This window comes from Streptomyces sp. CC228A, from assembly GCF_021390935.1.
Classification (GTDB): Bacteria; Actinomycetota; Actinomycetes; order Streptomycetales; family Streptomycetaceae; genus Streptomyces.
In genome coordinates, this window is record NZ_JAJPUI010000001.1 from 855881 (window position 1) to 911300 (window position 55420).

At 73.7% G+C, this 55420-nt stretch carries 52 protein-coding genes and 4 pseudogenes (2 of these 56 cut by a window edge); 21 read left to right on the plus strand and 35 right to left on the minus strand.

Features of this window, described 5'->3' with window-relative positions:
- Together L6E17_RS03800 and L6E17_RS03805 are read right to left on the minus strand one after the other, a co-directional pair.
- Positions 1-120, minus strand: partial view of an NfeD family protein gene (locus L6E17_RS03800; protein ID WP_236239309.1) — the 5' portion only. Its footprint begins 309 nt before the window's first position; 120 of the gene's 429 nt are visible here — the first part of the coding sequence; its start codon is at positions 118-120; its stop codon lies off the left edge, out of view.
- 122 nt (positions 121-242) lie between these two features.
- The gene (locus tag L6E17_RS03805; RefSeq protein WP_236239310.1) at positions 243-1034 is read right to left on the minus strand and encodes an ABC transporter ATP-binding protein; all 792 of its coding nucleotides are present in this window, start codon (positions 1032-1034) and stop codon (positions 243-245) included.
- A 164-nt stretch (positions 1035-1198) separates the two neighbouring features.
- Between L6E17_RS03805 and L6E17_RS03810 the strand changes: the two genes are divergently transcribed.
- The gene (locus tag L6E17_RS03810) at positions 1199-1987 is read left to right on the plus strand and encodes a hypothetical protein (RefSeq protein ID WP_236239311.1); all 789 of its coding nucleotides are present in this window, start codon (positions 1199-1201) and stop codon (positions 1985-1987) included.
- A gap of 264 nt (positions 1988-2251) precedes the next feature.
- On the opposite strand, the gene L6E17_RS03815 is transcribed toward L6E17_RS03810, so the two are convergent.
- The 3 genes from L6E17_RS03815 to L6E17_RS03825 form a co-directional block, all read right to left on the minus strand.
- Complete coding sequence (locus L6E17_RS03815; RefSeq protein ID WP_236239312.1) at positions 2252-2497, minus strand: chaplin; 246 nt, start codon at positions 2495-2497, stop codon at positions 2252-2254.
- 183 nt (positions 2498-2680) lie between these two features.
- A complete protein-coding gene (locus tag L6E17_RS03820) occupies positions 2681-3328 on the minus strand; it encodes a response regulator transcription factor (protein ID WP_236239313.1) in 648 nt (215 codons plus the stop codon).
- Complete coding sequence (locus L6E17_RS03825) at positions 3321-4466, minus strand: GAF domain-containing sensor histidine kinase (RefSeq protein ID WP_236239314.1); 1146 nt, start codon at positions 4464-4466, stop codon at positions 3321-3323. The genes L6E17_RS03820 and L6E17_RS03825 overlap by 8 nt, the downstream gene beginning before the upstream one ends.
- A 441-nt stretch (positions 4467-4907) precedes the next feature.
- Between L6E17_RS03825 and L6E17_RS03830 the strand changes: the two genes are divergently transcribed.
- A complete protein-coding gene (locus L6E17_RS03830; protein ID WP_236239315.1) occupies positions 4908-5687 on the plus strand; it encodes a transglycosylase SLT domain-containing protein in 780 nt (259 codons plus the stop codon).
- Between the two features lie 99 nt (positions 5688-5786).
- Here L6E17_RS03830 and L6E17_RS03835 read toward each other — a convergent pair whose 3' ends face one another.
- The gene (locus tag L6E17_RS03835; RefSeq protein ID WP_236239316.1) at positions 5787-8330 is read right to left on the minus strand and encodes an FHA domain-containing protein; all 2544 of its coding nucleotides are present in this window, start codon (positions 8328-8330) and stop codon (positions 5787-5789) included.
- 627 nt (positions 8331-8957) lie between these two features.
- Between L6E17_RS03835 and serB the strand changes: the two genes are divergently transcribed.
- Entirely contained in the window at positions 8958-10163 is a 1206-nt protein-coding gene (serB, locus tag L6E17_RS03840) for a phosphoserine phosphatase SerB (RefSeq protein WP_236239317.1), read from the plus strand.
- A gap of 100 nt (positions 10164-10263) precedes the next feature.
- Here serB and L6E17_RS03845 read toward each other — a convergent pair whose 3' ends face one another.
- Entirely contained in the window at positions 10264-10782 is a 519-nt protein-coding gene (locus L6E17_RS03845; RefSeq protein ID WP_236239318.1) for a histidine phosphatase family protein, read from the minus strand.
- Complete coding sequence (locus tag L6E17_RS03850; protein ID WP_374108982.1) at positions 10779-11048, minus strand: hypothetical protein; 270 nt, start codon at positions 11046-11048, stop codon at positions 10779-10781. The genes L6E17_RS03845 and L6E17_RS03850 overlap by 4 nt, the downstream gene beginning before the upstream one ends.
- A 181-nt stretch (positions 11049-11229) precedes the next feature.
- Here L6E17_RS03850 and L6E17_RS03855 point away from each other — a divergent pair, with 181 nt between their 5' ends.
- A complete protein-coding gene (locus tag L6E17_RS03855; RefSeq protein WP_236239647.1) occupies positions 11230-12810 on the plus strand; it encodes an IS1182 family transposase in 1581 nt (526 codons plus the stop codon).
- Positions 12811-13118: 308 nt separating this feature from the next.
- Here L6E17_RS03855 and L6E17_RS30390 read toward each other — a convergent pair whose 3' ends face one another.
- Entirely contained in the window at positions 13119-13241 is a 123-nt protein-coding gene (locus L6E17_RS30390) for an SGM_5486 family transporter-associated protein (RefSeq protein ID WP_268984698.1), read from the minus strand.
- A gap of 17 nt (positions 13242-13258) precedes the next feature.
- Positions 13259-14549: pseudogene (locus tag L6E17_RS03860) on the minus strand (CynX/NimT family MFS transporter).
- 87 nt (positions 14550-14636) lie between these two features.
- Between L6E17_RS03860 and L6E17_RS03865 the strand changes: the two are divergent.
- On the plus strand, positions 14637-15323 hold the full coding sequence (locus L6E17_RS03865; protein WP_236239319.1) for a FadR/GntR family transcriptional regulator: 687 nt from the start codon (positions 14637-14639) through the stop codon (positions 15321-15323).
- Here the strand turns inward: L6E17_RS03865 and L6E17_RS03870 are convergent.
- The 3 genes from L6E17_RS03870 to fabG all read right to left on the minus strand — a co-directional run bounded on the left by L6E17_RS03870 (position 15286) and on the right by fabG (position 17307).
- The gene (locus tag L6E17_RS03870) at positions 15286-15690 is read right to left on the minus strand and encodes a hypothetical protein (RefSeq protein ID WP_236239320.1); all 405 of its coding nucleotides are present in this window, start codon (positions 15688-15690) and stop codon (positions 15286-15288) included. The genes L6E17_RS03865 and L6E17_RS03870 overlap by 38 nt on opposite strands.
- A gap of 124 nt (positions 15691-15814) precedes the next feature.
- Complete coding sequence (gene fabI, locus L6E17_RS03875; protein WP_236239321.1) at positions 15815-16582, minus strand: enoyl-ACP reductase FabI; 768 nt, start codon at positions 16580-16582, stop codon at positions 15815-15817.
- A 5-nt stretch (positions 16583-16587) separates the two neighbouring features.
- A complete protein-coding gene (gene fabG, locus L6E17_RS03880) occupies positions 16588-17307 on the minus strand; it encodes a 3-oxoacyl-[acyl-carrier-protein] reductase (RefSeq protein WP_236239322.1) in 720 nt (239 codons plus the stop codon).
- A 198-nt stretch (positions 17308-17505) separates the two neighbouring features.
- On the opposite strand from fabG, the gene L6E17_RS03885 reads away from it, so the two are divergent.
- The 3 genes from L6E17_RS03885 (at position 17506) to tyrS (ending at position 21899) form a co-directional block, all read left to right on the plus strand.
- Positions 17506-19029, plus strand: coding sequence for a TldD/PmbA family protein (locus L6E17_RS03885; protein ID WP_236239323.1), 1524 nt, complete (start codon positions 17506-17508; stop codon positions 19027-19029).
- A 91-nt stretch (positions 19030-19120) separates the two neighbouring features.
- The gene (locus tag L6E17_RS03890; RefSeq protein ID WP_236239324.1) at positions 19121-20515 is read left to right on the plus strand and encodes a metallopeptidase TldD-related protein; all 1395 of its coding nucleotides are present in this window, start codon (positions 19121-19123) and stop codon (positions 20513-20515) included.
- Between the two features lie 115 nt (positions 20516-20630).
- Positions 20631-21899 carry a tyrosine--tRNA ligase gene (tyrS, locus tag L6E17_RS03895; RefSeq protein WP_236239325.1) on the plus strand — a complete coding sequence of 423 codons (1269 nt, stop codon included), beginning with the start codon at positions 20631-20633 and terminating at the stop codon, positions 21897-21899.
- Between the two features lie 70 nt (positions 21900-21969).
- Here tyrS and L6E17_RS03900 read toward each other — a convergent pair whose 3' ends face one another.
- Positions 21970-22248: a GlsB/YeaQ/YmgE family stress response membrane protein gene (locus L6E17_RS03900; RefSeq protein ID WP_236239326.1), complete on the minus strand. Its 279-nt coding sequence runs from the start codon at positions 22246-22248 to the stop codon at positions 21970-21972.
- Positions 22249-22427: 179 nt separating this feature from the next.
- Here L6E17_RS03900 and L6E17_RS03905 point away from each other — a divergent pair, with 179 nt between their 5' ends.
- Entirely contained in the window at positions 22428-22853 is a 426-nt protein-coding gene (locus tag L6E17_RS03905; protein WP_236239327.1) for a DUF3099 domain-containing protein, read from the plus strand.
- Positions 22854-23071: 218 nt separating this feature from the next.
- Positions 23072-23299: a hypothetical protein gene (locus tag L6E17_RS03910; RefSeq protein ID WP_236239328.1), complete on the plus strand. Its 228-nt coding sequence runs from the start codon at positions 23072-23074 to the stop codon at positions 23297-23299.
- On the opposite strand, the gene moaA is transcribed toward L6E17_RS03910, so the two are convergent.
- Both moaA and L6E17_RS03920 read right to left on the minus strand, forming a co-directional pair.
- Positions 23282-24277 carry a GTP 3',8-cyclase MoaA gene (gene moaA, locus L6E17_RS03915; RefSeq protein ID WP_236239648.1) on the minus strand — a complete coding sequence of 332 codons (996 nt, stop codon included), beginning with the start codon at positions 24275-24277 and terminating at the stop codon, positions 23282-23284. The two genes, L6E17_RS03910 and moaA, sit on opposite strands and share 18 nt — an antisense overlap.
- Before the next feature lie 207 nt (positions 24278-24484).
- Positions 24485-25804, minus strand: a pseudogene (locus L6E17_RS03920) (cation acetate symporter); the annotation flags it as partial.
- Between the two features lie 90 nt (positions 25805-25894).
- Here L6E17_RS03920 and L6E17_RS03925 point away from each other — a divergent pair.
- On the plus strand, positions 25895-26458 hold the full coding sequence (locus L6E17_RS03925) for a DUF1697 domain-containing protein (protein WP_236239329.1): 564 nt from the start codon (positions 25895-25897) through the stop codon (positions 26456-26458).
- 217 nt (positions 26459-26675) lie between these two features.
- Here L6E17_RS03925 and L6E17_RS03930 read toward each other — a convergent pair whose 3' ends face one another.
- Entirely contained in the window at positions 26676-27698 is a 1023-nt protein-coding gene (locus L6E17_RS03930) for a DUF6745 domain-containing protein (protein WP_236239330.1), read from the minus strand.
- A gap of 81 nt (positions 27699-27779) precedes the next feature.
- On the minus strand, positions 27780-28106 hold the full coding sequence (locus L6E17_RS03935; protein ID WP_236239331.1) for a hypothetical protein: 327 nt from the start codon (positions 28104-28106) through the stop codon (positions 27780-27782).
- 166 nt (positions 28107-28272) lie between these two features.
- Here L6E17_RS03935 and L6E17_RS03940 point away from each other — a divergent pair, with 166 nt between their 5' ends.
- From L6E17_RS03940 to L6E17_RS03965, 6 genes are read left to right on the plus strand one after another with little or no spacing between them, the layout of a single operon-like run.
- Positions 28273-29232 carry an STM4015 family protein gene (locus L6E17_RS03940; protein ID WP_236239332.1) on the plus strand — a complete coding sequence of 320 codons (960 nt, stop codon included), beginning with the start codon at positions 28273-28275 and terminating at the stop codon, positions 29230-29232.
- Positions 29213-30346, plus strand: coding sequence for an STM4014 family protein (locus tag L6E17_RS03945; protein WP_236239333.1), 1134 nt, complete (start codon positions 29213-29215; stop codon positions 30344-30346). Before L6E17_RS03940 ends, L6E17_RS03945 begins: the two co-directional genes overlap by 20 nt.
- Before the next feature lie 19 nt (positions 30347-30365).
- The gene (locus tag L6E17_RS03950) at positions 30366-31172 is read left to right on the plus strand and encodes an STM4013/SEN3800 family hydrolase (RefSeq protein WP_236239649.1); all 807 of its coding nucleotides are present in this window, start codon (positions 30366-30368) and stop codon (positions 31170-31172) included.
- Positions 31169-32506 (plus strand): STM4012 family radical SAM protein, encoded by a 1338-nt coding sequence (locus L6E17_RS03955; RefSeq protein WP_236239334.1) that lies wholly within the window; start codon positions 31169-31171, stop codon positions 32504-32506. Before L6E17_RS03950 ends, L6E17_RS03955 begins: the two co-directional genes overlap by 4 nt.
- Positions 32507-32515: 9 nt before the next feature.
- Entirely contained in the window at positions 32516-33388 is an 873-nt protein-coding gene (locus tag L6E17_RS03960) for an STM4011 family radical SAM protein (protein WP_236239335.1), read from the plus strand.
- Positions 33385-34248: a hypothetical protein gene (locus L6E17_RS03965; RefSeq protein WP_236239336.1), complete on the plus strand. Its 864-nt coding sequence runs from the start codon at positions 33385-33387 to the stop codon at positions 34246-34248. The genes L6E17_RS03960 and L6E17_RS03965 overlap by 4 nt, the downstream gene beginning before the upstream one ends.
- Before the next feature lie 432 nt (positions 34249-34680).
- Here the strand turns inward: L6E17_RS03965 and L6E17_RS03970 are convergent, their stop codons facing one another.
- The 14 genes from L6E17_RS03970 to L6E17_RS04030 form a co-directional block, all read right to left on the minus strand.
- On the minus strand, positions 34681-35421 hold the full coding sequence (locus L6E17_RS03970; protein ID WP_236239337.1) for a sirohydrochlorin chelatase: 741 nt from the start codon (positions 35419-35421) through the stop codon (positions 34681-34683).
- A gap of 4 nt (positions 35422-35425) precedes the next feature.
- On the minus strand, positions 35426-36322 hold the full coding sequence (locus L6E17_RS03975) for an ABC transporter permease (protein ID WP_236239338.1): 897 nt from the start codon (positions 36320-36322) through the stop codon (positions 35426-35428).
- Positions 36309-37100 carry an ABC transporter ATP-binding protein gene (locus tag L6E17_RS03980; protein WP_236239339.1) on the minus strand — a complete coding sequence of 264 codons (792 nt, stop codon included), beginning with the start codon at positions 37098-37100 and terminating at the stop codon, positions 36309-36311. The genes L6E17_RS03975 and L6E17_RS03980 overlap by 14 nt, the downstream gene beginning before the upstream one ends.
- A 35-nt stretch (positions 37101-37135) precedes the next feature.
- Positions 37136-38251 carry an aliphatic sulfonate ABC transporter substrate-binding protein gene (locus tag L6E17_RS03985; protein ID WP_236239340.1) on the minus strand — a complete coding sequence of 372 codons (1116 nt, stop codon included), beginning with the start codon at positions 38249-38251 and terminating at the stop codon, positions 37136-37138.
- Positions 38252-38481: 230 nt separating this feature from the next.
- Positions 38482-39825, minus strand: a complete 1344-nt coding sequence (locus L6E17_RS03990; RefSeq protein ID WP_236239341.1) for a sulfate adenylyltransferase subunit 1 — start codon at positions 39823-39825, stop codon at positions 38482-38484.
- 2 nt (positions 39826-39827) lie between these two features.
- The gene (gene cysD, locus L6E17_RS03995; RefSeq protein WP_236239342.1) at positions 39828-40769 is read right to left on the minus strand and encodes a sulfate adenylyltransferase subunit CysD; all 942 of its coding nucleotides are present in this window, start codon (positions 40767-40769) and stop codon (positions 39828-39830) included.
- Entirely contained in the window at positions 40766-41356 is a 591-nt protein-coding gene (gene cysC / locus L6E17_RS04000) for an adenylyl-sulfate kinase (RefSeq protein ID WP_236239343.1), read from the minus strand. The genes cysD and cysC overlap by 4 nt, the downstream gene beginning before the upstream one ends.
- The gene (locus tag L6E17_RS04005) at positions 41353-42054 is read right to left on the minus strand and encodes a phosphoadenylyl-sulfate reductase (protein ID WP_236239344.1); all 702 of its coding nucleotides are present in this window, start codon (positions 42052-42054) and stop codon (positions 41353-41355) included. Before L6E17_RS04005 ends, cysC begins: the two co-directional genes overlap by 4 nt.
- Positions 42051-42236, minus strand: a complete 186-nt coding sequence (locus tag L6E17_RS04010) for a hypothetical protein (RefSeq protein ID WP_236239345.1) — start codon at positions 42234-42236, stop codon at positions 42051-42053. The genes L6E17_RS04005 and L6E17_RS04010 overlap by 4 nt, the downstream gene beginning before the upstream one ends.
- Positions 42237-42321: 85 nt before the next feature.
- Positions 42322-44019 carry a nitrite/sulfite reductase gene (locus L6E17_RS04015; protein ID WP_236239346.1) on the minus strand — a complete coding sequence of 566 codons (1698 nt, stop codon included), beginning with the start codon at positions 44017-44019 and terminating at the stop codon, positions 42322-42324.
- Positions 44020-44155: 136 nt separating this feature from the next.
- The gene (locus tag L6E17_RS31355) at positions 44156-44239 is read right to left on the minus strand and encodes a putative leader peptide (RefSeq protein WP_319020140.1); all 84 of its coding nucleotides are present in this window, start codon (positions 44237-44239) and stop codon (positions 44156-44158) included.
- A gap of 92 nt (positions 44240-44331) precedes the next feature.
- Positions 44332-44961, minus strand: a complete 630-nt coding sequence (locus L6E17_RS04020) for a GNAT family N-acetyltransferase (protein ID WP_236239347.1) — start codon at positions 44959-44961, stop codon at positions 44332-44334.
- Positions 44962-45048: 87 nt separating this feature from the next.
- On the minus strand, positions 45049-46353 hold the full coding sequence (locus L6E17_RS04025; RefSeq protein ID WP_236239348.1) for a GAF domain-containing protein: 1305 nt from the start codon (positions 46351-46353) through the stop codon (positions 45049-45051).
- Positions 46354-46986: 633 nt separating this feature from the next.
- Entirely contained in the window at positions 46987-48642 is a 1656-nt protein-coding gene (locus L6E17_RS04030; RefSeq protein WP_236239349.1) for an acyl-CoA dehydrogenase family protein, read from the minus strand.
- Positions 48643-48833: 191 nt separating this feature from the next.
- On the opposite strand from L6E17_RS04030, the pseudogene L6E17_RS04035 reads away from it, so the two are divergent.
- Positions 48834-49845 (plus strand): annotated as a pseudogene (locus tag L6E17_RS04035) (YihY/virulence factor BrkB family protein); the annotation flags it as partial.
- Between the two features lie 476 nt (positions 49846-50321).
- On the opposite strand, the gene L6E17_RS04040 reads toward L6E17_RS04035, so the two are convergent.
- Complete coding sequence (locus L6E17_RS04040; RefSeq protein WP_236239350.1) at positions 50322-50768, minus strand: VOC family protein; 447 nt, start codon at positions 50766-50768, stop codon at positions 50322-50324.
- 149 nt (positions 50769-50917) lie between these two features.
- Here L6E17_RS04040 and L6E17_RS04045 point away from each other — a divergent pair, with 149 nt between their 5' ends.
- From L6E17_RS04045 to L6E17_RS04055, 3 genes and pseudogenes are all read left to right on the plus strand, one after another.
- Positions 50918-51517, plus strand: coding sequence for a DM13 domain-containing protein (locus L6E17_RS04045; RefSeq protein WP_236239650.1), 600 nt, complete (start codon positions 50918-50920; stop codon positions 51515-51517).
- Between the two features lie 126 nt (positions 51518-51643).
- A complete protein-coding gene (locus L6E17_RS04050) occupies positions 51644-52114 on the plus strand; it encodes a cation:proton antiporter regulatory subunit (protein ID WP_236239351.1) in 471 nt (156 codons plus the stop codon).
- A gap of 2 nt (positions 52115-52116) precedes the next feature.
- A pseudogene (locus L6E17_RS04055) lies at positions 52117-53242 on the plus strand (cation:proton antiporter); the annotation flags it as partial.
- Between the two features lie 223 nt (positions 53243-53465).
- Here the strand turns inward: L6E17_RS04055 and L6E17_RS04060 are convergent.
- Positions 53466-54146 (minus strand): class I SAM-dependent methyltransferase, encoded by a 681-nt coding sequence (locus L6E17_RS04060; protein ID WP_308315819.1) that lies wholly within the window; start codon positions 54144-54146, stop codon positions 53466-53468.
- Positions 54147-54188: 42 nt separating this feature from the next.
- Positions 54189-55420: the 3' portion of an aminotransferase class V-fold PLP-dependent enzyme gene (locus L6E17_RS04065; protein WP_236239352.1), read on the minus strand. It continues 4 nt past the right edge of the window; 1232 of the gene's 1236 nt are visible here — the last part of the coding sequence; its start codon lies beyond the right edge, outside the window — the gene reads right to left on this strand; the stop codon is at positions 54189-54191.

A 55420-nucleotide genomic window follows, 5' to 3' on the forward strand; every position in this document is an offset into this window, starting at 1 on the left:
GACGGCTCCTGCGACGGCTCCGATGGAGAACATGGCGAATTCCGGCATCGCGGTGAGGACGAGGGGAATGCCCAGTCCGACCGCGGCGATCAGCCACCACACCCATGCGTCGATGTCCACGTCGTCATGGTAAGTGCGGTGGCGCGGCGGGGACCAGGGTGCGAAGGGCCCGGTGGTTCCGGGCCCTTCGGTGCGCGGGGGCGGCGTCTGCCTGCGGCGGCGAAGCGGCGGCGGAAGCGGCGTCAGCCGAGGGGCAGGCCCTGGGCGGTGTAGCGGTCGCCCATGCGCTCGACGACCAGGGGCAGGCCGAAGCAGCGGGACAGGTTGCGGGAGGTGAGATCGGTCTCCAGCGGGCCCGCGGCCAGCACCTTGCCCTGACGGATCATCAGAACGTGGGTGAATCCGGGCGGGATCTCCTCCACGTGGTGGGTGACCATGATCATGGAGGGTGCGTACGCGTCGCGGGCGAGGCGTCCGAGCCGGCGGACGAGGTCCTCGCGGCCGCCGAGGTCGAGGCCGGCGGCGGGCTCGTCGAGGAGGAGCAGTTCGGGGTCGGTCATCAGGGCGCGCGCGATGAGGGTGCGCTTGCGCTCGCCTTCGGAGAGGGTGCCGAAGTTCCGGTCGAGGAAGCCGGACATGCCGAGGCGGTCGAGGAAGGCGCGGGCGCGTTCCTCGTCGACGGTGTCGTACTCCTCCTGCCAGCCGGCCGTCATGCCGTACGCGGCGGTCAGGACGGTCTGGAGGACGGTCTGGCGCTTGGGCAGCTTCTCGGCCATGGCGATGCCGGCCATGCTGACGCGGGGGCGCAGGTCGAAGACGTCGACCTTGCCGAGCTGCTCGCCGAGGATGCGGGCGGTGCCGCGGGTGGGGAAGACGTAGGTGGAGGCCACGTTGAGGAGCGTGGTCTTGCCGGCGCCGTTGGGGCCGAGGATGGCCCAGCGCTCGCCCTCCTTGACCGACCAGGAGACCTCGTCCACCAGAGCGCGTCCGTCGCGGACCACGGATACGTCCACCAGCTCCAGTACATCGCTCATGAGCGCGTTGTCTCCCCTTGCGGTCGAGTCTTCGTCGTCGTTGCCCGTGCCCGGTCGCTGCGGCGTCGCGCAGCGCTGTGCGGTGGGTGCGGGTTCCCAGGGAAAACCTACGCCACCCATGACCGGGGCCGTACGCGGAGGTGCCTGGTACCTAGGGTGGGGGCATGCTTTCGGAACCACGATCAGGACGGTTGGCCGCATGGGGGAACGCCCTGCTGGCCGGGTTGGTGTCGCCCGACGAGGCGGTGGTCGCGGTCGTCGGGGACGACGCGGTGCACCGGGTGGAGGGCGTGCCGGGGGAGGCGGGGCCGGTCGGGCTCACGCTGGCGCTGGGGCGGCTGCGGTCGCTGGGGGTCGCGGGGTGGCGGGTGGCGCTGCCGGCGCCGGGGCACCCGCTGGGGTTGAGCGGGCCTCCGGAGTTCAACGCGCGGGCGCTGGAGGCTCAGGAGGCGGTCGTCGGGTACGGGGCGGGGTTCGGCCTCGTACCGGAGGTGACCGAGGCGGGGCCGGCCGGGGACCTGCACGTGGAGGTGGTGTGGCACTGCCTGCCGGTGCGGGAGGCGCCGCCGGCGGACGTGCCGTCGCTCGGTGAGGCGGAGCGGGAGCTGGCGGAGGCGCTGCGGGAGGCGACGGTGGTGCTGACGCGGCTGAACGTGGCGGGGTCGGGGCCGGTGGCGGAGGCCGCGCTGGACGCCTACCGGGCGCGGGCGCACGCGGGGCGGGAGCTGCTGGCGCCGGGGTATCCGGGGCGCGCGGTGCGGGTGCTGGAGCTGGCGCAGCGGGTGGGGCTGCTGATGCGGTTGGCGTTCGAGGGCGGCCACGGGGGCGCGGTGAGCGCGTCGGAGATGGCGGCGCGGGCGGCGGCCCTGCACCCGGTGGAGCGGGTGGCGCGGCGGGCGCAGGTGGCTGCGTTCAACGCGTACGTGGAGGAGCTGGAGCGCGGGCGCTCCTGAGCGCCGGGGCGGCGGGGTCAGGGGGCGGGTGTTCGGCGGCCGGGCTCGGCCGGGCGGCGTGCGGTACGCGGGCGGACCGGGCGCCGGTCGGCGGCGGGTGGGGGCGGCGTGCGGACTTCGGGGAGGGGCGGGTGGGGGCGGAGGGGGCAGCCGGGCTGTGCCGTGGCGCTCCGGCGCCGCGAGGCGGCCGAGCTGATCGCCGAGGCGGACAGGGGTGCGCCCCCCAGGTGGGGCCTGGGGGGCGCGGGGTCCTGCGGGGAGCCGTCAGTGGTTGACGGAGGCGTTCCCGTAGGCCGGGTTCAGGGCGCCGATGACGGTCGCGGTGTTGCCGCTGACGTTCACCGGGACGTTCACGGGGGCCTGGATCAGGTTGCCGGAGCCCACGCCCGGGGAGGTGACGGCCGCACCGTCGGCGTGCGCACCACCGGTGGCGGAAGCGGCACCTGCGGCGGCGGCCACCAGCCCACCGGCGACCATGGTGACAGCAGCGGCCTTCTTCAGGTTCTTCACTGGAAAATTCCTCCTAGCCATCACTGCGGCAATCGCCGCAGCGTCGCCATGGAGAACGGCCGCCCTCCCCCGAGGTTGCGCCGTCCGGGTGACATCCACCCGACGGTATGAATCTTCGATGGCACGACAACCCTCTCGTCCTACCGTCGTGTGGTGCCGGTGCGCCTCCCCGGTGTCCGTGTTTCAGCTGGTGAGGCCGTGGCGTACGGCCCAGAGCGCGGCCTGCGTGCGGTCCGCGAGGTCCAGCTTCATCAGGATGTTCGACACGTGGGTCTTGACGGTCTTCTCGGACAGGACGAGGGCGCGGGCGATCTCCCGGTTGGAGCGCCCGTCCGCGATCAGGCCGAGGACCTCGCGCTCCCGCTCCGTCAGGGAGCTTCCGCGCCCGCCGGCCCCGCTGCCGTTCTCCTCCTGGGCGAGCAGGGCCCCGGCCACCTCCGGCTGCAGGAGGACGTGGCCCGCGTGGACCGAGCGGATCGCCCCGGCGAGCGCGTCGGGGTCGATGTCCTTGTAGACGTACCCGGCGGCGCCCGCGCGCAGGGCGGGGACGACGGTGCGCTGCTCGGTGAAGCTGGTGACGACGAGCACGCGGGCCGGGTTGCCGCGCTCCCGCAGGTTCCTCAGGGCCTCGATGCCGTCGGTGCCGGGCATCTTCACGTCCATGAGGACGACGTCGGGGCGCAGCTCCTCGGCGCGGGCGACGCCGTCGGCTCCGTCGGCGGCCTCACCGACCACTTCTATGTCGTCCTGGACCTCCAGGAACGTGCGCAGTCCGCGGCGGACGACCTGGTGGTCGTCGACCAGCAGGACCCGGATGACCGTGTCAGCCACCGGGGACCTCCATTTCGATCGTGGTGCCCTCGCCGGGCGCCGCGTGGACGGTGAGTCTGCCGCCGACCCCTCCGGCGCGGTCCCGCATGGAGACCAGGCCGAGGTGGCGTCCCGCCCGGTGGACGGCGCCCGGGTCGAAGCCGCGGCCGTCGTCGGTGACGGTGAGCAGCGCGCCGTGCCCCAGGCGGGTGAGCCGTACGGCGACGTGCTCGGCCCCGGAGTGGCGCAGCGCGTTGTGGAGGGCCTCCTGCGCGACGCGCAGCACCGCCTCCTCCTGGGCGGCGGGCAGGGCCCGCAGCACCCCGGCGTGGAAGGTGACGCGCGCGGTGTGGGCGCGGTCGAGGACCTGGACGTGGCTGCGGAGGGTGTGGACGAGGCCGTCCTCGTCGAGTGCGGCGGGGCGCAGCTCGACGACGGCGGCGCGGAGCTCGTCCGCGGCCTCGGCGGCGAGGGCGGCGATCTGCTGGAGCTCGCCCTTGGCGCGGGCGGGGTCCCGGTCGACGAGCCGGGTGGCGGCCTGGGCGGTGAGGCGGAGGGAGAAGAGCTTCTGGCTGACGGCGTCGTGCAGCTCGTGGGCCAGGCGGGAGCGCTCCTCGGCGATGGTGAGCTCGCGGCTGCGCTCGTACAGGCGGGCGTTGGTCAGGGCGATGGCGGCGTGCTGGGCGAGGATGCCGAGCAGTTCCTCGTCCTGGGCGGTGAAGCCGCAGCCACCGTCGGGTGCGGGGCTGCGCTTGTTGGCGAGGAACAGGGCGGCGATGGTCTCGTCGCCGTCCCGCACGGGCAGGCCGAGGAAGTCGGACATGTCGGGGTGGGCGGAGGGCCAGCCCTCGAAGCGGGGGTCGTCGCGGACGTCGGCGAGGCGCTCGGGCTTCTCGTTGTGGAGCATCGCCGCGAGGATGCCGTGCTGGCGGGGCAGCGGGCCGATGGCGCGCCACTGCTCCTCGCTGACCCCGTCGACGACGAACTGGGCGAAGCCCCCGTGGTCGTCGGGGACGCCGAGGGCGGCGTATTCGGCGTCGAGGAGCTCGCGCGCGGAGACGACGATCGTCTTGAGGACGTCGCGGACCTCCAGCTGTCTGCTCATCTCCAGCAGGGCGGTGCTCACGGCGGCGAGGCCCGAGCGCGGTCGGTCGGTCATGCGTTCACGTTACCCACGGGGGGTGACCGTCCGTATCCGCCTGTGGACGGCGGAGGATGCGTCGCAGGTCCTAGGCCCGCGCCGCCCGTGCGGCGGGCCGTGGAGCCGTCCCCGTGCCGGACACGGGAGGGCCCTTCACCGTGTGCATTGCGGTGGCAACGCATGGTGAGACCGTTACGCGGCCGATGTGAGCCCGCGCATAGGACCCAGGTCACTTACGAAGGGGGCTAGTAGCCGCCGTAAGGACGGGATCAAGGCTGGTGGGGCGGGTGGGTCGACCGTCCCTTCGGACTCGCGGGAGGGCGCTGATCCACTACCCGGGGTCGTACGTCACAGCTTTGCCAGCCGATTTTGCCGCCGCTAAGAATTGCCGACGTTGCCCGCCAGCAGGCGCCGCGCCGCCCGGCGTGCGACTTCCGCGATTCGAAGAGGTACGACCGCATGTCCCCGTCCAGCATCCCCGGCCTCAGCCGTCTCAAGAAGAACCACAAGCTGTCCCTGGCCGGCGTCGCCGCCGTGGGCGCCGCCGCCGTCACCTTCTCGCTGGTGCCCGCCGAGGCCTCCGAGGCCGAGGTCCGCGAGGTGGCCGCCGCTCCGGCCGCCTGGAACGGCTACGCCATCGCCGAGCTGCAGCAGAGCGTCGAGGGCCAGCAGTCCACGATCGAGCTGAAGGCCGCCGCCGAGGCCAAGGCGAAGGCCGAGGCCGCCGCCAAGGCCAAGGCGGAAGCCGCGGCCGCCAAGGCCAAGGCCGAGGCGGAAGCCGCCGCCAAGGCGAAGGCGGCCGCCAAGGCCAAGGCCGCCGCCGAGGCCAAGGCCAAGGCGAAGGCGGAGGCCGAGGCCAAGAAGCGGGCCGCCGCCAAGGCCGCCGCCAGCCGCGCCGCCGCCCGCAAGCCGGTCTACGCGAACAACCTCGACGGCTGGATCCGCGAGGCCATGGACATCATGAAGAAGCAGGGCATCCCGGGCAGCTACCACGGGCTGCACCGCAACATCATGCGGGAGTCCAGCGGCAACCCGAGCGCGATCAACAACTGGGACATCAACGCCCAGAACGGTGTCCCGTCGATCGGTCTGCTCCAGGTCATCAAGCCGACCTTCGACCACTACCACTGCCCGGGCACCAAGAAGAGCCAGTACGACCCGGTCGCCAACATCTGCGCCGCCGCGAACTACGCCGCGGACCGGTACGGCTCGATCGACAACGTCAACGGCCCCTACTGACCGGCGGCCTCCCCGGGATCCTCCTGACACGCCGAAGGGCGGCACCCCGTGCGGGGTGCCGCCCTCGGTGTCGTCGCGGCGGACGCCGCGGTGTGCGCGCTACTTGCGCATGACCTCGGGCTCGTGGCGCCTCAGCAGCCGCGCGACCAGCACGCCCAGCACCGCGGACATGACCAGCAGCACCGTGACGTTCAGGCCCCACTGGCCCGCGCTGTGCTCCCACAGCGGGTCCAGGTCGGTGGGGTTCTTCGGGTCCCACGGCACCATCAGGTGCGACAGGTCCAGCGTCGTGGCGGCGCCGGCGAGGCCCCAGCGGGACGGCATGAGCCAGGCGAACTGCTCCAGGCCCGGCGAGCTGTACACCTGGAACAGGATGCCGGTGAACACGACCTGCACGATCGCGAACATGACCAGCAGCGGCATGGTCTTCTCGGCGGTCTTGACCAGCGAGGAGATGACGAGGCCCACCATCATCGAGGTGATGCCCAGGGCGGTGACGACGATGCACAGCTCGACGGCCGGCGGCATGAGCAGTCCCTCGGCGGGCATCTCGCGCGGGATGAAGCCGATGGCGCAGATGATGACGCCCTGGAGGGCGGTGATGACGCCCAGGACGATCACCTTGGACATCAGGTACGCGGAGCGGGACAGGCCGGTGGCCCGCTCCCGTTCGTAGATGACCCGTTCCTTGATCAGTTCCCGTACCGAGTTCGCGGCGCCCGAGAAGCACATGCCGACCGCGAGGATCAGCATGATCGTGCCCGCGGCGCCGTTGAACCGGGAGGGCGGGGTGGGCGGCGCGAGCCCGAACTTGGCGGGGATGACGACGGAGACGGCGCCGAGGACCGCAGGCAGGATCACCATCAGCGCCAGGAAGCCCCGGTCGGAGGCGATCACGGACACGTAGCGGCGGATCAGCGTCCAGAGCTGGGCGCCCCAGCTCTGCGGCTTGGGCGGCCGGGCTGCGGACTGCACCGGCATCTGGACCGGCTGCGCGGCGACGGCGTCGATGTCGGCGGCGTACAGCTGGTAGTGCTGCGAGCCCTTCCAGCGGCCGGCCCAGTCGTAGTCGCGGTAGTTCTCGAACGCGGAGAAGACGTCGGCCCACGTCTCGTAGCCGAAGAAGTTCAGTGCCTCGTCCGGCGGGCCGAAGTACGCCACGGAACCGCCGGGGGCCATGACGAGCAGCTTGTCGCAGAGCCCGAGCTCGGCGACGGAGTGGGTGACGACGAGGACCGTGCGGCCGTCGTCGGCGAGCCCGCGCAGCAGCTGCATGACGTCGCGGTCCATGCCCGGGTCGAGGCCGGAGGTCGGCTCGTCCAGGAAGATCAGCGACGGCTTGGTCAGCAGCTCCAGGGCCACGGAGACGCGCTTGCGCTGGCCGCCGGAGAGGGAGGTGACCTTCTTCTCCTTGTGGATGTCCAGCTTGAGCTCGCGCAGCACCTCGTCGATGCGGGCCTCGCGCTCGGCCTCGGCGGTGTCGCCGGGGAAGCGCAGCTTGGCCGCGTAGCGCAGCGCCTTCTGGACGGTCAGCTCCTTGTGGAGGATGTCGTCCTGCGGCACCAGGCCGATCCGCTGGCGGAGCTCGGCGAACTGCTTGTACAGGCTGCGGTTGTCGTAGAGCACGTCGCCCTGGTCGGCGGGGCGGTAGCCGGTGAGCGCCTTGAGGAGCGTCGACTTCCCGGAGCCGGACGGGCCGATGACGCCGATGAGCGACTTCTCCGGGACGCCGAAGGAGACGTCCTTGAGAATCTGCTTGCCGCCGTCGACGGTGACGGTGAGGTGGCGGGCGGAGAAGGAGACGTCGCCCGTGTCGACGAACTCCTCCAGCCGGTCGCCGACGATGCGGAACGTCGAGTGGCCGACACCGACGATGTCGTTGGGGCCGATGACGACGGTGCCGGACTTGGCGATCGGCTGGCCGTTGACGTACGTGCCGTTGTGCGAGCCCAGGTCCCGCAGCTCGAAGCGGCCGTCGGGGTGCGCGGTGAACTCGGCGTGGTGCCGGGAGACCTGGAGGTCGGAGACGACCAGTTCGTTCTCCAGGGCGCGGCCGATGCGCATGACGCGGCCCAGCGCGAGCTGGTGGAAGGTGGTCGGGCTCCGGTCGCCGTGCACCGGCGCGGCACCCGCACCGGCGGGCGCCGCCTGCTGGTGCGGGATCTGCGCCTGGTGGTGCGGCTGGGCGGCCTGCGGCTGCTGATGCACCTGGTGCTGGTGCTGCTGCGGCGCCGGCGCCTGGTGCGGCTGCCCGCCGGGCCATCCCGGCTGCGCGGCCGGGGCGTGCCCCTGGGCGGCGGCCTGGGCGTTGTACGCGCCGGGCGCGGCCGCGGCGGCCTGGGAAGCGGTGAAATCCAGCCGCGGCCCGTCGGTGGCGTTGCCGAGGTGCACGGCGCCGCCCGGGGCGACCTCCAGCTGGTGGAGGCGCTGGCCCTGGGCGTAGGTGCCGTTGGTGGAGCCGTGGTCCTCGATGACCCAACTCCGGCCGTTCCAGCTCAGTGTGGCGTGCCGCCAGGAGACCCTGGCGTCGTCGATGACCACGTCCCCCTGCGGGTCGCGCCCCAGTGTGTACGACCTGGACGGATCAAGGGTCCAGGTCCTTCCGTTCAGTTGCAGTACGAGTTCCGGCACTCCATGCCCCACTACTTGTCCCCCGATGCACCCCCGTCGCTGTCGCGGAGGTCTAGGGATGGCGAACATCGAGGAGGAACTATTTCAGGACCGGGTCCTGATCCGAAAGTCGGGCTGTGTGAAGACCGCGGGCAGACCTCCGCGGGCACCCCCGCGGCGGCCGCCGGGCGCGGCCTTCGCCTGTGCCGGTTGCGGGCGTCCGCCCCTGCCGGGTGCTTCCCCGTACGGGCCTGGGCGGCTCGTGCACGCACCGGAAGGCCGCCCGTGCGTCGCGGCCGCCGTCCTGCTCGACCGGTCCGGCCCGTGCGTGCCCTGACGTCCGTCGCGGCGCGGCCGGCGCCGGACGGGGGCCGGGCCGCGCGCACCCCCGGAGGCCGGCATGGCACGGCCACCGCCACCCCCGACCGGGCCACCGCCACCCCCGACCGGGCGGCCGCCGCCCCGAGCGGGCCGGCTCGGCGCCGCCGCCGGACACGGGCAGGCTCATGCACGTACCCGGGGGCGGCCGGCGCGGCTGCCGGGGTGTGCGGAGGCTCTCCGGGCCGAGGAGGCGCGGGCGCTCCGCCCGTGGGGCGGGTGTGTCCGCTGGGCGGGACGGGGGCGATGGGGCGGGGGCGGGGCCGATACGGTGGAAGCACCATGAGCGCATCACCGACCTCCGACGTCCCCACCCTTCTCGTCAAGATCTTCGGGAAGGACCGCCCCGGCATCACCGCCGGGCTCTTCGACACCCTTGCCGCGTTCGCCGTCGATGTCGTGGACATCGAGCAGGTCGTCACCCGCGGCCGCATCGTCCTGTGCGCGCTGGTCACCGAGCCGGCCGCGGGCGCTGAGGGTGAGCTGCGGGCCACCGTGCACAGCTGGGCCGAGTCCCTGAAGCTCCAGGCCGAGATCATCTCGGGCACCGGCGACAACCGGCCCCGCGGCCACGGGCGCTCCCACGTGACGGTGCTGGGCCACCCGCTGACCGCGGAGAACACCGCCGCCATAGCGGCCACCATCACCAAGGCGGGCGCCAACATCGACCGCATCTTCCGGCTGGCGAAGTACCCGGTCACGGCGGTCGAGTTCGCGGTGTCCGGTGTCGAGACCGAGCCGCTGCGGACCGCCCTCGCCACCGAGGCGCACGAGATCGGCGTGGACGTCGCCGTGGTCGCCGCCGGCCTGCACCGGCGGGCGCAGCGGCTGGTCGTCATGGACGTCGACTCCACGCTCATCCAGGACGAGGTCATCGAGCTGTTCGCGGCGCACGCGGGCTGCGAGGACAAGGTCGCGGAGGTCACCGCGGCGGCGATGCGCGGCGAGCTGGACTTCGAGCAGTCCCTGCACGCGCGTGTGGCGCTGCTGGCGGGGCTCGACGCGTCGGTGGTCGACAAGGTGCGGGCGGAGGTGCGGCTGACGCCGGGTGCCCGCACCCTCATCCGTACGCTGAAGCGGCTCGGCTACCAGGTGGGTGTGGTGTCCGGCGGGTTCACGCAGGTCACGGACGACCTGAAGGTGCGGCTCGGGCTGGACTTCGCCTCGGCGAACACGCTGGAGATCGTGGACGGCAAGCTGACGGGGCGGGTCACCGGGGAGATCGTGGACCGGGCGGGCAAGGCGCGGCTGCTGCGCCGCTTCGCCTCGGAGGCGGGTGTGCCGCTCGCCCAGACGGTCGCGATCGGCGACGGCGCCAACGACCTGGACATGCTGAACACCGCCGGGCTCGGGGTCGCCTTCAACGCGAAGCCCGTGGTCCGGCAGGCGGCGCACACCGCGGTGAACGTGCCGTTCCTCGACACCGTGCTCTATCTGCTCGGCGTCACGCGCGAGGAGGTCGAGGCGGCGGACACCGAGGCCGACTGACCTTTGCGGCGGTCACCGCGAGCGGCGGGGCCCGGGCACCCTTCCCCGGCGGGGCGGGTGCCCGGGCCTCGTCATGACGGCACCGGGCGGCGGGCGGGCGTCACATGTGCGGCGCCCAGTAGGCGGTGAGCCTGCCCACGCCGTGCTCCACGGACTTCCAGGAGCCGTCGAACGCGACGACCGCGATCGCGGAGGTGGGGAAGCCGCCCCGGTTCATCCGCGCGAGCAGGTCGTCCTCGGCCTCTCCGGACAGGGCGTCGGCGAGTGCGTGCACGCCGGGGTTGTGGCCCACCAGCAGGAGGTCCCGGACCTCGTCGGACTGCTCGTTGAGCACGGCGATGAGCTCGCCGAGGGATGCCTCGTAGATCCGCTCGTCGTACACGGTCCTGGGGCGCTCCGGCAGCTCGGGCACCACGAGCTTCCAGGTCTCCCGGGTGCGGACGGCGGTCGAGCACAGGGTCAGGTCGGGGGTGATGCCGGTCCCGGCGAGCCAGCGGCCGGCCACGGGCGCGTCCTTGCGGCCGCGGTCGGCGAGCGGTCGCTCGTGGTCGGAGTCCTGGGACCATTCGGCCTTCGCGTGCCGGAGGAGCACGATCCTGCGGGGTGTGTCGACGCTCATGACCCCAGCTTCGCATGAAACGGACCTTGTGGCGCAGGGTGTTTGAGGGGTCCCTGGACGCGTACGAAGGTCTGCTGGAGGTGTTCGAGGATGCGGCCGACCGCCGGGGTGCGTCCCGGCGACGCCTGTGCCTGACCGGGCCCTGCGACGAGCAGGAGGAGCGCGGTGAAGGCCACCGCGGGCAGGGTCAGCGCCCACCACGGCAGGCGGACCGCCTGCGTGCCCGTGGTGCGGGTGCGGACCGTACCGGACCCCTCCGTCGTCATGGCGGCCTCCGTCGTCGTCGCGGGATCGTGGCTTCGGGATGCCCTCACGCTACGGAGCGGCCGGGGCCCGGCCCATCAGGTGGGACACCCACTCGACCCTGACCCGCGCCCCCTAGAAGACTGCTGAAAATGTTGGGTTCTGGCCTCGCCGCGTCAGCGGCGGGGCCAGACTCGTCTTGTGGTGCAAGGGGAGTGGGTTGGGGAGACGATCGGGCCGGATGTGTGGGAGACCTGCCGGGAGTTGATCCCGGCTGGGAGTGTCTTCGCGTTCCTGGCCGAGCATCGTGGGCAGCTGTTTCCCGCGGTGATGTTCGAGGACATGTATCCGTCGGCGAACGGCCGTCCGTCGATGCCTCCGCAGGTCCTGGCCGCGGCGATCACGCTGCAGGCCCTGCATGGGATGTCGGACTTCGAGACGGTCCAGGAATTACGCTGTGACCTGCGGTGGAAGGCCGCGTGCGGGCTCGGCTTGCACGATATGGCGTTCGATCCTTCGCTGCTGGCCTACTTCCGCCGTCGTCTGGCCCGCTCGGCTTGCCCGAACCGGGTCTTCGAGGCGGTGCGCGAGGTCGTGAAGGCCACCGGCGTGCTGAAGGGAAAGCACCGGCGGGCACTGGACTCCACCGTCCTCGATGACGCGGTGGCCACCCAGGACACCGTCACCCAGCTGATCTCCGCCGTGCGGGCGGTGATCCGTGAGGTCCCCGGCGCCGGACCTGCCGCGGCCGTGCAGTGCACCGCCCACGACTACAGCGACCCTGGCAAACCGAGGATCGCCTGGAACGACCGGCAGGCCAGGGCGGACCTGGTGGACGCCCTCGTCGGTGACGCACTGCGGCTGCTGGGCCACCTGCCCGAACAGGAACTCGGCGAGAAGGCCGCGAACGCGGCCGGCCTGCTGGCCCTGGTCGCAGGCCAGGACGTCGAACCGGCCCAGGAGTCCGACGGCCGTGACGGACGCTGGCGCATCACCCGGGGGACCGCACCCGACCGCGTGGTTTCCACGGTTGATCCCGAGGCCCGGCACATCCACAAGAACCGGACCCGCCACCAGGAGGGCTTCCGTGCGCATGCCGCGTTCGAGCCCGAGGCGGGACTGTTCACCGAGGTCGCTCTCACCGCCGGCAGCGGAGCCGGCAACCACGAGGCCGCCGTCGCCCAAGACCTCCTCGCCGACGAGGACCAGGACCTGACCGTCCTCGGTGACACCGCCTACGGAACCGGCGAACTCCGCGAAGCCCTCGAAGCCGACGGCCACACCCTCGTGATCAAGCCCCCGCCCCTGCGGCAGGCCATCCCCGGCGGCTTCACGACCGACGACTTCCACGTCGACACCCAGGCCGGCCACGTCACCTGCCCGGCCGGCCACACCAAAGCCCTCGGCCGCCCCCTCTCGGGCGGCAACCGCCAGGCCCAGTTCAAAAAACTCTGCCTCGATTGCCCTTTGCGCGAACGCTGCACCAGGTCCAAGACCGGACGCGTCTTCAGCGTCCATCCCCAGTACGACCTCCTCAAAACCGCCCGGGACCAGGCCGCCACCAGCCAGGAATGGCAGGACGAGTACCGCCGCTGGCGACCACCCGTCGAACGCGCCATCGCCTGGCTCGTCGCCAAAGGCAACCGCCGCGTCCCCTACCGAGGCGTCCTCAAGAACAACACCTGGCTCCACAACCGGGCAGCCGCCCTCAACCTCCGCCGCCTCATCAACCTCGGACTCACCCACACCGGCACCACCTGGACCCTCACCCCCACCACCACATAGACCAAAGGGCCGCCCGGCCTACGGCCGGACAGCCCCCCAACAAGATCTTCATCGGCCTTCTAGGGGTAGGGCCGCGCCCGCCGCGCGGCACGCCGGGGAGGCAGCGCGGACCGCGCCGGCGCACGGCGACGGAGGCAGGTGGCGCGCCGCTCACGAGGCGGGCCGCTCACGAGGCGCGCCGCACGCGCCCACCGCCCCACCGCCCCACCGCCCCGCAGGTCACACGGTCGGCCGCGCAGGCCGCCCTCCCCGCCGGTCACCGGGCGGTGCGAGGTCCCACGGCCGCGCCCGCCGCGCGGCCGCCGGGGTCAGGAGGGTGCCGCGAAGGTGGCGATGACGGAGATGACCGCGCCGATGGCGAGCATGGCGCCGAAGACGGCGAGGAGCTTCTTCTGGCCGTTCTTGGGGTTCGGGTCGAGCACAGGCTGCATGGCACCAGTCTCGCATCTCAGCTCTCGTCCTCGACCGTCCGGTCCCGCCCTGCGAGGATGCCCGCGGCCATCTGCGGCAGGAGCAGCCCCATCATCAGCAGCAGGGGCACGTCCCAGCCGCCGCTGTGCTGGTAGAGGGCACCGACCAGGAGGGGGCCGGGCACGGAGACGAGGTAGCCGACGCTCTGGGCGAACGCGGAGAGCCGCACCACGCCCGGGCCGCTCCGCGCCCGCATTCCGATCATGGTGAGGGCCAGCGGGAAGGCGCAGTTGGAGAGGCCGAGGAGCAGCACCCACAGCCACGCCCCGGCCGCGGGCGCGGCGTACAGGCCGGCGTAGCCGACGAGGCCGCTCAGGCCGAGCAGGACGACGAGGGGGCCCTGCTGCCGCATCCGGCCGGCCACCCGGGGGATGACGAAGGCGAGCGGGACGCCCATGGCCATGGTGACGGCCAGCAGCAGGCCGGCGGTGCCCGCGGGGACCCCGGCGTCGCGGAAGATCTGCGGCAACCAGCCCATGGTGATGTACGCGCCGGTGGCCTGGAGGCCGAAGAAGCAGGCGAGGGCCCAGGCGGTGCGGCTGCGGGCGATCCGCGGTCCCGTGGCGGCCCGCGGGGCGGGGCGTCCGGTCCCCGGCCCCGGTCGGTGCCGGGGGCCGCGGGCGGCCGCCGCGGGCGCGTACGACGGCGGTCCACGGCAGCACGGCGAGGACGGCGAGGACCGCCCACAGGCCGAGGCCGGTGCGCCAGCCGCCGCCCAGGGCGGTGGTCAGCGGGACGGTGGCGGCGGCCGCGAGGGATGTGCCGAGGGCGAGGGCCATGGAGTAGAGGCCGGTCATGGTGCCGACGCGGTCGGGGAAGTACCGCTTGACGATGACGGGCATCAGGACGTTGCTGAGGGCGATGCCCATGAGGGCGAGGGCGCTGGCCGCGAGGAACCCGGCGGTGCCGCCCGCGAAGGGCCGTACGAGGAGGCCGGCCGCGATGGCGGCCATGCCGGCCCAGACCACGGCGGCGGGCCCGAAGCGGCGGGCCAGCCGGGGTGCCGCGATGCCGAACAGGGCGAAGCACAGCGGCGGCACGGCCGTCAGCAGGCCGGCGGCGCTGCCGCTCATGTGGAGGCCGGTGCGGACCTCTTCGAGGAGGGCGCCGAGGCTGGTGATGGCGGGCCGGAGGTTGAGCGCGGCGAGGACGAGTCCGACGACGAGGAGGCGGCGGAGCCACCGGGGAACCGGGGGCTGCTCCTCCTGGCGGGGGGATGCGGGGGATGCTGGGGGCGTGAGGGTGCGGGTCTGGAGGTCGTCGGACATAACACCATCATAGAATCATGGGATGATTGGTTGTCCAATCGTGAACGACGTCGCGGCAAGGCCGACGAGGAGAGGACCAGGACAGGCATGGCGCTCAGCTCCCCCCGCCGATCGGGGCTGTCGGACCAGGTGATCGCGCAGTTGCGGAACCAGATCACCTCGGGCGAGTGGCCGGTCGGCTCGCGCATCCCCACCGAGCCGGAGCTCGTCGAGCAGCTGGGCGTGGCCCGCAACACGGTCCGCGAGGCGGTGCGCGCGCTCGCGCACAACGGGCTGCTGGACATCCGCCAGGGGTCCGGCACCTACGTGGTGGCGACCAGCGAGCTCGCCGGGGTGATGCACCGCCGCTTCGCCGGCGCGGACCCGCGGCACGTGGCGGAGGTCCGCTCGACGCTGGAGTCCACGGCCGCGCGGCTGGCCGCGCAGCGCCGCACGGAGCGGGACGTGCAGCAGCTCGACACGCTGCTGGCCCGGCGGGAGGAGGCGTGGGCGACGGGCGACGCCGAGCTGTTCGTGTCGGCGGACTCGACGTTCCACCTGGCGGTGGTCGCCGCGTCGCACAACGAGGTGCTCGGCGAGCTCTACGCCGACCTCGGCCACCTGCTGCGGGACTGGCTGCGCGAGGACGTGGGCCGGGAGCTGCGCCCTGAGCACCACATGGACCACGCGCGGCTGGTGGAGGCGATCCGGGCGGGCGACGCGCAGACCGCGGCGGCGGAGGCGGCGGGCTACCCCTTCATGTGCCTGCGGGACCCGCGGCCGGCCGGTGGGTGAGCCAGACCGCGCGGACCTCCTTCCAGCACCGCTCGGTGAGCTGCACGTGGGCGGTGGGCGCCACGTCCACCGGGGCGCTGTCCACGTCGAGGTCCCACCACCGGGCGCACTCGACGTGCAGTTGGACGCGGTCGGTGCGGGGATAGGGGTTGTGGCAGTACGCGGTGACGCGTGAGCCCTCGACGGTGGTGCCGCAGCGGGCGGTCTGCTCCTCGGCCGCGGGGCCGCCGTCGCGCGAGGCGGTCCGGGAGGCTGCGGCGGGGGCGGTTTCCGCCGGTTCGGCCGCGGCCGAACCGGCGGGCAGCAGGGCGGCGAGCGCCGCGAGAAGCGCGGCGGCACGGCGCGGGACGCGGTGTTCGGGCGGCACGGCGGCACCTCCTCCCCGTCGGCCGGGAAGGCGGGCCACCCGGCTCGACCAGTGTGCCGCAGACGCACGCGGGCCGCGCGCCGTCCGGGTGACGGTCACGCGGCCTCGTGCGGGAAACGGCAGGTCAGGCACCCATGATGTGGACGCCGCCGTCGACGTGGATGATCTCGCCGGTGGTCTTCGGGAAGAAGTCCGACAGCAGGGCGACGACGCCGCGGCCGGCCGGCTCCGGGTCGGCCATGTCCCAGGCGAGCGGGGAGCGCTCGTCCCAGACCTTCGCGAGCTCGCCGAAGCCCGGGATGGACTTGGCGGCCATCGAGCCGATCGGGCCGGCGGAGACGAGGTTGCAGCGGACGTTGTGCTTGCCGAGGTCGCGGGCCAGGTAGCGGCTGGTGGCCTCGAGGGCGGCCTTGGCCGGGCCCATCCAGTCGTACTGCGGCCAGGCGAACTGCGCGTCGAAGGTGAGGCCGACGACCGAGCCGCCCTGCTCCATGAGCGGCAGGCAGGCCATGGTCAGCGACTTCAGCGAGAACGCCGAGACGTGCATCGCGGTCGACACCGACTCGAACGGCGTGTGGAGGAAGTTGCCGCCGAGGGCGTCCTGCGGCGCGAAGCCGATGGAGTGGACGACGCCGTCGAGGCCGCCGAGCTCCTTGCGCACGGTCTCCTCGACCCGGGCCAGGTGCTCGTCGTCGGTGACGTCGAGCTCGAAGACCGTGGCGGGCTTGGGAAGCTTCTTGGCGATGCGCTCGGTGAGGGTGGGGCGCGGGAAGGCGGTGAGGATGACCTCGGCGCCCTGCTCCTGGGCCACCTTCGCGGTGTGGAAGGCGATGGAGGACTCCATCAGCACACCGGTGATCAGGATGCGCTTGCCGTCGAGAATTCCGCTCATGTTGCTCAGTGACCCATGCCCAATCCGCCGTCAACCGGGATGACGGCTCCAGTGATGTACGAGGCGTCGTCGGAGGCGAGGAAGCGCACCGCGGCGGCGATCTCCTCCGGCTGCGCGTAGCGGCCGAGCGGCACCTGGGAGACGATGCCGGACCGCTGCTCGTCGGTGAGCACCTTGGTCATGTCGGTGTCGACGAAGCCGGGCGCGACGACGTTGAAGGTGATGTTGCGGGATCCGAGTTCCCGGGCGAGGGAGCGGGCGAAGCCCACCAGTCCGGCCTTGGAGGCGGCGTAGTTCGCCTGGCCCGCCGAGCCGAGCAGGCCGACGACGGACGAGATCAGCACGACGCGGCCCTTCTTGGCGCGCAGCATGCCGCGGTTGGCCCGCTTGACCACGCGGAAGGTGCCCGTGAGGTTGGTGTCCAGGACGGCAGTGAAGTCGTCCTCGGTCATCCGCATGAGCAGCTGGTCCTTGGTGACACCGGCGTTGGCGACGAGGACCTCCACGGGGCCGTGCTTCTCCTCGATCTCCTTGTAGGCGGCCTCCACCTGCTCGGAGTCGGTGATGTCACAGCGCACGGCCAGGCAGCCCAGCTCGGTCAGCTCGGCCGGCGGCTCGCCCGACCGGTAGGTGTACGCGACCTTGTCGCCTGCTGCGGCGAAAGCGCGGGCGATGGCGAGGCCGATGCCCCGGTTTCCTCCGGTGACGAGAACCGAGCGGCTCATCCGATCACCCTTTCCCTAGCTGTGTGTTTCTCCCGAGAACCTATCGGTCCGCCCCCGCGTCCGGGGACTCGGCCCCTGACAGTGGCGTACGGAACTCGCTGTCGGGTCCCTACAGAAAACACTGGGCAGAGGGACGGTCGACCGGCGATGATCGGTCCCGACCGGTCGTTCAGGACGTCCACACGACAGGAGACACTGGTGCCACATTCCATCGACGAAGCGTTCACGGCGCTGCCGCTGCGGGCGCTCGCCGACGCGGCGCTGGCGCGGGCGCGGGCGCTCGGCGCGGAACACGCCGACTTCCGGTTCGAGCGGGTGCGCAGCGCGTCGTGGCGGCTGCGGGACGCCCGGCCGGCGGGCTCCTCGGACACCACCGACCTCGGGTACGCGGTGCGGGTGGTGCACGGCGGGGCCTGGGGCTTCGCGTCGGGCGTGGACCTGTCGATGGACGCGGCGGCGAAGGTCGCGTCGCAGGCGGTGGCCATGGCGAAGCTGTCGGCGCAGGTGATCGCGGCGGCGGGCAGCGGGGAGAGGGTGGAGCTGGCGGACGAGCCGGTGCACGGGGAGCGGACGTGGGTCTCCTCGTACGGCGTCGACCCGTTCACCGTGCCGGACGCGGAGAAGACCGGGCTGCTGGCGGACTGGAGCGCGCGGCTGCTGCGGGCCGGCGGGGTGGCGCACGTGGACGCCACGCTGACGGCCGTCCACGAGAACAAGTTCTACGCCGACACGGCGGGCACCGTCACCACGCAGCAGCGGGTGCGGATCCAGCCGCAGCTGACGGCGGTGGCGGTGGACGCGGCGGGCGGCGGGTTCGAGTCGATGCGGACGCTGGCGCCGCCGGCGGGGCGCGGCTGGGAGTACCTGACGGGCACCGGCTGGGACTGGGACGCGGAGCTGGAGCGGATCCCGGAGCTGCTGGCCGAGAAGATGAAGGCGCCGAGCGTCGAGGCGGGGACGTACGACCTGGTCGTGGACCCGTCCAACCTGTGGCTGACGATCCACGAGTCGGTCGGGCACGCCACCGAGCTGGACCGGGCGCTCGGCTACGAGGCGGCGTACGCGGGCACGTCGTTCGCTACCTTCGACCAGCTGGGGAAGCTGCGGTACGGCTCGCCGGCGATGAACGTGACCGGTGACCGCACCGCCGAGCACGGGCTCGCCACCGTCGGCTACGACGACGAGGGCGTGGAGGCGCAGTCCTGGGACCTGGTGAAGGACGGGGTGCTGGTCGGCTACCAGACGGACCGGCGGATCGCGCGGCTCACCGGGCTCGGGCGGTCCAACGGCTGCGCGTTCGCGGACTCGCCGTCGCACGTGCCGGTGCAGCGGATGGCGAACGTGTCGCTGCTGCCCGAGCCGGGCGGGCTGTCCACGGAGGACCTGATCGGCGGCGTCGAGCGGGGCATCTACGTGGTCGGCGACCGGTCCTGGTCCATCGACATGCAGCGGTACAACTTCCAGTTCACCGGCCAGCGGTTCTTCCGCATCGAGAACGGGCGGCTGGCGGGCCAGCTGCGGGACGTCGCGTACCAGGCGACGACGACGGACTTCTGGGGCTCGCTGGAGAAGGTGGGCGGCCCGCAGACGTACGTCCTGGGCGGCGCCTTCAACTGCGGCAAGGCCCAGCCGGGCCAGGTGGCCGCGGTGTCGCACGGCTGCCCGTCCGCCCTCTTCCGCGGCGTGAACATCCTCAACACGAACCAGGAGGCCGGCAGGTGAGCCGCCGCACCGTACCCGCGGCCCCCCGCCGGGGGCCCGGGGGCCGCGCCCCGCAGACGCCCCGCCCGCACACGAACCAGGAGGCCGGCCGATGAGCCCCGTGAGCAGCAAGCCGTACGAGATCGTCGAGCGGGCGCTGGAACTGTCCAGGGCCGACGGGTGCGTCGTCATCGCGGACGAGCGGTCGTCCGCGAACCTGCGGTGGGCGGGGAACGCGCTGACCACGAACGGGGTCACCCGGGGCCGGACGCTCACCGTCGTCGCGACCGTCGACGGGGCCGAGGGCACGGCGTCCGGGGTGGTGTCCCGGTCGGCGGTGACCGCCGAGGAGCTGGAGCCGCTGGTGCGGGCCGCGGAGGAGGCCGCCCGGTCGGCGGGCCCGGCGGAGGACGCCGGTCCGCTGGTCGCGGGGGTGCCGGAGTCACCGGACTTCGGGGAGGCCCCGGCCGAGACGTCGCCGGAGGTGTTCGCGGGCTTCGCGCCCGCGCTGGGCGAGGCGTTCGGGCGGGCCGGGGCGGGCGGCCGGGAGCTGTACGGGTTCGCGTACCACGAGCTGACCAGCACGTACGTCGGTACGTCCACGGGGCTGCGGCTGCGGCACGACCAGCCGAACGGGACGCTGGAGCTGAACGGCAAGTCCCCGGACCGCACGCGGTCGGCGTGGGTGGGGCGGGCCACCCGGGACTTCGGTGACGTGGACCCGCTGGCCCTCGACGAGGAGCTGGCGCAGCGGCTCGCCTGGGCGGAGCGGCGGATCGAGCTGCCGGCCGGGCGGTACGAGACGCTGCTGCCGCCCACCGCGGTGGCGGACCTGCTGATCTACCAGCAGTGGTCGGCGGCGGCCCGCGACGCGGCGGAGGGCCGCACGGTCTTCTCGAAGCCGGGCGGCGGGACCCGCGTCGGGGAGAACCTCGCCACGCTGCCGCTGACGCTGCGCAGCGACCCCGCGGAGCCGGGCCTGGAGTCGGCGCCCTTCGTGATCGCGCACGCGTCGGGCGACGACGCGTCGGTGTTCGACAACGGGCTGCCGCTGGCGCCGGTGGACTGGATCCGCGAGGGGCGGCTGGAGCACCTGGTCACGACCCGGCACAGCGCCGGCCTGACCGGGCTGCCGGTGGCTCCGGGCGCGGGGAACCTGATCCTGGAGGGCGGCGCGGACCGGTCGCTGGAGGAGATGGTGGCCTCGACCCGGCGGGGCCTGCTGGTGACCTGCCTGTGGTACATCCGCGAGGTGGATCCGGCGACGCTGCTGCTGACGGGGCTCACCCGGGACGGGGTGTACCTCGTCGAGGACGGCGCGGTGGTCGGCGAGGTCAACAACTTCCGGTTCAACGAGTCGCCGGTGGAGCTGCTGCGGCGGGCCTCGGAGGCCGGCCGCACGGAGCGGACGCTGCCCCGGGAGTGGAGCGACTGGTTCACGCGCACCGCGATGCCTCCGCTGCGGGTGCCGGACTTCAACATGAGCTCCGTCAGCCAGGGCGTGTGACCCGTCCGGGGAGGGCCGTGCGCCGAGGGGCGGGCGGGCGCCGTCGGGCGGCCGGGGCCGTGCGGGCACGACCTAGACTGGCGGGCGACAGACGACATCAGGAGGAACGAGAACCGTGACGGACATCGTCGACGAGTTGAAGTGGCGCGGGCTGTGGGCCCAGTCCACCGACGAGGAGGCCCTGCGCAAGGCGCTCGCGGACGGTCCCGTCACGTTCTATTGCGGCTTCGACCCGACGGCGCCGAGCCTGCACGTGGGCCATCTCGTGCAGGTGCTGACCATGCGGCGGCTCCAGCTCGCCGGGCACCGGCCGCTGGCGCTGGTCGGCGGGGCCACCGGGCAGATCGGCGACCCGAAGCCGACCGCGGAGCGGACGCTGAACTCGCCGGAGACGGTCGCCGCCTGGGTGGAGCGGGTCCGCTCGCAGATCGAGCCGTTCCTGCTCTTCGAGGGCGCCAACGCCGCCACGATGGTCAACAACCTGGACTGGACCGGCGGGATGTCCGCCATCGAGTTCCTGCGGGACGTCGGCAAGCACTTCCGCGTCAACAAGATGCTGACGAAGGACTCGGTGGCCCGGCGGCTGGAGTCGGAGCAGGGCATCAGCTACACCGAGTTCTCGTACCAGCTGCTCCAGGGCATGGACTTCCTTGAGCTGTACCGCCGCCACGGCTGCGTCCTGCAGCAGGGCGGCAGCGACCAGTGGGGCAACCTCACCGCGGGCCTGGACCTGATCCACCGGCTGGAGCCGGGCGCGGAGGTGCACGCGCTGGCGACGCCGCTGATGACGAAGGCGGACGGCACCAAGTTCGGCAAGACCGAGGGCGGCGCCGTCTGGCTGGACCCGGAGATGACCACCCCGTACGCGTTCTACCAGTTCTGGCTGAACGTGGACGACCGGGACGTCTCCCGCTACCTGCGGATCCTCAGCTTCCGGAGCCGTGAGGAGCTGGCGGAGCTGGAGCGCGTCACGCAGGAGCGTCCGCAGGCGCGGGCCGCGCAGCGGGCGCTGGCGGAGGAGCTGACGACGCTGGTGCACGGCGCCGAGCAGTGCGCCGCCGTGATCGCCGCGTCGAAGGCGCTGTTCGGGCAGGGCGAGCTGGCGGAGCTGGACGCGGCGACGCTGGCCGCGGCCCTGTCGGAGCTGCCGCGCGCCGAGGTGGCGGAGCTCGGCCCGGTCGTGGACCTGTTCGCCGAGGTCGGCCTCGTGCCCAGCAAGTCGGCGGCGCGGCGCACCGTGAAGGAGGGCGGTGCCTACGTGAACAACGCGAAGGTGACCGCCGAGGACGCCGTGGTGGAGCCCTCGGACCTGCTGCACGGGCGGTGGCTGGTGCTGCGCCGCGGCAAGAGGAACCTGGCGGCGATCGAGCTCGCGGCCGGCTGAGCCGCGCCCGCATGCACACGGCGGCCCGGGAACGTGCGGCGTTCCCGGGCCGCCGTCTCTGCGGGGGCCGTCAGGCCCGCTCGCGGCCTCTGCCGCGTACGGCCATGTAGATCATGTCGCCGACGCCGACGATCACGACGGCGGCGATGACCTGGAGGGCGTGTCTGCCCCAGTCGATGCCGGCCGTCTCCTCGATGCCGAAGCCGCGGGCCAGCGCGTTGCCGACGACGCCGCCGATGATGCCGAAGATCGTGATCAGCCACAGGGGGCTGTGCTGCTTGCCCGGCAGGATCGCCTTCGCCAGCAGGCCCAGCACGAATCCGACGATGATCGCCCACAACCAGCCCACAGCTGCCTCCTCGGGTACGCCTCTCGCACATGCGGACTCTGACAGTGTCGGCCCGGACGCGGAGCGCCGCATGTCGAGGCGTCCGAGCGGCTGCGGCACCCCCGGGATCCGGAGCCGCCGGGTCCGGCGTACGGTGGGGGGAGAGTGAGGGTCGGTCGCCGAGTCGGTGGTGGAACGCGATGCGGAAGCGCAGCAAGTCCGAGGTCTTCCGGATCACCGGAGCCCGGCAGGGCCTTGAGGACGACGTGCGGGCCCGGCAGCGGCGCTATGTGATCTCGATGTCGGTGCGCACCTTGTCGTTCGTGCTGGCGGCGTGCCTGTGGAACGTCTCGCGGTACGTGGCCGTGGTGGCGCTGGTGCTGGGCATGGTCCTGCCGTACATCGCCGTGGTGATCGCCAACGCGGGGCGGGAGAGCAGCCCGGGGCTGCCGTCGACGTTCGTGGCGACGCCGCCGGTGGAGCGGGCGGAGATCGGACCGGCTCCGGAGCGGGCCGCCGGCACCGCGCCGCCGGAGCCCGGCCGGGGGCCGGAAGCGGAACCGGAAGCGGAGGACAGACCCGTCTCCGGGGCCGGTACGAAGCTCAAGAAAAGCTCAGAGCAATAGCGACGATCCGGTGCACCGCGGCGGGCCCCGCGTGACATACTGCGTACGCGCTCCGTATCCCCCGTCGGAGCGACGGACCGACGCCGGGCAGCTCCCCCCGTGGCTGCCCGGCGTCGCCTTTGTCCGGGCCGGTGCCGCGGCCGGCCGTACCGGGAGTGGCGTGCCGGGACGGGTGCCGCGGGCCCGGGACGTGGACGTGTCGACCTGGGACGTGTGTGGTGAACGACGAGACCGGCCTTCCGATCTGCTCCGCGAAGGGCTGCCGTGGCGCGGCCGTGTGGGTGCTGGCGTGGAACAACCCGAAACTGCACACCCCCGAGCGCCGCAAGACCTGGCTGGCCTGCGACGAGCACCGTGAGCACCTGTCGCAGTTCCTCGGCGTCCGGGGGTTCCTGAAGGACGTGGTGACGCTCGCCGCGTGGGAGTCGTCAGCCGCCGATCGCTGACATCGGGCGGTCGGGCTGCAGGAACGACGGGTCGTCGAGACCGGAGCCCGCCTTCTTGCCCCACATCGCCTTGCGCCAGATGTCGGCGACCTCCCCGTCGCCCGCGTCGGAGCGCAGGGTGGCGCGCAGGTCGGTCTCCTCGCGGGCGAACAGGCAGGTGCGTATCTGCCCGTCGGCGGTGAGCCGGGTGCGGTCGCAGGCCCGGCAGAAGGGCCGGGTGACGGAGGCAATGACGCCGACGCGGTGCGGGCCGCCGTCGACGAGCCAGCGCTCGGCGGGGGCGGAGCCGCGCTCCTCGCCCGCCTCCTCCTCCGGGGCGAGGGTGAAGCGGGTGCGCAGGGACGCCAGGATGTCCTCGGCGGTGATCATGCCGTCGCGCTTCCAGCCGTGCTGGGCGTCCAGCGGCATCTGCTCGATGAAGCGCAGTTCGTAGTCGTGGGCGACGGCCCAGGCGAGCAGGTCGGGGGCCTCGTCGTCGTTGAGGCCGGGCATGAGCACCGAGTTGACCTTGACGGGGGTGAGTCCGGCTTCCCGGGCGGCGGCCAGGCCCTCCAGCACGTCGTGGTGGCGGTCGCGGCGGGTGAGGGTCTTGAAGACGTCGGGGCGCAGGGTGTCGAGGGAGACGTTGACCCGGTCGAGTCCGGCGTCCCTGAGGGCGGCGGCGGTGCGCTTGAGGCCGATGCCGTTGGTCGTGAGGGACATCTTGGGGCGGGGGGTCAGCGCGGCGCACCGCTCGACGATCCCCACGAGGCCGGGGCGCAGGAGCGGCTCGCCGCCGGTGAAGCGGACCTCGGTGACGCCGAGGTCGGTGACGGCTATGCGGATCAGCCGGACGATCTCGTCGTCGGTGAGGAGGTCCGGCTTCGCCAGCCACTGCAGGCCCTCCTCGGGCATGCAGTACGTGCAGCGCAGGTTGCACCGGTCCGTGAGCGAGACCCTCAGGTCCGTGGCCACGCGGCCGTAGGTGTCGATGAGCACGTGCACGCCTCCCCCGGTATACCGGTTCGCATCCGTGTTGCCCTTGCGGCGTCACCGGGGCGACGGGTGTCGCTCCGGTCACAGCCCTTTCCTTGAGCCTACGCGACGCAGGTGACGACATCAGTGGCCTTTTGAACCAGGAAGCGGGGCGGCCGCGTCGTAGCTCCCTACGACGCGGCCGCCCCGCGGTCACTTGCGGTGTTCGGGTCAGTGCGCTCCGACACCGGTGAGCGACTTGACCTCCAGTTCCGCGTACTTGCCCTCGTCGGGCTTCTCCCTGCCCAGGACGGAGCCGAGCCAGCCGAGCAGGAAACCCAGCGGGATGGAGATGATCCCGGGGTTCGACAGCGGGAACCAGGCGAAGTCCACGCCGGGGAACATCGAGGACGCCTGGCCGGAGACGACCGGGGAGAACATCACGAGGAACACGGACGCGAAGAGGCCGCCGTAGATCGACCAGAGCGCGCCGGAGGTGGTGAACCGCTTCCAGAACAGGCTGTAGAGGATGGTCGGCAGGTTCGCGGAGGCGGCCACCGCGAAGGCGAGGGCGACGAGCCCGGCGACGTTGAGGTCGCGGGCCAGGGCGCCCAGGGCGATGGACACGATGCCGATGAAGACGGTCGCCCAGCGGGCGGCCCGCACCTCCTCCTGCTCCGTGGCCTGGCCCCGGCGGATGACGTTGGCGTAGATGTCGTGGGCGAACGACGACGACGAGGCCAGGGTGAGTCCGGCGACGACGGCGAGGATGGTCGCGAAGGCGACGGCCGAGATGACGGCGAGGAGGATGGCCCCGCCCGCCGAGTCCGCGCCGCCGACGTGCAGGGCGAGCAGCGGCGCGGCGGTGTTGCCCGCCGGGTTGGACGCCTTGACCGCGTCCGGGCCGACGATGGCGGCGGCGCCGAAGCCCAGGGCGATGGTCATCAGGTAGAAGGCGCCGATGATGCCGATGGCCCAGTTGACGGACTTGCGGGCGGCCTTGGCGGTGGGGACGGTGTAGAAGCGGATGAGGATGTGCGGCAGCCCGGCGGTGCCGAGGACGAGGGCGATGCCGAGGGAGAGGAAGTCCAGCTTGGAGACGGCGTCCACGCCGTACTTGAGGCCGGGCTCCAGGAAGGCGGCGCCCTGCCCGCTGTTCTCCGCGGCCTTGCCGAGCAGCTCGGACACGTTGAAGTCGTACTTCAGCAGCACCAGGAACGTGATGAGCAGGGTGCCCGCGATGAGCAGGACGGCCTTGACCATCTGGACCCAGGTGGTGCCCTTCATGCCGCCGATCGTGACGTAGAGGATCATGAGGATGCCGACCAGGGCGACGATGAGGATCTTGCCGGTGTCGCTGCTGATGCCCAGCAGCAGTGACACGAGGACGCCGGCGCCCGCCATCTGCGCCAGCAGGTAGAAGATCGACACGACGATGGTGGACGTGCCGGCGGCGGTGCGGACGGGCCGCTGCCGCATCCGGTAGGCGAGGACGTCGCCCATGGTGAAGCGGCCGGAGTTGCGCAGCGGCTCGGCGACCAGGAGCGGTGCGGTGCGCAGGCAGCGCGGCCCGGGGCGGGGCGCGCGGCAGGCCCGGCAGACGGGAAGCAAGGGCAGGGACGGCGGCCTAAGGTGGCGGCCATGACCACCACCCGATACGCCGCGCTGCTGCGCGGGGTCAACGTCGGCGGGGCCAGGAAGGTCCCCATGGCCGAACTGCGCACCGTACTCACCGGTCTCGGCCACCAGGACGTGCGGACCTACCTCCAGTCCGGCAACGCCGTGTTCAGTACGGGCTCCGATGCTCGCGAGGAGGACCTCGCCGCAGACCTCGAAGCGGCCCTGGAGGAGCGTTTCGGGTTCCACACCGACTGCCTCGTCCGCAGCGGCCCCTCCCTGCGGGCCGTGGTGGACGCGTGCCCCTTCCCCGCCGCCGACCTGGAACCCAGGCAGCTCCACGTCACGTACTTCTCCGCCCCCGTCACCCCCGAGCGTTTCGCCTCCGTCGACCGGACCGCCTTCCTCCCCGAGGACTTCCGCCTCGGCGTACGCGAGGTGTACCTCTACGCCCCGGACGGGCTCGGCCGCTCCAAGCTCGCCGACGCCCTGGCCCGCCCGGCGCTCCTCAAGGGCGTCACCGCCACCACGCGCAACTGGAACACCGTCGTGAAACTCGCCGAGATGGCCGGGACGCAGGCCCCCTGACCGTCCCCCGTCCCAGGTCCGTCCCCGCCCCCGGCCCCCGAACCGACCCCGCACCGGGCCCCCGAACCCCCGCCTCCCGGCGCCCCGTCCCCGCCCCGGGGGCCCCGCATCTCCGCGCCCGCCCCGTGCGCCCACCGGGGCGTCCCGCCGGTGGACGGGCAGGCGCAGACTCAGCGGCAGTTCCGGCTCAGACCGCGGCCGAAGGCCCTGGCGGCCGTCAGGTCTGGCGCACCGGCTCGTACGCGTCGGCGTCCAGCCCGAACGTCCAGGCCACGCCCTCCTTCGCGGTCCGGGTCCCCGGCGGCACCCGCAGCCAGTACGTGCGGTACGTCCCGTCCGGCTCGGGTGTGGAGTTGACCACCTCTACCATCACCACGTCCTCGTCGCCCTCCAGCGGTATCCGCCACAGCACCCCCGCCGCGTCGCGGCCCACCGGGGTCGCCCCCGACTCCCGCAGGTAGCGCTCGTAGCCGTAGTGCTCCAGCATCACCCGGCGCAGCTCGGCGTTCTCCTCGTCCCTGATCCGCTCCGGTGTGAGCGACGCGAGCTCCGCGAGGAACGCGCCGGGCACCGGCATCCCCCGCCACGCGTGGAGGCGGAAGCCGTCCGGATAGGCCAGCGCCGGACCGTCGCCCCGGTCGAGTCGGCCCGCTTCGTCCCGGTGCAGCTCCACCGGCCGCTCGCAGACCACGGCCAGCCGCTCGTACGGCCACCACCAGCCCGCCGCGCCCGCCACCGCGGCCAGCCCCTCCAGGGGCGTGCCCCCGACCGGATCGAAGGCGCACAGCCACGGCGCGTCGTGCTGCCCCAGCACCGCGTCGAGCAGCAGCAGCCGTACCGCCGCCTCCTGGCCGGGCTCCTCGGCGACCTCCTCCACCAGGCCCGCGCGGACGCGGTCCACCAGCGCCTGCACCGGCTCCCAGAGCCGCGCCCCCGTCGCGTTCCAGTGCTCGCTCCAGCCGCGCGGCCCGAGCCGCTCGTGCAGCAGGGCCCGCTGGGCCGCCCACGGCGCGCTGCGCACCGCGTCGCGCACGCTGCGCCCGCGCGCCTCCGGCGCCGACTCCGGCCCGCCGGGGCCCAGCAACCGCAACGCCTCCCGCGGCGATCCCGCCCACACGATCCGCTGCGGCTCCGCGAGCCCCGCGCTGCGGTAGGCGAGGCGCACACCGGCCTCGGCCACCTCCCGGTCGGCACCGCCCGTGGCGGCCGCGACCGCCCTCCAGTCCGTCTGACCCGTCATCTCCAACCCTTCCCCACCTCGTCTTCGCCCCTGCGCGCCCGCCGTCGGTCCGCGGCACCTCGTGTCCGCGTCGGTCCGCCGTCAGTCCGCGACGATCCGCACCGAGCCCGGTACGTACTCCCGCTGCCGCACCACCCGGTACCAGCCCTTCGGCAGCGGGATCGGCGCGTGCTCCTCGTGCACCACCCGCCCGCCGTCCGGCAGGTGCAGCACCATCGGCCCGAACGGCCCCGGCTCCCGCACCAGCCGGCCCGGGCCGACCACGGCATGCGCGTGCCCCGTCACCTCTCCCAGCGCCAGCACCATCCGCCCCCGCGGGTCCCGCGGCACCTCCGGCGCGTCCGCCACGTGCGGCGGCACCGCCGACTCCGCGACCGGAACGATCAGCACATCCCCCTGCCGGTACACACCCGTCCCCTTCCTCCGACCGGCGCCCACCGCGCCGAGCTGTCCTTCGACCGTAGAGGGCGGGACTGACAACGCCGTCCCGCCCGCCCCGGCCACGGGCGCTGTCAGTGCGGCCTGTTACAACTTGCAGCACCACCGGACAGCGAGTCGCGAGGAGCGCGCGGACATGCACACTGAGGGACACCTGACGGAGTCGTACGGACTCCCCGTCTTCGACTTCCCCCGGCCGGGGGAGGAGCGCGCCGCCGTGCTGCCCGAGGCCGACGCCGTCGCCTGGCGGATCGGCGCCGACGCCTACGACAGCGAGGAGAGCTGGCCGGAGGCGTTCGCCCGGTTCGCCCGGGCCGTCGACACGGCCCGTGTCCGGTCCCTCGTCGTCGGAGCGTGGGAGGAGGCGTACGAGGACGGTCCCGAACCGGTCATCGCCGCGCTGCTGGAGGCGCGGTCGAAGCTGCCCGCCCTGCGGGCGCTGTTCCTCGGCGACATGGACTCGGAGGAGTGCGAGATCTCCTGGATCAACCAGGGCGACGTCAGCCCCCTCCTCGACGGCTTCCCGGAGCTGGAGGAGTTCGGCGTGCGCGGCGGCACGGGCCTCGTCTTCCCCGCCCTGACGCACCGGCGGCTCAGGTCCCTGACCATCCAGACCGGCGGGATGCCGGCCGACGCGGTCAGGGGCGTCGCGGCCAGCGACCTGCCGGCCCTGGAGCGCCTGGAGCTGTGGCTGGGCACGGCCAACTACGGCGCTGACAGCGGACCGGCGGACGTGGCGCCCTTCCTGGACGGCACCCGGCTGCCGCGCCTGCGCAGCCTCGGCCTGTGCAACAGCGACTACGAGGACGAGATAGCCGCCGCCGCGGCGTCCGCGCCGATCGTCGCCCGGCTGGAGACGCTGGACCTCTCCATGGGCGTCCTCACCGACGAGGGCGGCACCGCTCTCCTCGCGGGCCAGCCCCTCACCCACCTCAAGCGGCTCGACCTCAGCCACAACTACCTGAGCGCACCGCTGAAGGAGCGCTTCAAGGAGGTCCTCGGTCGGGCCGGTGTGAGCCTCGACCTGGACAGCGAACACGCCGACGAGGACGAGTGGGACGGACGGGTCTGGCGGTATGTCGCGGTCGGCGAATAGGCAGGGCGGCCCCCGCTTCGCGGTCGTCGGCAACCCCGAGAACCGCCGCGTCGCCCTGTTCGCCGCGGCCGTGCGGGCGGCAGGTCTGCCCGCCCCCCGCGTCGTGCCCTGGCTGGACGTGCTGCGCGGCGGCGGAGCCGCCTTCGCCGCGGACGAGACGGTGCGCCTCGACTCACCCGGCGAGAACGCCGAGGTGGACCGGATCCTCCGGGACACGGACGACCCCACGCGTGTCGAGGGCGGCGCCCGCTGGTACGCCCGGTTCACCGCCGCCGTCCGCACCCTGACCGGGGGCGTACGGCTCGACGACCCCGGCGAGCTCGCCGTGCTCTTCGACAAACGGCTCTGCCACGCCGCCCTGGCCGGGGCCGGCGTACCGGTCCCGGAGTCGCCGACCTCCGCGGGCCGCACCCCCGTGCGCGGCTGGGACGACGTACGCGCCCTGCTGGACGCGCACGCCATGCCGCGGGCCTTCCTGAAGCCCGCGCACGGATCCTCCGCCTCCGGGATCGTCGCCCTGGAGACGGCCGGACACGGCCGGATCCGCGCCACCACCAGCGTGGAAACCGCCGGCGGCGCACTCCACAACTCCCTGCGGATACGCCGCAGCACCAGCGAACCGGAGATCGCCGCCCTCGTCGACGCGCTCGCCCCCGACGGGCTGCACATCGAGCGGTGGTGGCCCAAGGCGTCCCTCGGCGCGGGCCGCGTCGCGGACCTGCGGGTCCTCGTGGTGGCGGGCCGCGCCACCCACGCCGTCGTCCGCACCAGCCGCGCCCCGATGACCAACCTCCACCTCGGCGGCGCACGCGGCGACCTGTCCGCCGCCGCCGACGCGATGGGCCCCCGCTGGGCCGACGCACTCGACGTCTGCGAACGCGCGGCGGCCTGCTTCCCCGGCACGCTGTGCGTGGGCGTCGACCTCCTGCCGGCCACCGGCTGGCGCCGCTTCGCCGTCGGCGAGGTCAACGCCTTCGGCGACCTGCTGCCCGGCCTCACCGGCCTCCCCGGCAGCGGCGCCGAGGGCCTCGGCACCCACGCCGCCCAAGTCGCCGCAGTGCAGCGGCGGTACGCACCGCACCACACCCCGAGGAACCACCGTGCCGGCACCTGACCCCGACGACCTGCCCGACATGAACCGCGTCGTCGGACGCGACGACCTCCTGCTCGTCACCCTCGACACCCTGCGCTACGACGTGGCCGCCGAACTGGCCGCCGCGGGCCGCATCCCCCACCTGGCCCGGCACCTGCCCGGCGGCACCTGGGAGAAGCGCCACGCACCCGGCAGCTTCACCTACGCCTCGCACCAGGCGATGTTCGCCGGGTTCCTGCCCACCCCGGCCGCGCCGGGCCCGCACCCCCGGCTCTTCGCGGCGCGCTTCGCCGGCAGCGAGACCACCGCCAGGCGCACCTACGTCTTCGACACGCCGGACCTCGTGTCCGGGCTCGCCGCCGCCGGCTACCACACCGTGTGCATCGGCGGGGTCGGCTTCTTCAACAAGCAGGGCGCGCTCGGCGACGTCCTGCCGGGACTGTTCCGGGAGAGCCACTGGGAGCCTGCCTTCGGCGTGGCGTCACCCACCTCCTTCGAGGCGCAGGTGGCGCGGGCCGAGGAGGTCGCCGCCCGGGTCCCCCGCGACCGGCGGCTGTTCCTCTTCGTCAACGTGTCCGCGCTGCACCAGCCCAACTGGTTCCACCTGCCGGGCGCGACGCCCGAAGCCGGCGACAGCCGGGCCACCCACGCCGCCGCACTGGAGTACGTCGACCGGCACATCGGCCGCCTCTTCACCGCCATGAGCTCCCGCCGCCGCTGCTTCGCCATCGTCTGCTCCGACCACGGCACCGCCTACGGCGACGACGGATACACCGGCCACCGCCTCGGCCACGAAGCCGTGTGGACCGTGCCGTACGCCCACTTCCCCCTGGAGCCGACCGCATGAACACCCCCCGGCCCTACCAGAGCTACGTCTACGCCTACCCCCACAAGACCGCCTACCGGGCCTTCCCCCCGGCGGACCGGCCCGCCCTGCGGGACCTGTGGCGCGGCGAACGCAAGGACGCCCTGTCGCTCTACCTGCACATACCGTTCTGCGAGGTCCGCTGCGGCTTCTGCAACCTGTTCACCCGCATCGGCGCACCCGACGGGCTCACCGGCCGCTACCTCGACGCGCTCGACCGGCAGGCCGCCGCCGTGCGCGACGCCCTCGGCGACGACCCCGCCGAGCCCGTACGGTTCGCGAACGCCGCGTTCGGCGGCGGCACCCCCACCTACCTCACCGCCGACGAGCTGGACCGCCTCTGCGACATCGCGGAGAAGCGCATGGGCGCCGACCTGCGGGCCGTCCCCCTCTCGGTGGAGGTCTCGCCCGCGACGGCGACCGCCGACCGGCTGGCCGTCCTCGCGCAGCGCGGCGCCACCCGGCTCAGCATCGGCGTGCAGAGCTTCGTCGACGACGAGGCCCGCGCCGCCGTACGCCCGCAGCGCCGCGCCGACGTCGAGGCCGCGCTCGGCCGCATCCGCGACACCGCCGTCCCCGTCCTCAACATCGACCTGATCTACGGCATCGACGGCCAGACCCCGGCCACCTGGCGCACCTCCCTCGACGCCGCCCTCGCGTGGCGGCCGGAGGAGCTGTACCTGTACCCCCTGTACGTCCGGCCGCTCACCGGCCTTGCCCGCCGCACCGCCCACTCCGACCGCGACTGGGACGCGCAGCGCCTCGCCCTCTACCGGCAGGGCCGCGACCACCTCCTCGCCCACGGCTACGAGCAGGTGTCGATGCGGATGTTCCGGCGGGCCGGCGCGCCCCCGCAGGGCCCCGACGACCACGCCTGCCAGACCGACGGCATGATCGGACTCGGCTGCGGAGCCCGCTCCTACACGTCCGCGCTGCACTACTCCTTCGACTACGCCGTCGACATGCGCGAGATACGGGGCATCATCGACGACTACACCGCCACCGAGGACTTCACCCGGGCCGTCAACGGCCGGGACGTCGACGGCGACGAGGCCCGCCGGCGCCACCTCCTGCAGTCCCTGCTCCAGGCCCGGGGCATGCCGTCGGCCGACTACCGGGACCGCTTCGGCTCCGCGCCGCACGACGACTTCCCCGCCGAACTCGCCGCGTTCGCCGCCCGCGGCTGGCTCGACCGCACCGCACCCGACGGACTGCTGCGGCTCTCCCCGGAGGGGCTCGCGCACTCCGACGCCCTCGGCCCCGAGCTGTTCTCGCCGGCCGTCCGGGCCGCGATGGCCGCATACGAACCGAAGTAGCCGACGCCCATGGACCTCACGATCCTCTACCGCGGGCCCCTCTCGTCCTGCGACTACGACTGCCCCTACTGCCCCTTCGCCAAGCGCCGCGACACCCCCGACCGACTGCGCGCCGACCGCGCCGCGCTCACCCGCTTCACCACCTGGGCGCGGCAGCAGACCGGGGACCGGCTCTCCGTCCTCTTCACCCCCTGGGGAGAGGGGCTCGTCCGCTCCTGGTACCGGCAGGCACTCGTCGAGCTGTCCCACACCCCGCACGTCCGGCGGGTCGCCATCCAGACCAATCTGAGCTGCCGCACCGACTGGCTGGCGGACGCCGACCCGGACACCATCGCCCTGTGGTGCACGTACCACCCCGGCCAGACGCCCTACGACCGGTTCCTGGCCAAGGCCCGCGACCTCGCCGACCGGTCCGTCCGCTTCAGCGTCGGCACCGTCGGCCTGCCCCAGCACCTGGAGCACGCCCGCCGCCTGCGCGCCGACCTGCCCCGACACGTCTACCTGTGGGTCAACGCCGCCGAGGGCCGCACCTACACCGACGCCGAGGCCGCCGAGTGGACCGCCCTCGATCCGCTCTTCCCCTACAGCCGCCACCCGCACCGCTCGGCGGGCCTGCCGTGCCGCACCGGCGAGTCCGTGATCTCCGTGGACGGGGACGGCGCGGTCCGCCGCTGCCACTTCGTCCCCGCCGAGCTCGGCAACCTCTACGACGGCTCCTACCGCAGCGCCCTCGCCCCGCGCCCCTGCCCGCTCGCCCGGTGCGACTGCCACATCGGCTACGTCCACCTGGAGACGCTGCCGCTCTACGACGTCTTCGCGGGAGGCGTCCTGGAACGGATCCCCGCCGCCCACCCCGCCGCCCCCGTGACAGGAGCCCCATGACCGTCGACGAGCTGCTGGCAGAGGCCCGCCGCGCCGCCCGCGGCGGCGACTGGACCGCCGCGGCAGACGCCTACGTCCGGGCCGCGGTAGAAGGCAGCCGCGAAGGAGCCGACGGCGCCGTCGCCGTGGCACCCCGGCTGCGGGACCTCGCCGACGGGGGCCGAGCCGACGCGGCCGCGCTGCTCGCCGGGATCCTGCTGGAGTACTGCGAAGACGCGGCGCTGCCGACCGCCGCGGAATACGCGCGCCGGGCGGCCGACGCGGGCGACCCGGCCGGCCTGCGCACCTACGGCTACCTCCTCCTCGAAGGCCGGGGCGTCGCCCCGGACCGCGCGCGTGCGGCCGGTCTGCTGCGCGCGGCCGCCGACGCGGGCGACGCCTACGCCGCCTTCAACCTGGCGCAGCTCATCCTCGGTGACGGTGCCGGCGACACCGCTCCCGACAGAGACCGCGCCGCCGCCCGCGCCGAGGCCCTGCGGCTGCTGGAGGGCGCGGCGCTGCACGGGGTCGTCCCCGCCGGTGCGGTGCTCGGCGACCGGCTGTCGGACGAGGACCGCGACGACGAGGCGCTGCACTGGTACCTGCGGGCCGCCGAGCAGGGCCACACAGGGGCGATGTACGCCGCGGCGTGCCGGTACCGGGACGGACTCGGCACGGCTCCCGACGCCGTGCAGGCGATCCGCTGGTACTTCGCGATGTGCGCGCACGGCGACGGCGACGGCATCCACGACGCCATCGCCATGGCCAGGCACGGGCTGGTCAGCGCCGACGGGATCCGCGAGGCCGGCGCCCTGGCGGGCGACCCGTCGTCCGCCGAGGCCCTCATCGACGTCGTCTTCGGACCGGATGCCGCGGCCTGAACCGCCGCACCGGGTCCGGGACCGGGACGGGTCGCCCCGCAGGGGCCGCTGACGCGTTGCAGGGGCCGCCCGGCACACGGCCGGGGCGGCACCGGAGGCAAGGCGGGGCGGGTCGGCTGTGCGCCGGGGCCCCGGGCGCCTGCGCGGTCGGCGCGGGGGCCGCCGGCGCCGGGGCCCTTCGAGTGGCCACCGTGGCGGCGCGCCGGGCGCCAGGGCACGCATGAGCCCTCCGGCCGGAGACCGAGCGTCCTGCCTCACCGGCCCGGGACCCGCTGTCGCGGCCGCCCGGGTGAGGCAAGGGCCCAGGCGCGCTTCCGGCACCGCAGGAGTCAGGCACCGGTGGGCACTCCTCCCCGGGCCCTCCCGCCCGCTCGCGCAGCCGCACGCCGTGGCGCTCCCGCCGCAGGCCGGCCACGCTCGCGGGCGGCACCCCTAGACCGCCGCCGCCCACCGCCGGGCCGGTGCGGCGGCGCCGTCGTACCGGACCAGCAGCAGCCGGGCCAGTTCCGGGCACGGGCCGAGGACGTCCGCCAGGACGTCGGCGTCCGCCGCGCCCGCCGCGATGCGGTCCGGGAGGCGGCCGGGGGCGATGACGTACGGGGCGACCGCCACGCGCCGCACGCCGTCGGCCCGCAGGGCCCGTACGGCGTCCTCCGTGCGGGGGGACACCGCGGAGGCGAACGCGGGCCGCACGGCGCACCAACCGGCGCGCCGCAGCTCCCGCGCCGTTTCCGCGATCACCGCGTTCGCCTCCGGGTCGGTGGAGCCCGCGGAGGCCAGCACGAGGCCGGTCGCGGGCTTGTCGGCGGGCGTCAGGCCCGCCTCGTACAGGCGGCGTTCCACCGCCTGGAGCAGCAGGGGCGACGGGCCGAGCACCTCCGCCTGGCGGACGCGCAGGCCCGCGGGCGCCTCGCGGAGCACCGCCGGGATGTCGGCCTTCGCGTGGAACGCCCGGGTCAGCAGCAGCGGCAGCGCCACCACGTCCCGTACGCCCTGCGCGGCCAGGGACTCCAGGACCGCAGGGACCGACGGGAGAGTGAAGTCGAGGAACGCCGTCTCGACGCGCAGGCCCGGCCGCAGACCGGCGGCCGCCCGCGCCAGGGCGTGGACGGTCGCGGCGTGCCGCGGGTCGCGGCTGCCGTGGGCGACGATCAGCAGCACGGGAGGGGTCATGGGCTCAGCTCCTGCCCAGCAGGCCGCGGCGGCGCAGCACCCGGCGTTCCAGCGGGCTGAAGACCAGCAGGTCGACGGCGATACCGACGAGCAGGATGAGCAGGATCGCCAGGAAGATCCCGGGCATGTCGGCGTTGTTGCGGCCGTTGTCCAGCAGCTGGCCGAGGCCGAGGCCGAGGTCCGGGGAGGACGCGATGATCTCGGCGGCCATGAGCGACCGCCACGAGAAGGCCCAGCCCTGCTTGAGGCCCGCCAGGTAGCCCGGCAGCGCGGCGGGCATGACGACGTGCCAGGCGCCGCGCAGGCCGGTGGCGCCCAGGGTGCGGCCGGCGCGCAGGAACAGCGGCGGCACCTGGTCGACGCCCGCCACCAGGCCGTTCGCGATCGACGGCACGGCGCCCAGCAGGATCACCGCGAACATCATCCGGTCGTTCAGGCCCAGCCACAGGACCGCCGGCGGCACCCAGGCCACCGAGGGGAGGGACTGCAGGCCGGAGAGGATCGGGCCGATGGCCGCCCGGACGGGCCTGACCCGGGCCACGAGCAGGCCCAGCGGCGTGCCGATCGCCAGGGCCAGCACGAAACCCAACAGCGCCCGGGACACACTGGTCCACATGACGCCGAACAGCGTCCCCTGCAGCCACATCTCGGCCAGGCTGTCCCACACCGCGGACGGCGACGGCAGCTTGTAGGCGTCGGTGACCTCGGCCCAGACCAGGCCCTGCCAGACCGCGAGGACCAGCGCCACCGCCACCACGGGCGGCAGCACCTTGCTCACCAGCGTCTGGCGCAGCGGGGTCCTGCGGGTCTCCACCGCCTCCAAGGCGTCGAGTCCCGCTTCCAGGTCCTCCAGGTCGTCCGCCCGGCCGCCCGCGTCCTTCCTCGTGTCAGTGCTGGCCATGTCGGCGGATCTCCCCCCGCAGTTGTTCCGTGATCTCCAGGGACAGCTCCGCCACCGCGGCGTCCTCGATGCGGCGCGGCTGCGGGATGCCGACGGTCCACTCCCGGGCGATGCGGCCCGGCCGGGACGACAGCAGCACCACGCGCTGCGCCAGCCGCACGGCCTCCCGTACGTTGTGGGTGACGAACAGCACCGACAGGCCCGTCTCCTGCCAGATCCGGGTCAGCTCGCCGTGCAGCACGTCCCGGGTGATCGCGTCGAGCGCGGCGAACGGCTCGTCCATCAGCAGCAGCCGGCTGTCCTGCGCGAGCGCGCGGGCCATGGCGACCCGCTGGCGCATGCCGCCGGACAGCTCGTGCACGCGCTTGCCGTGGGCGCCGCCCAGCCGTACCAGCTCCAGCAGCCGCTCGGCCTCGCCGCGCCGCTCCGCCTTGGGCACGCCCCGCAGCTTCAGCGCCAGCTCGATGTTCTTCCCGGCGGTCAGCCACGGGAAGAGCGCGTGCTCCTGGAACATCAGCGCCGGGCGGCCGTCGGTGGCGAGGGTGCCCGAGGACGGCCGGTCGAGGCCGGCCACGAGGTTCAGCAGCGTCGACTTGCCGCAGCCGGAGGCCCCGAGCAGGGTGACGAACTCGCCCGGGGCGACATCGAGGCTGATGTCGTCCAGGACGAGCTGCTGCCCCGCGGGCCCGGCGAATGACTTCGACACGTGCTCCAGCCGAGCGGCGTACTCGACCGCGGTGCGGTCCTCGGCCCGGGCCGTCGTGAGCGTGATGGCCATGGTCGTCACCTCCTGGGGTGTGCGGTCTCGTACGGTCAGCGGACGCCGAGGCCGGCGTCGGAGGCCGCGGGCTTGCCGGCGGCCGTGAGGGTCCTGTTGAGCGGTCTCAGGTCGTAGATGCCGCTCAGGTCGGGCCTGTCCAGCAGGCCCGCCGCCACCGCGTGGTCGGCCTGGGCCCGCAGGGTGGCGGCCAGCGGGTCGTCGAGGAAGCGGACGGACGCGAAGGCCGGGTCGAGCACCTCCGCCGGCAGCGGCTTGCCCGACATCTTCTGCAGCTGCGCGTTCACCGACTGCTTCGCCCGGTCGCGGTCGGCGTTGATCCACGCGTTGGCCTGCGCCGCGCCGCGCAGTACCGCCTCCACGACGTCCGGATGGGCGTCGAGGAAGCGCTGGGACACCGCGATGGCGGTGATCAGGAACTGCTCGTCCGGCCACAGCGACGCTTCGTCCAGCAGCACCCTGGCCCCCTCGGCGACCAGCTTCGACGCGGTCGGCTCCGGCACCCACGCCCCGTCGACGGCGCCGGACCGGTACGCGTCGGGGGCGATCTTGTTGTCGGTGCGGACCACCGACACGTCGCCCTTGCCGCTCTGCGGGTCCACCTGCCAGCCCTGCTGCGCGAGCCAGTGCAGCAGCGCCACGTCCTGGGTGTTGCCGTACTGCGGTGACGCGATCCGCTTGCCCTTGACGTCCGCGACCGTGCGGATGCGCTCCGGGTCGACCACCAGCTTCACCCCGCCGGAGGCCGCGCCGCCCACGATCCGCAGGTTGGTGCCGCCCGACCGGACGTAGCCGTTGACGGCGGGCGACGGGCCGACGAAGGCGATGTCCACCGAGCCGCCGTTGAGCGCCTCGATCGCGGACGGGCCCGCGCCGAACACGGCCGTGGTCAGCCGGGTGCCGCGCAGCTCCTTCTGGAAGAAGCCCTCCCGGTCGCCCACCAGCGCCGTGCCGTGCGTGAGGTTCGCGAAGTACCCGACGCGCACCGCGTCCGCCGACAGCTTCGGCCCCTGCGGGGCGACCTTCGGCGCGTCCCGCACCGCCTGCGAGCCGTAGCCGAGGCACGACGTCAGGGCCAGCAGCAGCGGCAGGACCACCGCGGCGGCGACGGCGCGGCGCTGCGGGGGAGCGGGGCGGGAGGCAGGGGGCACGGGAGGGGTTCCTCTCGTCGGCCCGGGCCTACGTCCCGTACGGGGTCGGGGGCGGCGCCGGGCGGTCGGCGTGGGGTCGTCGTCGGGGGCCGGGCAGGGCCGGCCGGCCGGGGGTCATCGGGCACATCGCGCGACGCCTCCGGTTCCGGAGCCGACGCAGCCGGAGCCGACGCGGCCGCCTTCCTTGGCGAAGGTCGCGTACACGTCGGCGCAGGCCGGCCGGCGGCCCATCAGAAGTCCCAGCCCTCGTCGTCGACCACGGCGGCCGCCGTCTTCCCGGTGGCGAAGGACTCGCCGGCCATGCCGGCCGCCAGCGTGGTGCCGTCGGCGGGGTCGATGAGCAGGAAGGAGCCGGTGCGGCGCGAGTCGGCGTACGCGTCGAGCGCCAGCGGCTCGGCCGTACGGACCTTCACGGTGCCGATGTCGTTGGCGACGAGCTGCCCGGGGGCGGCGTGCTGGGAGAGGTCGTCCAGGGTGAGCCGGGACGGGATCTCCTTGACGATCGCCTTGACCGTGCGCGTGGTGTGCTTCAGCAGCACCCGCTGCCCGACGCTCAGCGGCTGGTCGGCGACGTGGCAGACGGTCGCCTCGACGTCCTGGGTGGTCGCGGGCGCGTCGCCCTGCGGCACGATCAGGTCGCCCCGGGAGATGTCGATGTCGTCCTCCAGCAGGAGGGTGACGGACTGGGGGGTCCACGCCACGTCGACCGGCTCGCCGAGCAGGTCGATGCCGCTGATCCGCGAGGTGCGGCCCGACGGGAGGACGGTGACCTCCTGGCCCACGCGGAACGTTCCGGCGGCGATCTGGCCGGCGTAGCCGCGGTAGTCGGGGTGCTCGGCGGTCTGCGGGCGGATCACGTACTGGACCGGCAGGCGGGCGTGGCAGGACGTCAGGTCGTGGCTGACCGGGACCGTCTCCAGGTGCTCCAGCACCGTCGGGCCGCCGTACCAGTCCATGTGCGCGGACGGCTCCACCACGTTGTCGCCGGCGAGCGCCGAGATCGGGATCGCGGTGATCTCCGGGACGCCGAGCTCGCTCGCGTACGCCGTGAACTCCTCGGCGATACGGGCGAAGACGGGCTCCTCGTAGCCGACCAGGTCCATCTTGTTGACGGCGAGGACGACGTGCGGGACCCGCAGCAGGGCGGCGATGGCGGCGTGCCGGCGGGTCTGCTCCACGACGCCGTTGCGGGCGTCGACGAGGATCACGGTCAGCTCGGCCGTGGAGGCACCGGTGACCATGTTGCGGGTGTACTGCACGTGGCCCGGGGTGTCGGCGAGGATGAACCGGCGCCGGGCCGTGGCGAAGTAGCGGTACGCCACGTCGATCGTGATGCCCTGCTCGCGCTCGGCCCGCAGGCCGTCGGTGAGCAGCGCCAGGTCGGGGGCCTCCTGGCCGCGGCTGCGCGAGGCGTGCTCGACGGCCTCCAGCTGGTCGGCGAGCACCGACTTGGAGTCGTGCAGCAGCCGGCCGACCAGGGTCGACTTGCCGTCGTCGACGGAACCGGCGGTGGCGAAGCGCAGCAGGGTGGTGGCCGACAGCCGCTCGGCGGCCGCGGTGGTGGTGCTGGTCATGTCTAGAAGTACCCTTCGCGCTTGCGGTCTTCCATCGCCGCCTCGGACAGCTTGTCGTCGGCGCGGGTGGCGCCCCGCTCGGTCAGCCGGGACGCGGCGATCTCGGCGATCACGGCGTCGAGCGTGGTGGCGTCGGAGTCGACTGCGCCGGTGCAGGACATGTCGCCGACCGTGCGGTAGCGGATCATCCGCTTCTCGACGGTCTCGCCGTCCTTCGGGCCGCCCCACTCGCCGGCCGTCAGCCACATGCCGCCCCGGGCGAACACCTCGCGCTCGTGCGCGAAGTAGATCTCCGGCAGCTCGATGCCCTCGCGGGCGATGTACTGCCACACGTCCAGCTCGGTCCAGTTCGACAGCGGGAACACCCGCACGTGCTCACCGGGCGCGTGCCGGCCGTTGTAGAGCTGCCACAGCTCGGGCCGCTGGCGGCGCGGGTCCCACTGCGAGAACTCGTCGCGGAGGCTGAACACGCGCTCCTTGGCGCGGGCCTTCTCCTCGTCGCGCCGCCCGCCGCCGAAGACGGCGTCGAAGCGGTGCTGCTGGATCGCCTCGGTGAGCGGCACGGTCTGCAGCGGGTTGCGGGTGCCGTCGGGGCGCTCCCTGAGCACGCCGCGGTCGATGTAGTCCTGCACCGACGCCACGTGCAGGCGCAGCCCGTGCGCCGCCACCGTCCGGTCGCGGTACTCGATGACCTCGGGGAAGTTGTGCCCGGTGTCGACGTGCAGCAGCGAGAAGGGGACCGCGGCGGGCGCGAACGCCTTCAGCGCCAGGTGCAGCATGACGATCGAGTCCTTGCCGCCGGAGAACAGGACCACCGGCCGCTCGAACTCGCCCGCCACCTCGCGGAAGATGTGGACGGCCTCGGACTCCAGCGCGTCCAGGTGCGACAGCGCGAACGGGCTGTCGGTCCCCGACGGGACGGTGTTGCTGACGGTGGTCGTCACGCCAGACCCCTCTCGGTGAGCAGCGTGTGCAGCGCCTCGGCGGACTCCTGCACCGTCTGGTGGTGGGACTCGATCCGCAGGTCGGGGCTCTCCGGCTCCTCGTACGGGTCGTCGACGCCGGTCAGCCCGCTGAGCTCGCCGGCCGCCTGCTTGGCGTACAGGCCCTTCACGTCGCGTACGGAGCACACCTCGACCGGGGTCGCGACGTGCACCTCCACGTACGGGGTGCCCTCCCGCTGGTGGCGCTTGCGCACCGCCTCGCGGCTGTCGGCGTACGGGGCGATGACGGGCACGAGGACCTTCACGCCGTGGGAGGCGAGGAGCTCGGCGACGAAGCCGATGCGCTGCACGTTGGTGTGCCGGTCCTCGCGGCTGAAGCCGAGGCCCGCGGAGAGGAACTCGCGGATCTCGTCGCCGTCGAGGACCTCCACGCGGTGGCCCTCGTCGCGCAGCCGCCCGGCCAGCTCGTACGCGATGGTGGTCTTGCCGGCGCTCGGCAGACCCGTGAGCCAGATGGTGGCCCCGGTGGTCCCGGCCGCAGTCACGTGCTTCTCCTGCCCGTCCTGTGAGATCTGTCCGTACGTCATCCGTGCAGCCCGCATTCCGTCTTGGCGCGGCCCGCCCAGCGGCCGGCGCGGGCGTCCTCGCCCACCGCCGTCCGGCGGGTGCACGGGGCGCAGCCGACGGAGGCGTAGCCGTCCGTCAGCAGCGGGTTGGTGAGGACGCCGTGCTCGGCCACGTACGCGTCGACGTCGTCCTGCGTCCAGCGGGCGATCGGCGACACCTTGACCTTGCGGCGCCTGGCGTCCCAGCCGACGACGGGCGTGCCCGCCCGGGTGGGGGACTCGTCGCGGCGCAGCCCGGTCGCCCAGGCGTCGTAGGCGCCGAGGCCCTCCTCCAGCGGCTTCACCTTGCGCAGCGCGCAGCACAGGTCCGGGTCCCGGTCGTGCAGCGCCGGACCGTACTGCGCGTCCTGCTCGGCGACGGTCTGGCGCGGGGTCAGCGTGATGACGTTGACGTCCATCACCGCGGCCACCGCGTCGCGGGTGCCGATGGTCTCCTCGAAGTGGTAGCCGGTGTCCAGGAACACCACGTCCACCCCCGGGAAGGCCCGGGACGCGAGGTGGGCGACGACCGCGTCCTCCATGGAGGAGGTGACGCAGAAGCGCTTGCCGAAGGTGTCGGCGGCCCACGTCAGGATGTCCAGCGCCGGGGCGTCCTCCAGTTCGCGGCCCGCCTGCTCGGCGAGTGCCCGCAGCCGGTCCTCCGTGGCGGTCTCCGTCATGTCCGGTCGCCCCCTCCGCTGCTGTCGTGGCGCTGGAGGCCCCGGGCCAGCAGGCCCAGGAACTTCAGCTGGAAGGCGCGGTTGCAGGCCGCGCACTCCCACGCGCCGTGCCCGGTCTCGTGCGGCCTGAGGTCCTCGTCGCCGCAGTACGGGCAGTGGAAGGGCGCCGCGCGCTCGCTCATCGCGTCTCCTCCTTCGCCGCTGCGCCGGTGCGGCGCACCTGTGCGGGTTCCGTGTTCCGCGGTCCGGTGGCCTTCGTCGCGCCGCTCATGACAGGGACTCCTCGGAGGCCCGCGCCACCCAGGCGGCGAACCGCTCGCCGTCCTCGCGCTCCGCCTGGAAGCGGGTGAGGACGCGCTCGACGTAGTCGGGGAGCTCGGCGGAGGTGACCTTCAGGCCGCGCACCTTGCGCCCGAAGCCGGCCTCCAGGCCGAGGGCGCCGCCCAGGTGCACCTGGAAGCCCTCGACCTGCCGGCCCTCGTCGTCGAGGACGAGCTGGCCCTTGAGGCCGATGTCGGCGACCTGGATGCGGGCGCACGCGTTGGGGCAGCCGTTGACGTTGATGGTGATCGGCTGGTCGAAGTCCGGCATGCGGCGCTCCAGTTCGTCGATCAGGGACGCGCCGCGCGCCTTGGTCTCGACGATGGCCAGCTTGCAGAACTCGATGCCGGTGCAGGCCATGGTGCCGCGCCGGAACGGTGACGGCGCAACCCGCAGGTCCAGGGCCTCCAGGGCGGCGGACAGCGACTCGACCCGGTCCTCTTCGACGTCGAGCACGATCATCTTCTGCTCGACGGTGGTGCGGACCCGGCCGGAGCCGTGAGCCTCGGCCACCTCGGCGATCTTGGTGAGGGTGGCGCCGTCGACCCGGCCGACGCGCGGCGCGAAGCCGACGTAGTAGCGGCCGTCCTTCTGGCGGTGCACGCCGACGTGGTCGCGCCACTCGGCGACGGGCCGGGCGGGTGCGGGGCCGTCGACCAGCTTGCGCTTGAGGTAGTCGTCCTCCAGCACCTGGCGGAACTTCTCGGCACCCCAGTCGGCGACCAGGAACTTGAGGCGGGCGCGGTTGCGCAGCCGCCGGTAGCCGTGGTCGCGGAAGATCGAGATGACACCGGTGTAGACGTCGGGGACCTCGTCGAGCGGCACCCAGGCGCCGAGCCGGACACCGATCTTCGGGTTGGTGGACAGGCCGCCGCCGACCCACACGTCGAAGCCGGGGCCGTGCTCGGGGTGCTCGACGCCCACGAAGGCGATGTCGTTGATCTCGTGGGCCACGTCGAGGAGCGGCGAGCCGGAGATCGCGGACTTGAACTTGCGGGGCAGGTTGGAGAAGTCCTTGTTGCCGATGATGCGGCGCTGGATCTCCTCGATGGCGGGCGTGCCGTCGATGATCTCGTCCTCGGCGATGCCGGCGACCGGCGAGCCGATGATGACGCGCGGGGTGTCGCCGCACGCCTCGGTGGTGGACAGCCCGACCTCTTCCAGCCGGCGCCAGATCTCCGGGACGTCCTCGATGCGGATCCAGTGGTACTGGACGTTCTGCCGGTCGGTGATGTCGGCGGTGCCGCGGGCGAACTCCTGCGAGATCTCGCCGATCACCCGGAGCTGGCGCGTGGTCAGGCGGCCGCCGTCGATGCGGACGCGCAGCATGAAGTACTCGTCGTCCAGCTCCTCCGGCTCCAGGACGGCCGTCTTGCCGCCGTCGATGCCGGGCTTGCGCTGGGTGTAGAGGCCCCACCAGCGCATCCGGCCGCGCAGGTCGTTGGGGTCGATGGAGTCGAAACCGGTCTTCGCGTAGATCGTCTCAATACGTGTCCGCACATTGAGACCATCGTCGTCCTTCTTGAACTGCTCATTGCCGTTGAGGGGAGTGAAGTGTCCCCTCGCCCACTGGCCCTCGCCACGGTGGCGCCCCGGCTTGCGGCGGGGCGTGGCGGGTGTGGGCTTTTCGGGGGTGGCGGCCATGGCTATACGTCCTTCGGGACTGCAGGAGGGCGGCTCTGACCTGCGCAATGTCGCGCAAGGCAGGGCCTTGCGCGACATTGCGCGGGAAAGTCGGGGAAGTCTTCTGATCGCGGCGGAGCTGGGCGTGCGGGTTCGCTCAGAGCGCCGGACACATGGCGCTGGACATGCGGCCGAGGTCGACGTGCCGCCGACTCACCAAGGCAATTCCAGCTTCAGACATGACGGAAGCGTGTCACGGGAGATTGGACTCAGTCCACCTTCGTCCGGGATGTGGACAGAGGTGTCCCGCATTGTGGACAAGTGTGGTCGGGGTCACGCGCCGGCGCGGCTCGCGGCGGGGCCGCCGGACCGGTCGCCGGCGCCCGGCCACGCTCCGGGCGCCTCGGTCTCGGGCCGCTCGGCCGTCTGCGTGTCGTACAGCCGGAAGCCCCGCCGCAGGTAGTTGTCCATGGCGTGCTCGCCGTCCAGCGAGCAGGTGTTCAGCACCACCCGCTTCGTCGGCGTCCGCCCCGGCCAGCGGCCGGCCAGGTCCCAGGCCCGCGCCGTGCCGTACGACAGCAGGTGCCCGCCGATGCCGCGGCCCCGGAACGCCGGGAGCAGCCCGAAGTAGACGATCTCGACAGCGCCCCCGTCCCCGACCCCGTCCCCGTCCTCGGCGTCGTGCGCCCTCAGCTCCACGTACCCCGCCGGCGTCCCCTGCTCGTACGCCACCCACGTCTCCGTACCGGGACGCTCAAGGATCTCCCGCCACTGCGCGTACGTCAGCCCCAGCCGGTCCACCCAGTGCAGGTCGCCGCCGACCGCCGTGTAGAGGAATCTGCTGAACTCCGGCGAGGGCACCCCCGCCCGCTCGATCCGCAGGTCACCGCCGGGCGCGGGGGAGGGGCGCAGATCCTCGGGCGAGGTCTGCTCCAGGTACCAGGTCGTCACGGTGATGCTCATGGGGTCAGCGAACCACGCCGCATCGGCCGTGGCCAAAGCCTGACGGTGGCGGCACCGGGGCTGCGTGTCACAGAGTGGGACGCCGTCTCACGCTCCGCGCGCCGCCACCACCGCCGGCGCCGTGGAGTGCGGCAGGAGGTCCCGCGCCTCCTGCGGCCCCACCACCTCCACCTCCACGTCGTCCCTGAACCGGTAAGGGCGGTGTGCCAGCACACCCCCCAGAGTGCGCCGCACCCGCGACATCTCCGCCCGCACCGTCACCGTCCTGGTCCGGTCCCCGAACACGTCGGCGGCGAGCTGCGCCGCCGTCCGCCCGTCCCGGTGCACCGCCAGCACGTACAGCAGCTCCGCGTGGCGCGGGCTCAGCTCCCGCGTCCAGCCGCCCGCCGTCCCCGACACCCGCACCGTCCAGCACCGCGCCCGGCTCAGGTCCAGCACCACCCGCGTCGCCGCAGCATCCGCCGCCCCGGCCTCCCCGCCGTCCACCACCCTGAGCAGCCAGCCGCCCGGCAGCGGCTCCACCGCGCACTCGCCGAGCGACGGCAGCCACACCCGGCCGCCCGGCCCGACGGACTCCGGCAGCGGCAGCCGGTCCTGCGCCGCCGTGCCCGTCACCGCCGCGGTCCACCCGTGCAGGTCCACCGCCACGGCCCGGCCGCCCACCCGGTGCAGCAGCGGCGCCGCGACCGCCCGGAGCCGCGCCAGCTCCGACAGGTGCCGATTGCGCAGCTCCGCCTCCGCCAGTCGGGCCACCGACCCCACCAGCAGCAGGGTCGCCGGATGCACCGTCGCCACCGGCCCGCTCAGGTCGAGCACCCCCATGAGCCGACCGTCCCTGGGGTCCGTGATCGGCGCCCCCGCACAGGTCCACGGGTGGTGGGTCGCCACGAAGTGCTCCGCCGAGTGCACCTGCACCGGGCGGCGCGCCACCAGCGCCGTCCCCACCCCGTTGGTGCCGACGGTCGACTCCCGCCAGTCGGCGCCCGGCTCGAAGCCGTGCCCGTCCGCCATCCGCAGCACCGAGGAGTGCCCCTCCCGCCACAGCACCCGGCCCTCGGCGTCCGCCACGACCATGATGTGCCGCACCGGATCCGCCACCGAGCCGGGCAGCTGCATCAGGCCCTCCCGCAGCACCGGCAGGACGTGCAGCAGCGGCGACGCCGCCCGGCGCGCCTCCAGCTCCGCCGCCGGCAGCAGGTCGGAGCGGCGGTCCCGGTCCGGGTCCACGCCCTCGCGCAGCATCCGCTGCCAGGACGCCTGGATGTCGGCGCGCGGCGTCAGCGGGGCCCTGCGGCCGCGCAGCGCCGCGTCCCGGATGCCCTTCAGGAGCCGTGTCGCCTCGCGGGGGTCCATCGCGGCGAGGCGCGTCATCTCCACTGTGGCGTTCCGCATGGGCCCTCCCCGCCCCGCGCACCGTTGCTGGTCCGCGTCATCATCCCCCGCGCCCCCGGGGCCCGCGGCGCCGGGTGCAACCTCTTGCAACTCTCCCGCGGGCCCGTCCGCTTGTACGACAGTGGGGCCGTACCGGATTCCGCGCGGTCCGCCGCGCGGCTCCCGGTGCGCGACGGGATGGTGCCGTGTCGGCGCAGCACCATCCCAGCCGCTCTCCGGGCGCGGGCCGCCACTCCACGGCCCGCGCCCTCCGCACGCCCGGCCTCCCGCGCCCGCCCTGCGCGCACCTCTCCCCACACGGAACGCTCCGAGCGGCGCCCTGATGCAGCAGCGGCACCCCGTAGGGACGGCACCCCGTAGGGACGCGGCACCGGTGTGGACGCGGCGCCGCAAGCGCCGCTGTCGGGGTGCCCCTGTGCACTGATGCCGCAAGCGCCACTGCCCGCAGCCCCGGCCCCCCCGTCCGCACCCTGTCCGTCCGCACCCTGTCCGTCCGCACCCTGTCCGTCCGCACCCTGTCCGTCCGCACCCTGTCCGTCCGCACCCCCCGTCCGTACGCACGGGTCAGCGCCCCCACGGATCCCCGCGCGCCCCAGTGTCCTGGCCCGCGGCTCGCCGCGGCGGTTCCGGGGGCTACACGACGGCCCGCGCCCGCTCCACGACCGCCCCGAGGCCCAGGGTGTGCGGCAGCGTCCCGAACGCCGCCCCCCAGTCCCCGCCGAGCCGCGAGCCGCAGAACGCGTCCGCGACCTCGGGCGGTGCGAACCGCACCAGCAGCGAGCCCTGCAGCACCAGCGCCATGCGCTCCACCAGCCGCCGCGCCCGGGCCTCCAGGCCCTCCAGGTCGGCCAGTTCCGTCAGCAGCCCCTTGACGGCCGCGTCCAGCCGGTGGTCCGCGCCCCGGGCCAGCCCGACCTCCGTCAGGTACGCGTCCAGCGCCCGCGGCTCCCGCTGCAGCGCCCGCAGCACATCCAGGGCCTGGACGTTGCCGGAGCCCTCCCAGATGGAGTTGAGCGGCGCCTCACGCAGCAGCCGGGGCATCCCGGACTCCTCCACGTAGCCGTTGCCGCCCAGGCACTCCAGCGCCTCCGCCGCCGTCGGCGTGCACCGCTTCGTCACCCAGTACTTGGCGGCGGGCACGGCGAGGCGCAGCAGCGCCCGCTCGCCCTCCGCGTCCCGGCCGCCCGCCTCCACCGCGTCGTACGCCGCCGCGAGCCGCATCCCGAGGACGGTCGCCGCCTCGGACTCCAGCGCCAGGTCAGCCAGGACGTTGCGCATCAGCGGCTTGTCCACGAGGAGTCCGCCGAAGGCACTGCGGTACGAGGTGTGGTGCACGGCCTGCGCCACCGCCTGCCGCATCAGCGCCGCCGACCCCAGCACGCAGTCCAGCCGGGTCGCCGCCACCATCTCGATGATGGTGCGGACCCCGCGGCCCTCCTCGCCCACCCGGCGCGCCCACGTCCCGTCGAACTCGACCTCGCCGGAGGCGTTGGACCGGTTCCCCAGCTTGTCCTTGAGCCGCTGGATGCGGAACACGTTCCGGGTGCCGTCCTCCAGCACCCGCGGCACCAGGAAGCACGTCAGCCCCTCGGCCGCCTGCGCCAGCACCAGGAACCCGTCGGACATCGGCGCGGAGCAGAACCACTTGTGCCCCGTCAGCGCGTATTCGCCCTCCGCCGCCAGCGGGGCCGCCGCCGTCGTGTTGGCCCGCACGTCGCTGCCGCCCTGCTTTTCGGTCATGCCCATGCCGAAGAGCACGCCGGTCTTCTGCGCGGCCGGGCGCAGCTCCTCCCCCTCGTACACCCGCGAGGTCAGCTTCGGCTCCCAGAAGGCCGCCGGCTCCGGGTCCGCGCGGAGGGCCGGCACGGCCGCGTGGGTCATCGACAGCGGGCAGCCGTGCCCCGCCTCGGCCTGCGTCCACACGAGGAAGCCCGCCGCGCGCCGCACGTGGCCGCCCGGGGTCGACCAGGCGGCGGTCAGCCCGGCGCTGACCGCGTGGCCCAGCAGGCGGTGCCAGGCGGGGTGGAAGTCCACCTCGTCGATCCGGTGGCCGTAGCGGTCGTGGGTGCGCAGTTTCGGCGGGTTCTCGTTGGCGAGGGCGCCCCAGCTGAGGGCGTGGACGGAGCCGGCGCTGGTGCCGAGCGTGGACAGCTCCGTCCGGGCCTCCTCGTGGAGTCCGGGAGGAAGATGACGTTCCACGGCCTCGGCGAGGGCCCGGTCGGCGGTGAAGACGTCGTACCCGACCAGCGGCGGAGGCTGGTTGGTCACGGTGTGGGTGGTGGCTGCCATGCGGATACGGTAAGGAGGTGCAGGCAGCAAAGGAAACACCCGAGTCGGCCAGGGGAGCGGCCGTATCCGGCGGCCCCGCCGGGGCCTCCTCCGCGGACCCCGGTGCCCCGGGGGGACACGGCGCCCAGGACGGGTCCTCGGGCCTGCTCCACCGGGCGAGGGTCCTCTACCGCAACGTCTCCAAGCGGAAGTTGGCCTGGCTCCTCCTCAAGGACACCGTCAACTCGTGCATCGAGTACCGCATCCTGGGCCTCGCCGCGGAGGCCGCGTTCTTCACCCTGCTCTCCCTGCCGCCCCTGATGCTCGGCCTGCTGGGCCTCCTCGGCTACATCGACGAGTGGACCGACACCACCACCGTCGCGTCCATCGAGAGGAACATCCTCGCCGCCGTCGGCACGGTCCTGTCCGACCGCGGTGTCAACGAGATCGCCCGCCCGCTCATCGAGGACGTCACCCGCGCCGGCCGGCCCGACGTGATCTCGATCGGTTTCGCCATCGCGCTGTGGTCCGGGTCCCGCGCCGTGAACGTCTTCATCGACACCATCACCGTCATGTACGGCCTGGACGGGCACCGCGGCATCGTCGCGACCCGGCTGCTCGCCTTCCTCCTCTACATCGTCGCCCTGCTGATCGGCGCGGTCGTGCTGCCGCTCGCCGTGGTCGGCCCCGACCGGGTGGTGGAGCTGGTGCCCTGGGGGACGGAGGTCGTCGCCGTCCTGTACTGGCCGGTCGTCATCCTTCTGTCCATCGCGTTCCTGACGACCCTGTACCACGTGTCCGTCCCGGTGCGGTCGCCCTGGGTGGAGGACGTGCCGGGCGCCCTGGTCGCCCTCGCCATGTGGGTGCTGGGCAGCTTCCTGCTGCGCATCTACCTGACCGGCACGGTCGAGGGCCCCACCATCTACGGGTCGCTGGCCGCGCCCATCGCCGTCCTGCTGTGGATCGGCATCTCGGCGTTCGCCGTGCTGGTCGGCGCCGCCGTCAACGCCGCCATCGACCGGGTCTGGCCCTCCGTCACCACCGCCGCCGCGCGCGCCGAGACCGAGCGCGCCCGCGCGGCCGAGGCCGCCGCGCTGGTGGCCCGCGCCCGCGGGACGGCGCCGGAGGCGGACCCCGACGACCCCGACATGCCCGCGGAGTTCCCGGAGCGGTGGTCCCGGTTCCTGCCGCCCGACGACGTGAAGAGCCGCTTCCAGTGGGAGAGGAACGACCGGGCCGAGCAGAAGCCGGCCGAGAAGAAGCCGCCGGCGAAGAAGCCGCCGGAGAAGAAGCCCCCGCGGAGCACGCCGCCCGAGAAGCCCCGCGCGGACGGGCGGCCCCGGAAGGGCCGCCCGCGGCGCGCCGCCCGGACGACCCCGGTCCGGCGGGGAGGAGCCGCAGGAGCGGGCGGCGGAGAAGAAGAGGGGCAGGCACCGCAAGGACGGGAGCCACCACTGAGCGCAGACGGAGCTCGGCCGGTGCACGGCCGGCCCGCCGGCCGGCCGACGCGGACCGCCACCGCGCTGACCGCTCGTGCCGCCGCCCGCAGGCCGGCTCCCGCGGCCCGGCGCGGCGCTGACCGCCCGTACCGTCGCGCGGGCGGCCTGCGCAGGGCTGACGGCCCGTAGGGCCGGGGCGTGCAGCCGGAGGCCCGGGCCCGCGCCGGCTCACTGCGCGGGCGGCTCGCCCCGGTGGCCGGCTCACGGCGCCGGCGGCTCCGCCGCGCCCGTGCCCTCCGGGGCGGCCGATCCGGTCGCGTCCGCGTAGAGCTGCACGCCCCGGCCGTCCGGGTCCAGCACGACGGCGTACCGCTGCCCCCACACCGCGTCCCAGGGGGCGAGGTGGCCGCGGTGGCCGGCCGCGAGCAGCGCGTCGTAGGTCGCGTCGACCTCCGCGGGGCTCGCGCAGCGGAAGGCGAGCGCGACCGCGTCGCCGCCGCTCGGCCGGGTCCACCCCGGGTCGTACGAGCGGACGGTGTCCTCGGTGTCCCACATGACGCGCATGCCGCCGGGCAGCGCGGCCTCCGCGTGCGGGGCGGTGTCGGCGGAGGCGGGGATGTCCAGGCCGAGGAGGCGGTAGAAGGCGAGGGTGGCGGCCATGTCGGAGACGACCAGGCCGAGGGCGTCGAAGCGCGGGGTCGGTGTCATGGCCGCAGCCTAGGCGCCCGTCCCCGCCGGCCCTGTCAGGGTCGGACATGAGCGAACGTAAGACTTCCGTCATCCGGGTGAAGCCCCTGCGGGGGCGTTCTTCGCGTTGAATGGCCTCCACGACAGCGATAGGCGAGGAGGCGGTGGCGATGGCCGGCGTACGGAAGCTGGTGACCCGACCGGTGGCGGTGGGGGTGGCGGTGGTCGCCCTGGTGGCGCTCGGCTTCGGGCTGTACTGGTTCCAGCCGTGGAAGCTGGCCACGGACGAGACGGTCGACGAGGCGCTGCCCGGCGCGGTCGTCACCGCCCCGGCGGACTCCGGCGCCCCCGCTGCCGCCGCCCCGTCGCAGGAGCCGTCCGCGCAGGCCCCCGCGTCGCCGTCGCCCGACGCGGGCCCGCAGACGCTCGCCACGGGCACCTTTGTCACGCACGAGCACGGCACCACCGGCACGGTCAGCGTCCTGCGGCTGCCCGACGGCTCCCAGGTCCTCCGCCTGGAGGACCTCGACACCAGCAACGGCCCGGACCTGAAGGTGTGGGTGACCGACGCCCCCGTGATCGAGGGCAAGGCCGGCTGGGGCGTCTTCGACGACGGCGCGTACGTCGACCTCGGCAAGCTCAAGGGCAACAAGGGCGACCAGAACTACGCGCTGCCCGCCGGCTTCGACCTGGCCGCGTACGGCAGCGTCAGCATCTGGTGCGACCGGTTCGACGTGTCCTTCGGCGCGGCCGAGCTGAAGAAGGCGTGACGCACCGCCGCAGGTCCGGGGCCTGACATACGTATACCGGGCATACAAGGCGTATAGCTGCATATGTGTTGATAAGGTGTGCGTGCTGCCGTTCCGCCCCACGCACATCGCCCCGGAGGTGCGGTCATGCCCACCCGTCGCACCCCCTTGCCCGGCGTCGGCGCGCAGTACGACTTCACCACCGAGGAGGGCCGCAGGCTCTCCGTGGTCGTCCACCGCGACGGTCGCCGCTTCCTCGGCTTCTACCGGGACGACGACCCCGACACCTGCGAGGCGGCGGTGGCCCTCACGCCCGAGGACGCCGCCGCCCTCGCCCAGCTCATCGACCCCGTCCCGGTGGACGGCATCCGCACCGACGGGCTCGACCTCGTCACCGAGCACATCCAGGTCACCAGCCGCTCCCCGTACGGGGGGCGGCTGCTCGGCGACACCCGTGCCCGCACCCGCACCGGCGCCTCCGTCGTCGCCGTCCTGCGCCGGACGAGCGCCCACCCGTCACCCGGACCCGACTTCCGGCTCGCCATCGGCGACACGCTGGTCGTCGTCGGCACCCGCGAGGGCGTGGACGCGCTCGACGCGATCATCGGCGGTGAGTGACCGTGCACGACACGGCCGCCCTCCTCATCGAACTGGGCGCGGTCATCCTCGCCCTCGGCCTTGCCGGCCGGTTCGCCGAACGCCTCGGGCTCTCCCCGATCCCCCTCTACCTGCTGGCAGGGCTCGCCTTCGGCGACGGCGGCATCCTGCCGCTCGACGCCACGGCGGATTTCGTCGCCGTCGGCGCCGAGATCGGGGTGATCCTGCTGCTGCTCCTGCTCGGCCTGGAGTACAGCGCCTCCGAACTCGTCACCAGCCTGCGCACCCAGTACCCCTCCGGCCTCGTCGACTTCGTCCTCAACGCCACCCCCGGCGCGGCCGCCGCCCTGCTGCTGGGCTGGGGGCCGGTCGCCGCCTTCGCCCTCGCCGGCGTCACCTGGGTGTCCTCCTCCGGCGTCATCGCGAAGGTCCTCACCGACCTCGGCCGCCTCGGCAACCGCGAGACACCCGTCGTCCTCGGCATCCTCGTCATGGAGGACCTGCTGATGGCCGTGTACCTGCCGGTGCTCACCGTCCTCCTCGCGGGCGTGAGCCTCGCCGGCGGCAGCGTCACCCTGCTGATCTCCCTCGGCACGGTCGGCGTCGTCCTCTACCTGGCCCTGCGCCACGGCCGCCACATCAGCCGGGCGGTGTCCTCCGACAACCCCGAGATGCTGCTCCTCGTCGTCCTCGGCCTGACCGTGCTCGTCGCCGGCCTCGCCCAGCGGCTCCAGGTGTCCGCCGCCGTCGGCGCGTTCCTCGTCGGCATCGCCCTGTCCGGCGAGGTGGCGGAGGGCGCCCGCAAGATCCTCGCCCCGCTGCGGGACCTGTTCGCCGCGGTGTTCTTCCTCTTCTTCGGCCTCTCCACGGCCCCCGGCGCCATCCCCCCGGTGCTGCTGCCCGCACTCCTGCTGGCGTTCGTCACCGCCCTCACCAAGGTCTACACCGGCTGGTACGCGGCCGGCCGCGCCCTCGTGGGCCGCCGCGGCCGGTTCCGGGCGGGCGGCGCGCTCGTCGCCCGCGGCGAGTTCTCCATCGTCATCGCGGGGCTCGCCGTCGGCACGGAGCCGAGGATCGGCCCGTTCGCCACGGCGTACGTGCTGATCCTCGTCATGCTCGGACCGTTCACCGCACGGTGGACGCAGCCCGCCCTGTACGGGCTGCGCGACCTGCTGGGCCGCCGCCCGCGGCGGCGCCGGAAGCCGTCCCCGGGCACGGGGAGCGCACCGAGGCCCCGGACACCTCCACCGCGGGGTGACCCGGCCCCTCAGGCGCGCACCGCCACCAGGACGCAGCTTCGGCCCGTACTGCCACACGGGCCCCGCCGCGGCGAACCCCGCCGTGCGGAGGAGCTCCACGTGCCGGCGGAGCGTCAACCCGTTGTCGCCGCCGGCGCCGGCCCCCGCCGGGCCCGCTCCGCGAGCGGGCCGGCCAGCTCCGGCGCCCTGGTGGCCGCCGCCCACCAGCCGCGCCAGTCCTCGTGCGCGTCCGCCCCGTGCCGCTCGGCGTGGCGGCGGCCCACGACGGCCGCGAGCCGCGCCACCGCCGGGTCCTCCTGGAACAGGTGGTCGCCGTTGACCAGCACCCCGCCCGGCCGCAGGCTCTCCCGGAGCTGCCCGTACACGGCGAGCAGCGCCGGCTCCGGCAGGTAGTGCAGCGCCGTCGCCGACACCACCGCGTCCAGCGGCCGGTCCAGCCCGAGCGCCGACAGCCAGCCGGGCTCCCCGATCGTGGCGTCCGCGAACCGCACGAGCGAGCCGTGGTGGGCCCGCCCCAGCGCGAGGAGCAGCGGGTCGGTGTCCACCCCGACGACCTCGGCCCGCGGGATGCGCCCCGCGAGGCGGGCGGCGAGCGAGCCGGGGCCGCAGCCGAGGTCCGCCAGCAGCGGACGCCCGACCGCGGCCGTCGCGGTCTCCACGACGTCGGCGATCACCGTGAATCGGGCCTCGCGGTCGCACGCGTACCTCTCCTGCTGGAGGTCCCACCTGCGGATCCACTCACCCGCGCGTTCGGCGGTCAGCTCGTGCGCCACCATGGTCGTCGTTCCGGACATCTTCCCCTCGTGCTCCCTTGCCGTTGGTGCTCCGTCGTGCCGTCAGGCCGTGTCCAGGCCCTCCAGCACCCCGAGGAGCCGGTCGATCTCCTCGGGCGTGTTGTAGACGTGCAGGCTGACCCGCACCGAACTGTCCGCCTCCCCGGCCCGCGCCTGGCACAGCCCGTCCGCCCGCACCAGCAGCCCGTGCGCGGCGAGGATGAACCCCAGGTCGTTGGCGCTGATCCCGTGGTGCCGGAAGGTGACCAGGCCCTGCCTGCGCTGCACCGAGGACGCCGCGGACAGGCTGAGCGGGCAGCCCAGCACCTCGTACGAGCCGAGTCGGCTCAGCCCGTCCGTGAGCCGCACGCCCAGGCCGACCGTCCACTCGTCGATCCGGGCCACGCCCGCCGCGTCCAGCCAGTCCAGCGCGGCCCGCAGGCTGAGGATGCCGGTGGTGTTGGGCGTGCCCTGCCAGCCGCCGGGCCGGTAGGGGACACCGCGCCGCCCGCGCGCCCAGACCACGCCCGTGCCCGGCAGGCCCATCGCCTTGTGCCCGGAGAACACCGCGAAGTCCACGTCCAGGGCGGCGAGGTCCACCGGCAGGTGACCGACGCTCTGCGCGGCGTCCAGGCAGATCGGGACGTCCGGCCCGACCACCTCCCGCACCCGGTGGACGTTCATGTCGGCGCCGTACACGTGGTGCACGTGCGTGGCCGCCACGAACCGGGTGCGCTCCCCGACCAGCCCGGCCAGCGCCTCCAGGTCGTAGTCCCGGGACTCCTGCTGGTACGGCATGGGGTGCACGGTGATCCGCACCCCCCGCTCGGCGAGCAGGTCTCGCGCCTCCAGCCACGGCAGGTGGTTGGCCTCGTGGTCGGCGAACGGCACCACGATCTCGTCGCCGTCCGCGAGCCACCGCACCAGCCAGTCCCGGGCCACGCTGCGCAGTCCCTCGGACGCCCCGCTGGTGAACCACACGGCGGACCGGTCGGGATCCGGGTCGCCCAGGAACGCCTTGACCCGCTCCCGGGTCTCCTCGATCAGCGCGGTGGTGCGGTTCGCCCAGGTGTAGGTGCCGCGCCCGGCGTTGGCGTTGCAGCCCGTCAGGTATGCCTGGACGGCGTCGAGGACCGCCTTCGGCTTCTGCGCGGTGGCCGCGCTGTCCAGGTACGCGAGATTGGGGTTGCCGGTCACGATCGGGAACTGCTCGCGCAGCGGCCGCTGCCACTCCCGCAGCCCGGCCGAGGGCCCCGCCGCGGAGCCGGCCGCCGCGGGGCGCGTGTCGGATGTCG

Excerpts from the sequence above, each read along its gene's own strand:
- L6E17_RS03805 (WP_236239310.1), bottom strand. The coding sequence starts at position 1,034 with ATGAGCGATGTACTGGAGCTGGTGGACGTATCCGTGGTCCGCGACGGA.
- L6E17_RS03810 (WP_236239311.1), top strand. The coding sequence starts at position 1,199 with ATGCTTTCGGAACCACGATCAGGACGGTTGGCCGCATGGGGGAACGCC.
- L6E17_RS03825 (WP_236239314.1), bottom strand. The coding sequence starts at position 4,466 with ATGACCGACCGACCGCGCTCGGGCCTCGCCGCCGTGAGCACCGCCCTG.
- L6E17_RS03830 (WP_236239315.1), top strand. The coding sequence starts at position 4,908 with ATGTCCCCGTCCAGCATCCCCGGCCTCAGCCGTCTCAAGAAGAACCAC.
- serB (WP_236239317.1), top strand. The coding sequence starts at position 8,958 with ATGAGCGCATCACCGACCTCCGACGTCCCCACCCTTCTCGTCAAGATC.
- L6E17_RS03845 (WP_236239318.1), bottom strand. The coding sequence starts at position 10,782 with ATGAGCGTCGACACACCCCGCAGGATCGTGCTCCTCCGGCACGCGAAG.
- L6E17_RS03850 (WP_374108982.1), bottom strand. The coding sequence starts at position 11,048 with ATGACGACGGAGGGGTCCGGTACGGTCCGCACCCGCACCACGGGCACG.
- L6E17_RS30390 (WP_268984698.1), bottom strand. The coding sequence starts at position 13,241 with ATGCAGCCTGTGCTCGACCCGAACCCCAAGAACGGCCAGAAGAAGCTC.
- L6E17_RS03865 (WP_236239319.1), top strand. The coding sequence starts at position 14,637 with ATGGCGCTCAGCTCCCCCCGCCGATCGGGGCTGTCGGACCAGGTGATC.
- fabI (WP_236239321.1), bottom strand. The coding sequence starts at position 16,582 with ATGAGCGGAATTCTCGACGGCAAGCGCATCCTGATCACCGGTGTGCTG.
- fabG (WP_236239322.1), bottom strand. The coding sequence starts at position 17,307 with ATGAGCCGCTCGGTTCTCGTCACCGGAGGAAACCGGGGCATCGGCCTC.
- L6E17_RS03890 (WP_236239324.1), top strand. The coding sequence starts at position 19,121 with ATGAGCCCCGTGAGCAGCAAGCCGTACGAGATCGTCGAGCGGGCGCTG.
- L6E17_RS03905 (WP_236239327.1), top strand. The coding sequence starts at position 22,428 with ATGCGGAAGCGCAGCAAGTCCGAGGTCTTCCGGATCACCGGAGCCCGG.
- L6E17_RS03925 (WP_236239329.1), top strand. The coding sequence starts at position 25,895 with ATGACCACCACCCGATACGCCGCGCTGCTGCGCGGGGTCAACGTCGGC.
- L6E17_RS03930 (WP_236239330.1), bottom strand. The coding sequence starts at position 27,698 with ATGACGGGTCAGACGGACTGGAGGGCGGTCGCGGCCGCCACGGGCGGT.
- L6E17_RS03940 (WP_236239332.1), top strand. The coding sequence starts at position 28,273 with ATGCACACTGAGGGACACCTGACGGAGTCGTACGGACTCCCCGTCTTC.
- L6E17_RS03945 (WP_236239333.1), top strand. The coding sequence starts at position 29,213 with ATGTCGCGGTCGGCGAATAGGCAGGGCGGCCCCCGCTTCGCGGTCGTC.
- L6E17_RS03950 (WP_236239649.1), top strand. The coding sequence starts at position 30,366 with ATGAACCGCGTCGTCGGACGCGACGACCTCCTGCTCGTCACCCTCGAC.
- L6E17_RS03955 (WP_236239334.1), top strand. The coding sequence starts at position 31,169 with ATGAACACCCCCCGGCCCTACCAGAGCTACGTCTACGCCTACCCCCAC.
- L6E17_RS03960 (WP_236239335.1), top strand. The coding sequence starts at position 32,516 with ATGGACCTCACGATCCTCTACCGCGGGCCCCTCTCGTCCTGCGACTAC.
- L6E17_RS03965 (WP_236239336.1), top strand. The coding sequence starts at position 33,385 with ATGACCGTCGACGAGCTGCTGGCAGAGGCCCGCCGCGCCGCCCGCGGC.
- L6E17_RS03970 (WP_236239337.1), bottom strand. The coding sequence starts at position 35,421 with ATGACCCCTCCCGTGCTGCTGATCGTCGCCCACGGCAGCCGCGACCCG.
- L6E17_RS03975 (WP_236239338.1), bottom strand. The coding sequence starts at position 36,322 with ATGGCCAGCACTGACACGAGGAAGGACGCGGGCGGCCGGGCGGACGAC.
- L6E17_RS03980 (WP_236239339.1), bottom strand. The coding sequence starts at position 37,100 with ATGGCCATCACGCTCACGACGGCCCGGGCCGAGGACCGCACCGCGGTC.
- L6E17_RS03990 (WP_236239341.1), bottom strand. The coding sequence starts at position 39,825 with ATGACCAGCACCACCACCGCGGCCGCCGAGCGGCTGTCGGCCACCACC.
- cysC (WP_236239343.1), bottom strand. The coding sequence starts at position 41,356 with ATGACGTACGGACAGATCTCACAGGACGGGCAGGAGAAGCACGTGACT.
- L6E17_RS04005 (WP_236239344.1), bottom strand. The coding sequence starts at position 42,054 with ATGACGGAGACCGCCACGGAGGACCGGCTGCGGGCACTCGCCGAGCAG.
- L6E17_RS04010 (WP_236239345.1), bottom strand. The coding sequence starts at position 42,236 with ATGAGCGAGCGCGCGGCGCCCTTCCACTGCCCGTACTGCGGCGACGAG.
- L6E17_RS04015 (WP_236239346.1), bottom strand. The coding sequence starts at position 44,019 with ATGGCCGCCACCCCCGAAAAGCCCACACCCGCCACGCCCCGCCGCAAG.
- L6E17_RS31355 (WP_319020140.1), bottom strand. The coding sequence starts at position 44,239 with ATGTCTGAAGCTGGAATTGCCTTGGTGAGTCGGCGGCACGTCGACCTC.
- L6E17_RS04020 (WP_236239347.1), bottom strand. The coding sequence starts at position 44,961 with ATGAGCATCACCGTGACGACCTGGTACCTGGAGCAGACCTCGCCCGAG.
- L6E17_RS04025 (WP_236239348.1), bottom strand. The coding sequence starts at position 46,353 with ATGCGGAACGCCACAGTGGAGATGACGCGCCTCGCCGCGATGGACCCC.
- L6E17_RS04030 (WP_236239349.1), bottom strand. The coding sequence starts at position 48,642 with ATGGCAGCCACCACCCACACCGTGACCAACCAGCCTCCGCCGCTGGTC.
- L6E17_RS04040 (WP_236239350.1), bottom strand. The coding sequence starts at position 50,768 with ATGACACCGACCCCGCGCTTCGACGCCCTCGGCCTGGTCGTCTCCGAC.
- L6E17_RS04045 (WP_236239650.1), top strand. The coding sequence starts at position 50,918 with ATGGCCGGCGTACGGAAGCTGGTGACCCGACCGGTGGCGGTGGGGGTG.
- L6E17_RS04050 (WP_236239351.1), top strand. The coding sequence starts at position 51,644 with ATGCCCACCCGTCGCACCCCCTTGCCCGGCGTCGGCGCGCAGTACGAC.
- L6E17_RS04060 (WP_308315819.1), bottom strand. The coding sequence starts at position 54,146 with ATGTCCGGAACGACGACCATGGTGGCGCACGAGCTGACCGCCGAACGC.